The organism is Bacillus aerolatus, from assembly GCF_009183655.1.
In the GTDB taxonomy this organism is placed as follows: domain Bacteria; phylum Bacillota; class Bacilli; order Bacillales; family Domibacillaceae; genus Pseudobacillus; species Pseudobacillus aerolatus.
In genome coordinates, this window is sequence record NZ_WEIO01000014.1 from 1 (window position 1) to 54,948 (window position 54,948).

Annotated in this window: 55 protein-coding genes, 2 rRNA genes, 5 pseudogenes and 1 riboswitch; of the genes and pseudogenes, 41 read left to right on the forward strand and 21 right to left on the reverse strand. The window is 38.9% G+C overall.

From position 1 onward, the window contains the following. Both F9802_RS17545 and rrf read left to right on the forward strand, forming a co-directional pair. Positions 1-124: ribosomal RNA gene (locus F9802_RS17545) — 23S ribosomal RNA — on the forward strand; the annotation flags it as partial. A 240-nt stretch (positions 125-364) separates the two neighbouring features. Beyond that, positions 365-480: ribosomal RNA gene (gene rrf, locus F9802_RS17550) — 5S ribosomal RNA — on the forward strand. A 188-nt stretch (positions 481-668) separates the two neighbouring features. Here rrf and F9802_RS17555 read toward each other — a convergent pair. Beyond that, positions 669-2,024, reverse strand: coding sequence for a TrkH family potassium uptake protein (locus tag F9802_RS17555; RefSeq protein WP_152154294.1), 1,356 nt, complete (start codon positions 2,022-2,024; stop codon positions 669-671). A gap of 339 nt (positions 2,025-2,363) precedes the next feature. Here F9802_RS17555 and F9802_RS17560 point away from each other — a divergent pair, with 339 nt between their 5' ends. Beyond that, complete coding sequence (locus F9802_RS17560) at positions 2,364-3,107, forward strand: protein kinase domain-containing protein (protein ID WP_318636123.1); 744 nt, start codon at positions 2,364-2,366, stop codon at positions 3,105-3,107. 589 nt (positions 3,108-3,696) lie between these two features. On the opposite strand, the gene F9802_RS17565 is transcribed toward F9802_RS17560, so the two are convergent. Beyond that, a complete protein-coding gene (locus F9802_RS17565; RefSeq protein ID WP_152154296.1) occupies positions 3,697-4,245 on the reverse strand; it encodes a helix-turn-helix domain-containing protein in 549 nt (182 codons plus the stop codon). 221 nt (positions 4,246-4,466) lie between these two features. On the opposite strand from F9802_RS17565, the gene F9802_RS17570 reads away from it, so the two are divergent. From F9802_RS17570 to F9802_RS17585, 4 genes are all read left to right on the forward strand, one after another. Beyond that, entirely contained in the window at positions 4,467-5,249 is a 783-nt protein-coding gene (locus tag F9802_RS17570) for a dioxygenase family protein (protein WP_152154298.1), read from the forward strand. Between the two features lie 31 nt (positions 5,250-5,280). Further along, complete coding sequence (locus F9802_RS17575; RefSeq protein WP_152154300.1) at positions 5,281-5,703, forward strand: DoxX family protein; 423 nt, start codon at positions 5,281-5,283, stop codon at positions 5,701-5,703. Positions 5,704-5,857: 154 nt separating this feature from the next. Next, a complete protein-coding gene (locus F9802_RS17580; protein ID WP_152154303.1) occupies positions 5,858-6,619 on the forward strand; it encodes a GTP cyclohydrolase II in 762 nt (253 codons plus the stop codon). 283 nt (positions 6,620-6,902) lie between these two features. After that, positions 6,903-8,261, forward strand: a complete 1,359-nt coding sequence (locus F9802_RS17585) for a beta-propeller fold lactonase family protein (protein WP_152154305.1) — start codon at positions 6,903-6,905, stop codon at positions 8,259-8,261. 108 nt (positions 8,262-8,369) lie between these two features. Here the strand turns inward: F9802_RS17585 and F9802_RS17590 are convergent, their stop codons facing one another. Further along, the gene (locus tag F9802_RS17590) at positions 8,370-8,696 is read right to left on the reverse strand and encodes a four-helix bundle copper-binding protein (protein WP_152154307.1); all 327 of its coding nucleotides are present in this window, start codon (positions 8,694-8,696) and stop codon (positions 8,370-8,372) included. A gap of 226 nt (positions 8,697-8,922) precedes the next feature. Continuing rightward, positions 8,923-9,735: an aminoglycoside adenylyltransferase domain-containing protein gene (locus F9802_RS17595; RefSeq protein WP_152154309.1), complete on the reverse strand. Its 813-nt coding sequence runs from the start codon at positions 9,733-9,735 to the stop codon at positions 8,923-8,925. Positions 9,736-9,974: 239 nt separating this feature from the next. Between F9802_RS17595 and F9802_RS17600 the strand changes: the two genes are divergently transcribed. The 5 genes from F9802_RS17600 (at position 9,975) to F9802_RS17620 (ending at position 15,405) form a co-directional block, all read left to right on the forward strand. Continuing rightward, entirely contained in the window at positions 9,975-10,325 is a 351-nt protein-coding gene (locus F9802_RS17600) for an ArsR/SmtB family transcription factor (protein WP_152154311.1), read from the forward strand. Next, the gene (locus F9802_RS17605; protein ID WP_152154313.1) at positions 10,318-12,906 is read left to right on the forward strand and encodes a heavy metal translocating P-type ATPase; all 2,589 of its coding nucleotides are present in this window, start codon (positions 10,318-10,320) and stop codon (positions 12,904-12,906) included. The genes F9802_RS17600 and F9802_RS17605 overlap by 8 nt, the downstream gene beginning before the upstream one ends. Before the next feature lie 285 nt (positions 12,907-13,191). After that, complete coding sequence (locus tag F9802_RS17610) at positions 13,192-14,244, forward strand: flavin-containing monooxygenase (RefSeq protein ID WP_152154315.1); 1,053 nt, start codon at positions 13,192-13,194, stop codon at positions 14,242-14,244. 28 nt (positions 14,245-14,272) lie between these two features. Then, positions 14,273-14,950 carry a DsbA family protein gene (locus tag F9802_RS17615; protein ID WP_152154317.1) on the forward strand — a complete coding sequence of 226 codons (678 nt, stop codon included), beginning with the start codon at positions 14,273-14,275 and terminating at the stop codon, positions 14,948-14,950. Next, positions 14,950-15,405, forward strand: coding sequence for a disulfide oxidoreductase (locus F9802_RS17620; RefSeq protein WP_152154319.1), 456 nt, complete (start codon positions 14,950-14,952; stop codon positions 15,403-15,405). The genes F9802_RS17615 and F9802_RS17620 overlap by 1 nt, the downstream gene beginning before the upstream one ends. Positions 15,406-15,517: 112 nt before the next feature. Here the strand turns inward: F9802_RS17620 and F9802_RS17625 are convergent, their stop codons facing one another. The 3 genes from F9802_RS17625 to F9802_RS17635 all read right to left on the reverse strand — a co-directional run bounded on the left by F9802_RS17625 (position 15,518) and on the right by F9802_RS17635 (position 17,702). Further along, a complete protein-coding gene (locus F9802_RS17625; protein ID WP_191992034.1) occupies positions 15,518-15,727 on the reverse strand; it encodes a pirin family protein in 210 nt (69 codons plus the stop codon). 17 nt (positions 15,728-15,744) lie between these two features. Then, complete coding sequence (locus F9802_RS17630) at positions 15,745-17,004, reverse strand: hypothetical protein (protein WP_152154323.1); 1,260 nt, start codon at positions 17,002-17,004, stop codon at positions 15,745-15,747. 149 nt (positions 17,005-17,153) lie between these two features. Then, positions 17,154-17,702, reverse strand: coding sequence for an NADPH-dependent FMN reductase (locus F9802_RS17635; RefSeq protein WP_152154325.1), 549 nt, complete (start codon positions 17,700-17,702; stop codon positions 17,154-17,156). Between the two features lie 121 nt (positions 17,703-17,823). On the opposite strand from F9802_RS17635, the pseudogene F9802_RS20165 reads away from it, so the two are divergent. After that, positions 17,824-17,973 (forward strand): annotated as a pseudogene (locus tag F9802_RS20165) (integrase); the annotation flags it as partial. A 351-nt stretch (positions 17,974-18,324) separates the two neighbouring features. Here F9802_RS20165 and F9802_RS17645 read toward each other — a convergent pair. Genes F9802_RS17645 through F9802_RS17655 form a run of 3 tightly spaced genes read right to left on the reverse strand, consistent with a single transcriptional unit; the run spans position 18,325 to position 21,506 of the window. Then, positions 18,325-19,539: a NupC/NupG family nucleoside CNT transporter gene (locus F9802_RS17645; protein ID WP_152154327.1), complete on the reverse strand. Its 1,215-nt coding sequence runs from the start codon at positions 19,537-19,539 to the stop codon at positions 18,325-18,327. Between the two features lie 57 nt (positions 19,540-19,596). Then, positions 19,597-20,553, reverse strand: coding sequence for a nucleoside hydrolase (locus F9802_RS17650; RefSeq protein ID WP_152154329.1), 957 nt, complete (start codon positions 20,551-20,553; stop codon positions 19,597-19,599). Continuing rightward, positions 20,550-21,506, reverse strand: coding sequence for a nucleoside hydrolase (locus tag F9802_RS17655; RefSeq protein WP_152154331.1), 957 nt, complete (start codon positions 21,504-21,506; stop codon positions 20,550-20,552). The genes F9802_RS17650 and F9802_RS17655 overlap by 4 nt, the downstream gene beginning before the upstream one ends. Before the next feature lie 351 nt (positions 21,507-21,857). Beyond that, positions 21,858-21,959, reverse strand: a riboswitch (purine riboswitch). A 397-nt stretch (positions 21,960-22,356) separates the two neighbouring features. On the opposite strand from F9802_RS17655, the gene F9802_RS17660 reads away from it, so the two are divergent. From F9802_RS17660 to arsC, 4 genes are all read left to right on the forward strand, one after another. Next, positions 22,357-22,938: a DUF4256 domain-containing protein gene (locus F9802_RS17660; protein ID WP_152154333.1), complete on the forward strand. Its 582-nt coding sequence runs from the start codon at positions 22,357-22,359 to the stop codon at positions 22,936-22,938. Positions 22,939-23,318: 380 nt separating this feature from the next. Then, complete coding sequence (locus F9802_RS17665; RefSeq protein ID WP_191992035.1) at positions 23,319-23,690, forward strand: ArsR/SmtB family transcription factor; 372 nt, start codon at positions 23,319-23,321, stop codon at positions 23,688-23,690. Between the two features lie 19 nt (positions 23,691-23,709). Beyond that, positions 23,710-25,008: an arsenic transporter gene (locus F9802_RS17670; protein WP_152154335.1), complete on the forward strand. Its 1,299-nt coding sequence runs from the start codon at positions 23,710-23,712 to the stop codon at positions 25,006-25,008. 36 nt (positions 25,009-25,044) lie between these two features. Further along, positions 25,045-25,464 (forward strand): arsenate reductase (thioredoxin), encoded by a 420-nt coding sequence (arsC, locus tag F9802_RS17675; RefSeq protein ID WP_152154337.1) that lies wholly within the window; start codon positions 25,045-25,047, stop codon positions 25,462-25,464. A 139-nt stretch (positions 25,465-25,603) separates the two neighbouring features. Here the strand turns inward: arsC and F9802_RS17680 are convergent, their stop codons facing one another. After that, positions 25,604-25,924 carry a 2Fe-2S iron-sulfur cluster-binding protein gene (locus F9802_RS17680; RefSeq protein ID WP_152154340.1) on the reverse strand — a complete coding sequence of 107 codons (321 nt, stop codon included), beginning with the start codon at positions 25,922-25,924 and terminating at the stop codon, positions 25,604-25,606. A gap of 372 nt (positions 25,925-26,296) precedes the next feature. On the opposite strand from F9802_RS17680, the gene F9802_RS17685 reads away from it, so the two are divergent. The 4 genes from F9802_RS17685 (at position 26,297) to F9802_RS19815 (ending at position 30,297) form a co-directional block, all read left to right on the forward strand. Further along, positions 26,297-27,139 (forward strand): pirin family protein, encoded by an 843-nt coding sequence (locus F9802_RS17685; protein WP_152154342.1) that lies wholly within the window; start codon positions 26,297-26,299, stop codon positions 27,137-27,139. A gap of 245 nt (positions 27,140-27,384) precedes the next feature. After that, positions 27,385-27,780 carry a DoxX family protein gene (locus F9802_RS17690; protein ID WP_152154344.1) on the forward strand — a complete coding sequence of 132 codons (396 nt, stop codon included), beginning with the start codon at positions 27,385-27,387 and terminating at the stop codon, positions 27,778-27,780. A 293-nt stretch (positions 27,781-28,073) separates the two neighbouring features. Continuing rightward, a complete protein-coding gene (locus tag F9802_RS17695) occupies positions 28,074-30,029 on the forward strand; it encodes an aconitate hydratase (protein WP_152154346.1) in 1,956 nt (651 codons plus the stop codon). A 94-nt stretch (positions 30,030-30,123) separates the two neighbouring features. Next, positions 30,124-30,297, forward strand: coding sequence for a hypothetical protein (locus F9802_RS19815; RefSeq protein WP_191992036.1), 174 nt, complete (start codon positions 30,124-30,126; stop codon positions 30,295-30,297). A gap of 72 nt (positions 30,298-30,369) precedes the next feature. On the opposite strand, the gene F9802_RS17700 is transcribed toward F9802_RS19815, so the two are convergent. Continuing rightward, entirely contained in the window at positions 30,370-30,561 is a 192-nt protein-coding gene (locus F9802_RS17700; RefSeq protein WP_152154348.1) for a hypothetical protein, read from the reverse strand. Between the two features lie 315 nt (positions 30,562-30,876). Between F9802_RS17700 and F9802_RS17705 the strand changes: the two genes are divergently transcribed. Further along, the gene (locus F9802_RS17705; protein WP_152154350.1) at positions 30,877-31,734 is read left to right on the forward strand and encodes an MBL fold metallo-hydrolase; all 858 of its coding nucleotides are present in this window, start codon (positions 30,877-30,879) and stop codon (positions 31,732-31,734) included. 208 nt (positions 31,735-31,942) lie between these two features. Here the strand turns inward: F9802_RS17705 and F9802_RS17710 are convergent, their stop codons facing one another. Next, a complete protein-coding gene (locus tag F9802_RS17710) occupies positions 31,943-32,218 on the reverse strand; it encodes a YqhV family protein (RefSeq protein ID WP_152154351.1) in 276 nt (91 codons plus the stop codon). Positions 32,219-32,570: 352 nt separating this feature from the next. Continuing rightward, on the reverse strand, positions 32,571-33,734 hold the full coding sequence (locus F9802_RS17715; RefSeq protein ID WP_152154353.1) for an acyl-CoA dehydrogenase family protein: 1,164 nt from the start codon (positions 33,732-33,734) through the stop codon (positions 32,571-32,573). A 207-nt stretch (positions 33,735-33,941) separates the two neighbouring features. On the opposite strand from F9802_RS17715, the gene F9802_RS17720 reads away from it, so the two are divergent. The 5 genes and pseudogenes from F9802_RS17720 to F9802_RS17740 form a co-directional block, all read left to right on the forward strand. Next, positions 33,942-34,694, forward strand: a complete 753-nt coding sequence (locus F9802_RS17720) for an amino acid ABC transporter ATP-binding protein (protein ID WP_152154355.1) — start codon at positions 33,942-33,944, stop codon at positions 34,692-34,694. Between the two features lie 12 nt (positions 34,695-34,706). Next, the gene (locus tag F9802_RS17725) at positions 34,707-35,561 is read left to right on the forward strand and encodes a transporter substrate-binding domain-containing protein (RefSeq protein ID WP_225435392.1); all 855 of its coding nucleotides are present in this window, start codon (positions 34,707-34,709) and stop codon (positions 35,559-35,561) included. Positions 35,562-35,653: 92 nt separating this feature from the next. Next, positions 35,654-36,352 carry an amino acid ABC transporter permease gene (locus tag F9802_RS17730; RefSeq protein ID WP_152154357.1) on the forward strand — a complete coding sequence of 233 codons (699 nt, stop codon included), beginning with the start codon at positions 35,654-35,656 and terminating at the stop codon, positions 36,350-36,352. A 27-nt stretch (positions 36,353-36,379) separates the two neighbouring features. Next, positions 36,380-37,105, forward strand: coding sequence for an amino acid ABC transporter permease (locus tag F9802_RS17735; protein WP_152154359.1), 726 nt, complete (start codon positions 36,380-36,382; stop codon positions 37,103-37,105). A 198-nt stretch (positions 37,106-37,303) separates the two neighbouring features. Beyond that, positions 37,304-37,800, forward strand: a pseudogene (locus tag F9802_RS17740) (cupin domain-containing protein); the annotation flags it as partial. Positions 37,801-37,994: 194 nt separating this feature from the next. Here the strand turns inward: F9802_RS17740 and F9802_RS20110 are convergent. The 4 genes from F9802_RS20110 to F9802_RS17755 all read right to left on the reverse strand — a co-directional run bounded on the left by F9802_RS20110 (position 37,995) and on the right by F9802_RS17755 (position 40,454). Next, complete coding sequence (locus F9802_RS20110; protein WP_263862327.1) at positions 37,995-38,126, reverse strand: hypothetical protein; 132 nt, start codon at positions 38,124-38,126, stop codon at positions 37,995-37,997. A 155-nt stretch (positions 38,127-38,281) separates the two neighbouring features. After that, the gene (gene rarD, locus F9802_RS17745; RefSeq protein WP_152154361.1) at positions 38,282-39,196 is read right to left on the reverse strand and encodes an EamA family transporter RarD; all 915 of its coding nucleotides are present in this window, start codon (positions 39,194-39,196) and stop codon (positions 38,282-38,284) included. A gap of 218 nt (positions 39,197-39,414) precedes the next feature. Continuing rightward, complete coding sequence (locus F9802_RS17750; protein ID WP_191992037.1) at positions 39,415-39,990, reverse strand: YusW family protein; 576 nt, start codon at positions 39,988-39,990, stop codon at positions 39,415-39,417. A gap of 284 nt (positions 39,991-40,274) precedes the next feature. Continuing rightward, the gene (locus F9802_RS17755; RefSeq protein WP_152154365.1) at positions 40,275-40,454 is read right to left on the reverse strand and encodes a small acid-soluble spore protein H; all 180 of its coding nucleotides are present in this window, start codon (positions 40,452-40,454) and stop codon (positions 40,275-40,277) included. Between the two features lie 232 nt (positions 40,455-40,686). On the opposite strand from F9802_RS17755, the gene F9802_RS17760 reads away from it, so the two are divergent. Next, positions 40,687-40,869 (forward strand): hypothetical protein, encoded by a 183-nt coding sequence (locus tag F9802_RS17760; protein WP_152154367.1) that lies wholly within the window; start codon positions 40,687-40,689, stop codon positions 40,867-40,869. 415 nt (positions 40,870-41,284) lie between these two features. Further along, positions 41,285-42,862 (forward strand): FAD-dependent oxidoreductase, encoded by a 1,578-nt coding sequence (locus F9802_RS17765; protein ID WP_152154370.1) that lies wholly within the window; start codon positions 41,285-41,287, stop codon positions 42,860-42,862. Positions 42,863-43,065: 203 nt separating this feature from the next. Here the strand turns inward: F9802_RS17765 and F9802_RS17770 are convergent, their stop codons facing one another. Further along, complete coding sequence (locus F9802_RS17770; protein WP_152154372.1) at positions 43,066-43,905, reverse strand: DUF2935 domain-containing protein; 840 nt, start codon at positions 43,903-43,905, stop codon at positions 43,066-43,068. Between the two features lie 159 nt (positions 43,906-44,064). On the opposite strand from F9802_RS17770, the gene F9802_RS17775 reads away from it, so the two are divergent. From F9802_RS17775 to F9802_RS17805, 7 genes are all read left to right on the forward strand, one after another. Further along, complete coding sequence (locus F9802_RS17775) at positions 44,065-44,439, forward strand: YmaF family protein (RefSeq protein ID WP_152154375.1); 375 nt, start codon at positions 44,065-44,067, stop codon at positions 44,437-44,439. A gap of 303 nt (positions 44,440-44,742) precedes the next feature. Continuing rightward, a complete protein-coding gene (locus F9802_RS17780) occupies positions 44,743-45,684 on the forward strand; it encodes a CobW family GTP-binding protein (RefSeq protein WP_152154376.1) in 942 nt (313 codons plus the stop codon). A 124-nt stretch (positions 45,685-45,808) separates the two neighbouring features. Then, positions 45,809-46,078: a 30S ribosomal protein S14 gene (gene rpsN / locus F9802_RS17785; protein WP_152154379.1), complete on the forward strand. Its 270-nt coding sequence runs from the start codon at positions 45,809-45,811 to the stop codon at positions 46,076-46,078. A 148-nt stretch (positions 46,079-46,226) separates the two neighbouring features. Beyond that, a complete protein-coding gene (locus F9802_RS17790) occupies positions 46,227-46,619 on the forward strand; it encodes a (2Fe-2S) ferredoxin domain-containing protein (RefSeq protein ID WP_152154381.1) in 393 nt (130 codons plus the stop codon). Between the two features lie 16 nt (positions 46,620-46,635). Beyond that, complete coding sequence (locus tag F9802_RS17795; RefSeq protein ID WP_152154383.1) at positions 46,636-47,640, forward strand: CobW family GTP-binding protein; 1,005 nt, start codon at positions 46,636-46,638, stop codon at positions 47,638-47,640. A gap of 111 nt (positions 47,641-47,751) precedes the next feature. Continuing rightward, entirely contained in the window at positions 47,752-48,192 is a 441-nt protein-coding gene (sufU, locus tag F9802_RS17800; RefSeq protein ID WP_152154385.1) for a Fe-S cluster assembly sulfur transfer protein SufU, read from the forward strand. 478 nt (positions 48,193-48,670) lie between these two features. Then, a complete protein-coding gene (locus F9802_RS17805; RefSeq protein WP_191992039.1) occupies positions 48,671-50,104 on the forward strand; it encodes a UDP-N-acetylmuramoyl-L-alanyl-D-glutamate--2,6-diaminopimelate ligase in 1,434 nt (477 codons plus the stop codon). A 46-nt stretch (positions 50,105-50,150) separates the two neighbouring features. On the opposite strand, the pseudogene F9802_RS20015 reads toward F9802_RS17805, so the two are convergent. After that, a pseudogene (locus tag F9802_RS20015) lies at positions 50,151-50,249 on the reverse strand (undecaprenyl-diphosphate phosphatase); the annotation flags it as partial. A gap of 285 nt (positions 50,250-50,534) precedes the next feature. Here F9802_RS20015 and F9802_RS17815 point away from each other — a divergent pair. Next, positions 50,535-50,801: a hypothetical protein gene (locus F9802_RS17815; RefSeq protein WP_152154389.1), complete on the forward strand. Its 267-nt coding sequence runs from the start codon at positions 50,535-50,537 to the stop codon at positions 50,799-50,801. A 149-nt stretch (positions 50,802-50,950) separates the two neighbouring features. Here F9802_RS17815 and F9802_RS17820 read toward each other — a convergent pair. Further along, a pseudogene (locus F9802_RS17820) lies at positions 50,951-51,592 on the reverse strand (SulP family inorganic anion transporter); the annotation flags it as partial. 94 nt (positions 51,593-51,686) lie between these two features. Here F9802_RS17820 and F9802_RS17825 point away from each other — a divergent pair. From F9802_RS17825 to F9802_RS17840, 4 genes and pseudogenes are all read left to right on the forward strand, one after another. After that, entirely contained in the window at positions 51,687-52,229 is a 543-nt protein-coding gene (locus F9802_RS17825; RefSeq protein ID WP_152154391.1) for a recombinase family protein, read from the forward strand. Between the two features lie 153 nt (positions 52,230-52,382). Next, positions 52,383-53,852 (forward strand): response regulator transcription factor, encoded by a 1,470-nt coding sequence (locus F9802_RS17830; RefSeq protein ID WP_152154393.1) that lies wholly within the window; start codon positions 52,383-52,385, stop codon positions 53,850-53,852. Between the two features lie 3 nt (positions 53,853-53,855). Next, positions 53,856-54,161 carry a hypothetical protein gene (locus F9802_RS17835; protein WP_152154395.1) on the forward strand — a complete coding sequence of 102 codons (306 nt, stop codon included), beginning with the start codon at positions 53,856-53,858 and terminating at the stop codon, positions 54,159-54,161. A gap of 185 nt (positions 54,162-54,346) precedes the next feature. Next, a pseudogene (locus tag F9802_RS17840) lies at positions 54,347-54,948 on the forward strand (urocanate hydratase); the annotation flags it as partial.

Sequence of the window (54,948 nt, forward strand, 5' to 3'; positions counted from 1 at the left end):
AGATGAGATTTCCCTTAGCGCAAGCTAGTAAGATCCCTGAAAGATGATCAGGTAGATAGGTTCGGGGTGGAAGCGTGGCGACACGTGGAGCTGACGAATACTAATCGATCGAGGACTTATCCTAATCGAAAAGCGGAAGCGGCCGATTAGACTCGGCAGGCATTAGACGGACCGCCGAAGTGACGTTCTTTGTCACACAGGCGTGACGGCTTATGACCGAGAGTCTGGCCGCTGGAGCTGGACAAAACGAAAAGCAGAAGCGCCTAACCGCGTGGAAGCTAAATAAACAATGGCACGGTGTTGCCGGTTACTTATACAACATATTATCCAGTTTTGAAAGAACAACTCTTTCAATTTTATACAGTCTGGTGGCGATAGCGAAGAGGCCACACCCGTTCCCATCCCGAACACGGAAGTTAAGCTCTTCAGCGCCGATGGTAGTTGGGGGTTTCCCCCTGTGAGAGTAGGACGCTGCCAGGCAACTGATAAAGAACAGCGGAGGCTGTTCTTTTTTGTGTTAAAGGAGATAAGTAAGTGTATATCTGGAATCTAAAAGGTCTTGTCCAAGCTTTAATAGATGTCCACTCATTCCGTCCTTAAAAAAATCCGCTCTGTCTCAAAAGAACAGGCGGATTTATGAAATAGATTCGTTTACAGAAATCAATGGTTTATCCAATTAAGATTTTTTCCTCTGCGTATCCGATTTTCGATTTTTTATTTGAGTGAATGGCGAGCGCAAAAGCCATGGTGAGAGGTCCGAGTCTTCCGATGAACATCATGACGGTGATTAAAATACGTCCCATAGGGCTCAACTCTCCAGTAAACCCAGCGCTTAATCCCACGGTACCAAAGGCAGAGACTGTTTCAAATAATATTTGTGACATCTCCGCTCCTTTTTCCGTTATCGTAAGTAAAAAGAAGATAACAAAAATAAAAATTAATCCTGAGATGGCAATCGATAAGGCTTTATATACTAGGGATTTTGGGATTTTTCGTTCAAAAACATTAATCTCTTCTCTATTAGTAAGCACCGACCAAAGAGTAAAGATCAATAAAGCAAAAGTCGTCACTTTAATCCCGCCGGCCGTAGAACCTGAACCAGCCCCTATAAACATTAATCCGATCATATAAACTTGAGAACTTAATGATAGCTGACTTATATCTATTGTGTTAAATCCTGCCGTCCGGGGAACAACACCTTGGAAAAAAGCAGCCCACCATTTATCTGCCATATCTAAACTTCCTAATGTTGCAGGATTATTAAACTCTAAGGAAAAAATGACAAGAGTACTTATTACATTAATCAGCAACGTAAAAACGACTGTTATTTTAGTGTGAAGGGAAAACTTTTTAAACTTCTTTTTTTCTAGAACATCTGCAATGACAAAAAAACCAATTCCACCTAAAATAAACAACAGAGTAATGACAATGTTTACTGTCGGATCGCCTACCCACTTGCTCAAATTGTCCGGTTCTAAGCCAAATCCTGCATTGTTAAAAGCGGAGATCGAGTGGAATATTCCATAGTAAACGGCTTTTCCCCAACTCATTTCTTGTGACCATCGTATAGCTAAAACAATGGCTCCAACAGCTTCAATGGTTAACGTAATAATAATAATGCGTCGAACTAATTTAATGACTCCTGCGATTGCAAAAGAGTTTAAAGATGCTTGAAGCAGTACCCTTTGCTTCATGCCTATTTTTTTTCCTAAAATAATAAAGATAAGTACCCCACAGGTAAGAAACCCCCAGCCGCCAAGCTGAATGAGAATAAGTAAAACAATTTGGCCAAACAAAGTAAAGGTGGTTCCAGTATCGACAACAGCTAATCCTGTGACACAAACAGCAGAAGTAGCTTCAAAAAGTGCGTCAATGAAGCTGAGGTGATGTCTGTCACGAGTAGCGAATGGCAACATAAGCAAACAAGTTCCGATAAAGATCAACCCTAAGAAACCAAGGAAAAGAATATGGGCTGGCTGCAGATTAATCCTTTTATTTTTGCTAAATGTGTTAAAGAGGAACATATGCATCACCTTTCAAAAGCTTCATTTTTTATCGATAAGGTAAGTCTGTTGCAAAGTATGATTGAATGTAGCTATTAAATTTACTTAGATAATATACTCCTGAAAAAACTGTTTGTAAATAAATAAAAAACGATCGTTTTCGACTTATACTGAATTTTGTGAGTTCTACTAATACATAAAAGTCTTTTTCAGTTATAGTTTAAAGGCGTTCAAGGGTTTGATAACTAAGGGGCTTTAAGTACTTAATTAAAAGAAGAGGTGAGGAAAATTTCAATTTTTCGTTTCATTCGAAAAATCTATCAGTTTTTTGTAGATATACCTATTAAAGAAGGGACGGTTTTGAACGATCGCTATGAGGTGTTAAGTGTTATAGGAACTGGAAGCTACGGCATTGTATATCTCTGTAAAGATGTAAAAACAAAAGAGAATAGGGTGGTCAAACAACTTCGGCCAAGTAAGCGGCGTAATAAAAAAGAAGTGGAACTGTTTGAAAATGAAACCTCTGTTTTGCGTAAGCTGAATCACAAAAATATGCCAGTATTATATGAAGCTTTTTCAAATAACGGATATTTTTTTTATGCAATGAGTTTTATTGAAGGGGACAACCTAGAAGACGAACTTTTTTTAAGTAAGAAAAATTTTAACGAGAAAGAGTCGCTCTTAATTCTTGCTCACTTGCTCGAATTAGTAGATTATCTTCACAAAAAAGGCATTTACCATCAAGATTTGCGTACGCCAAACATTTTACTAAAAAACAAGAGGCTTTTTTTGATCGATTTTGGTTTGTCCAAGCAAAGAGTTTCGGTTGATCAATTTCACTCTTCACATAACAAACAAGAGGATATCCTAGAGATGAAACAACAGGACTACTATGATTTAGGGGAATTGCTTTTATATTTACTTTATACAACATACTCTTCCAAAAATAAAAAAGCTCTTCCATGGACAGAAGAACTCTCTTTAGAAAAGGAAACTGTTCATTTGCTGAAAAAGTTATTAAAAATACACGGGCCTTATACAGATACTAGTGAAATTTCAACAGATCTTCACGCTGCCCTTAAAGCGCAAGAAAAAGTAAATTAACCGTATAGAGCAAGATTAGCTGCTGCTTCGGCCTCTCCGTTTGTAGCGGGCGCTTCCACTCATGGGAGATGATTTATACCGTCGACTGCTGCTACTGCTGCCACGGCGATAATGACCCTGTCTTCGCTCACTGCTTCCTCGGGAAAGATCCTTGAGTTTGTTCAATATTTTTTTTAACATAGTTTACCTCTTTTCATCTTTTTTTAAAAAGCTTGTTGTTTGTTTAGTCTAACATAGATAAAGGACAACACTTAATAATTAGACTGAGCCTGGTTAAGTTTATCCCACTGGATTTGAAGCTGTTAACAACATTACTGAATTCAAGTGTAAGGGGTTCCGGGACTGATAAATTACTGAAAGGGCTGTTCCGAAAGTCGCTGCTTAATAGACTTTTGGAACAGCCCTTTCTTAAATAAACAAAGTGAAGCGGTGCTGTAATATGTGCGCCGGTTATTGGCGTTTGTATATGAGTTTGATGATTTTCTGCACGCCCAAGTTTTATTTATGAGCGGGACAGCCGGAATATGCAAGTTGCTCAATAATAAAATAAAAGTTACGAAAAGTGGGTTTTTGAGACAACACCTTTTCTTTACAACATATCATTAAGTTCCATATCTGTATAAATGGCGATTAAAACGACTGCCGGTTCATCTCCGATATTTTTTACAAAGTGTGGGACACTCGCATTCCAGCTAAACGAATCTCCCTCGTCTAAAATAAAGGACTCCTCCCCTTGTTCAGCAAGAATTTTTCCCCTTAATACAATATGACACTCTTCTCCGAGATGAGTATGCGGTTCATCTCCTGTCGAGGCTCCAGGAGGAATTTCAACATGCTGCAACGTGAGCCCGCCTTTTGACGTTAAATGCTCGACTTTAATATTTTCTTTCTTGTGGGTCGTATATTGGCGTTCGTGTTTTCTGACTACGCGCATACGTTGATCTTTTTCTAAAAGAAGGTAGGGCAAGGGTATATCGAGAAAATTAGCGACTGTTTGCAATGTGTTAATAGATGGCGACGTATTGTTATTTTCCATATTGCTAATAAAACCTTTTGAGAGCCCCGTCCCCTCACTCATCTGGGCAATTGTGATTTTTTTTCTATTTCTTATAGTTCGAATGGTAGAACCAATGTCCATATTATTTCACCTCTGATGTTTTCCAATAAGAAACTTATTTACATATTACCAAAAAACCTGTTGACAATCTATAAAGATCTTTGTTATTTTATAAACAACAAATATTCATATCAGGAAACAATAAATGTTTTATATATAAGTTTTTCCAAATGATCCTAAGATTAAAATAATTGGAATGTTTAATGAAAGAATGATTGAAAAATGAAGGAGGAAAAGTTCACATGATGCCGTCTTTTTTTATCGCTCACGGAGCGCCGCTTTTAGCGATTGAGGATAATGAGTACACACAGTTTTTAAGTAATTTAGGAAAGGAATTGCCGCGTCCGAAAGCAGTTGTGTTATTTTCAGCTCACTGGGAGTCAGCCGTGCAAAAGGTCAGTGACGTAAATGACTATAAAACGATCTATGACTTTGGCGGTTTTCCAGAAGCTTTGTACCGTATTCAATACCCGGCTAAAGGGGATAAGCAGGTCGCGAAGGAGATTGAACAATTATTTGCTAAACATAGTGTACCTTATGAAGTGGAGACAAGCCGTGGGTTAGATCATGGTGCATGGGTTGTTCTTAGACTACTTTATCCAGAGGCGGATATTCCTGTCATTTCCATGTCTGTTAATCCCCATCTTACACCGGAGGAGCAGTACAAAATCGGAAAATCTTTATCAGAACTAAGAGAAAAAGATATTTTAATTATTGGCAGTGGGGGAACGGTGCATAATCTGGGAGCTGTAAAGATGGTTGCAGATAATGTGCAAGTCGACGATTGGGCACTTGATTTTGATGAGTGGCTGGCAAGACATTTGAAAGATTGGGATCTGGAATCTCTTTTCAAATACAATTCTTTAGCTCCGACAGCGAGACTTGCAGTGCCTTCGTATGGAAATGAGCACTTCGTTCCGATTTTCTACGCGATGGGGGCAGCCGATGATCAACAAAGAGCCACATTATTACATCGCAGCTATCGATATGGAAACTTAAGTCACAGTGTATGGCAGTTTGGTTAATCGATAACAATTATTTGGAGGCAGGAAAAAAATGATAACAAAATATGAGTGGAGTGCGTTAATTTTACGTGTCGTGTTAGGAGTTACTTTCTTTGTTCATGGGCTGGCAAAATTCCAAGGGGGTATTGAAAATACCGTTGGATGGTTTGGAAGCATTGGTCTGCCAGGGTTTCTAGCTTACGGTGTAGCTTTGTTAGAAGCAGCTGGCGGAATTGCCTTAGTAGTTGGTTTCGGTACTAGAATCGTGTCAGCTCTTTTCGCCTTGTTAATGATTGGGGCCATTTTAAAAGTAAAATTAGCTGCTGGTTTCTTAGGTAATGGACAAGTGGCTGGTTATGAATTAGATCTAGCATTCTTAGCAATGGCACTATCTATCGCCATAACGGGAAGTAAGCTGTATGCGCTCGATCAAATGATTTTCAAAGGACAAGAGCATAACTCTAAATCAGCTTAAATAATTGAGAAATTCTCTGACATGAAATATTATACAAGGACACAGATAAAGGAATTGCTAGTGCAATTCCTTTATCTATGTCCAGAATCATCTGGATGAAATGAGTAACTCTAATAGATTGTTTAACCATACTAATCAAAAAGGGGATGAAAACATGGCGCAAACTAAACTTAAATCCAAAGAACTTTCTATTTTAGAAGATAAAATTCAATTAATTAAAACAGGTGAAGGCGCCATTTATTTAGTTGGACCGATACGCCTTCCAGTGAATCTATATGGAGAAACTGTTGTATTCCAATGGTATTGCTGGCTTCACCTTGATGAAGTAACAGAAGACTATGAACGGATTATTGACAATTTATCTTCATTGAACTTAGCTGAATTTCAACAATCAAGCGTTTTAGTTTACGGGGATTTCCAAGAAGAAGAAGAGGCAATGATTAGAATGCATTCGATCTGTCATACGGGTGATATATTTGGCAGTAAGCGATGTGATTGTGGTTATCAACTAAAACAGTCCATGAAAATGATTGCCGAACATGGGACAGGGGCTTTATTTTATTTAGCCGACCATGAAGGCAGAGGGATTGGCTTATTCAGTAAGGCGATGGCTTATGTTCTTCAAGAAAATGGGTATGACACAGTAGAGGCAAATGAAGGCCTTGGTTTTGTTGATGACTCCCGAAATTACAGTGAGGCTATTGAGGTGTTGAAAGCATTACGTTCTAAACCGGTAACGCTTATAACGAATAATCCTAAAAAGCTAGAAGCATTAAAAAACGCTGGCTTGTACGTATCTGGCAGAGCGCCTTTATGGGGCGATGTTTCTGAATTTAATGAGAACTATTTAAAAACGAAAATAAAGCGTTCTGGTCATTTAGAAAGTGAAGGGACTTGGCCAAATGACGAATCATGAATTTTATATAGGTATTTAAAGAAAGGATATATTTTTTCAGCCGCCAAGGTAACGTAAACAGTCATCATAAAAACGATAAACCCTTTTCTTGAAAGCTTAATGAGATAAATACATTTAACCTAAAACTGACATCTTTTTTAAAGATTAATTTTTAGGTTTTTTGTTTTATAAAAAATTCTCGCTATGTCTATCGAAAAATCAAATAATAGTTATTACATAATAAAAACAGCAGGCACGGAAATATGTGGTATCTTTAAAACGAATTAATCCTGGAGATGAAGGAATGGTGAAAAGAATGAAAATGAAACGTGTGTTGCTTATTGCTTTGATGGCTATTATGCTGCTTCCAACTGTTAGTTTTGCCGCTTCTAATAAAAAAGAAGTTCGCACTGCTTTTGATGGCAATATCACTAACAACTCTCTTGCTGTCAGCCCTGATGAACAATTGGCGATCGTGTCCGATAGCCGTGAGTCTTCGATCCGTATTTACGACCTGGATAAGGACAAGTTGAAGAAGGTGATCGATGGTTTTGTCACACCGAGGAACATTTTGTTTGTTGACGGCGGTTCAACATTTGTCGTTTCGGACAGTACACTCGGTACGCTTCGTTTTTACAGAACGAAAAACTTTGCACTGAAAGATGAAGTCGCGGTTGGCCCGGGTGCATTCGGAACTGCTGTCAGTCCGGATGGAAAGACACTGTATGTGAACAATCAAGCACACAGTTCTGTCACAGTCGTGGATCTTGAAAAACGACAACCGACAGCTGTTATCACCGGTTTCGCCCAACCAAGACAAGGCATTAAAGTTTCACCGGATGGAAAATCTATCTTCGTCACAAACTTTCAAGGAGATAAAATATCCGTCATCGATGCAGCCACAAACAAAATCATTCGTGAAATAACAGGCTTCTCAATGATCCGTGGAATTTCGATCTCCACTGACGGAGGCACACTGTATGCCGCAAACAGCGGTCGCAACAGTATTTCTGCGGTTAATACGGTAGACGGCAGCATAAAAAATGAAATTCAAGTGGGACGCGAGCCGTACGGTGCTTCTCTTTCGCCCGATGGCGAACTGCTTTTTGCCAGCAACAAAGCAGATAATACAATCAACGTGATCAATGTTGCTGATCAACGTATAGTAAAAACAATGGACGGTTTCAACGAACCACGGCAAGCTATTGTCTTTAGTAAAGACGGGGAACGGTCATATGTATTGAACCGGGACCTATCCATCGCGCGTGTTGATGTAGAGACTCTCTCCATTACAGATACCATTCAGGAAGAGTCAAAAAGATACAAACTTAATATGTTGAAATCGGACAAATTTGGTAAGTATTTAACAGATCAAGAAGGAATGACACTTTATTATTTTACGAAAGACGAGCCTGACGTCAGTAATTGCAAAGGGCAATGTCTTGAAAATTGGCCGCCATTTTATGCGGAAAACATCGTCGCTCCTAAAGGATTCGACAAAAAAGAGTTTAAAACAATTGTAAGAGATGACGGTCAAAAGCAAACAACGTATAAAGGGCACCCTCTTTATTATTTTGTAAAAGATAAGCAGGTCGGGGATGTAAATGGACAAGGTGTTAATGATGTCTGGTTCATATTGGGCAAAAAGGCTTTTGAGAAATAATAAAGACTTGTTATAAAAAAGAAAAAGAGCTCATTTCAATAAACAACAAAAAGCCTGTACACCAAATAAGTGGAAACAGGCTTTTTGATTTGTTTCTATCTGCGTAAATTAAGCTGCCATCTTGCGGCACTCTTCAGCACAACGGAAGCATGACTCAGCACACTTCTGGCAATGATCATGGTCATGCTTTTTGCATTCATTTCCACACGCCTCACAAATATCGGCACATAATTGGCAAATTTGTTTGGCAAACGGGCTGTTTGTTTGCATAGACTTTGCTGCAAATGCGCAAATATCAGCACATTCTCTGTCTAGACGAATACAATCCGCCATCATCTTTATATCTGTTTCTTTCAAACAGGCATCATAACACGTGTTACAAGCTTCCATGCACTCTAGGCAAGCTTTGATACAATCTTCGTATATTGAATTCATAAAAACCCTCCCAAAAATATTTTTTAGCCATTTTAAGTTTACCCGGCTCATTCATTCCTTAACGTGTTTTAAAAAAATCCTTAAAATCTGCACAAAAATAAGAAGGTAGAAAATGTTCTTCGTGAAGTGTTCACGTAAGCTAGATTGCCCACATGCCGAGTATACGAAAAGCGTATGAACTGTGGTGTTGAACTCGAAGAAGGTAATGGATTCAGACCCCACGGCTTTAGCCGTGCGAAGTATCAAAATAATCAAGTATATATTTCATACATTCGATCGTGTCATTGATCCGTTGTTTCTTAGAATCACAGTAACGTCTGTTTAAACCTTTTCGAATACTTATTGCTTCTTTAATAATGTTATGCCACCTTGCTGGCAGATGATTTAGTGAATATTCACCCGCATCGACTTTTGAAGTGATTTCATGTTCTCTGAGCGTATACAATTGGCGCAACATCCCAGTAATAGACCATTGTATTTCCCAATCTACCATTTTGTTTGGTAATAGAAGTGCCATTCTTTTGAATTTCACATTTCTGTTCAATCGATTTAACCAATAAGTGTTCATATTGTCTATAACGTAGTCAACCAGAATACTATCATCAACATCAAAATGGAATGCAGTTATTTTCGGTCCAATGATGTTAATTCCCTTGTTTTTCAGAATCCACCAAGTAATCGGATTAGTAACATGATCCCCCCATTCCAACTTGCCGGCATCGAAGTATAAACGTTTTTTTGTTTCAGTTTGCTTTTTACCCATGTCTTCCTGCAAAAGGTAACATCCGTCCATTCCTGCCTTTTTATACTTACGTGCTATTTTTTGATGAATTTTGGATAAAATTCTCATCTCTGCTTCTGTCAAATGACGTTTTATAATGGCAACGAAATCAATATCGCTAAAGTCATGAATATAAGCATTAAGTGCAATTGAACCGTGCAAATAAAAACCTTCAAGAGTATTGGGTATCCGCTCATGAAACAGGGAAATATATTCACGGAGGATGCTTTGAACTGGCATTGGAATTCTTGAATCCATAAAGTTCTCCCTCCTGTTATTTTTGCTAGCATTAAACCTTAACGAATAATATGCGATAAGTCACTAATTTTTAACTTGAAAGGTCAATCTGGTGCATTTCTTATTTTTTGACTGAGGATTTTAACTAGCACAGTTAGTTCCAGCAGAAAATAAAATATGTTGACTGATGTATTAGTATAAACTAATATGATTGTAATGAATATAAATTAGTAAAGACTAATATTTCAGGAGGAGTCGATATGAGTTGTAATTATGAGGTGAAAACTAAATTTCTTCGTGGGTTTGCTGATAAAACACGGCTTCAAATATTGGATTGTATTAAAGAAGAAGAGAAAGCCGTATCTCAAATTGTCAAAGAGATAAACGGAAACCAGTCCAATATTTCTCAGCATTTATCTTGTTTAAAGGGTTGTGGAATCATCACCGGCCGTCAGGAGGGAAGAAATGTTTATTACAGTATCCGAAATGAAGAAACGAGGCAGCTGCTTGCCATGTTTGACATTGTGTTAAATCAAGTTGAGCAGGATGTAGCTTGCTGTGAAATAAATAAGCGGCTTCTGCCAGGCGAGAAGGTAAAGGAAAATGTCTGATACATCAAAAAAAGAACCTTGTTGTAATACTAAACCTCAGTCAAAAACAGATGAGTCCCTTTCCGTACAAAGCAAGCCCATTAAACTAGTACCAATTGATACATTAAAAAAACAGCCAGCGGGCTCTTGCTGTGCGAGCAGTTCTTGTTCGGAAACTCAAGTTCCTTCAGCAACTCATAATGCAGAGAATGGAGCAAAAGGTTCTTGTTGTGCAAGTGATACGCCATGTACAGCGACTAAAACAGCTCAACAGCACCAAGGAGAAAATGAAGAAGCTATCAGCTTGCATGAATACCGGATACAAGGGATGGACTGTCCGGCTTGCGCACTTACTATTGAAAAAAGTCTCGTTAAGATGTCCGGTGTGAAAACGATTCAAGTGAACTATAGTACGGCCAAAATGCAAGTGGCGGCTGGCGGAGATATCTCACCTGCTCTTATCAAGAAGCAAGTTGAAAAGCTGGGGTTTAAAGCTGAATCACTGGATCATAACGAAAAAAGTCAAACATTTATAATCGACGGAATGGACTGTGGAGCCTGTGCCGTTACTCTTGAAAAACATATGAAAAACGTACCTACTGTTGAGGAAGTCAGGGTGAATTTTTCGACAGGAAAAATGCATATTACGCACGACTTGGGTGTCGAGGCTATTACAAAAGAAGTGTCAAATGCTGGATTTGAAGCAGCGCTGTCTACCGGCAGAAAGAATGAAGTTTCTGTCAGTAAAAAAGGAGCTTCTACGACGACCGTTTCCGGTATCTTGTTAGCCCTTGGATTTTTTGGATCTTTTAACGGAGTATCGCCAGCGCTCATTACTGTGTTGTATGCGGCATCGATTCTCGTTGGCGGGTACAAGCCGGCGAGAAGTGCTTACTACGCAGTCAAAAGCGGTTCGCTGGATATGAACGTTTTAATGATGGCGGCGGCCATTGGTGCTGCCTTGATTGGCGAATGGTTTGAAGGGGCTACCGTTGTTTGGCTGTTTGCTTTAGGTGCTGCTCTGCAAAACAAATCCATTGAACGAACGAGAGAATCAATTCGCGGGTTAATGAATTTAGCTCCACAGGAAGCATGGGTTAAAGCAGGTCAAAATCTGTCCCGTAAACCAGTGGAAGCGATTCAAATCGGTGACACCATCGTGATTAAGCCGGGGGAGAAAATTCCGTTGGATGGAGAAATCACTGCCGGCTCTTCCACAGTGAACCAGGCACCGATAACGGGAGAATCACTTCCAGTGGATAAGCAAATAAAAGATATTGTTTATGCCGGTACTGTTAATGAAAATGGATCGTTAGAAGTCAAAGTCACGAAGCTTGTTAAAGATACGGCGATTGCACGAATTATCCACCTCGTAGAAGAAGCGCAGGAACAAAAAGCGCCGACGGAGGCATTTATCGATCGTTTCGCCAAAATCTATACACCGATTGTTTTTGTACTGGCGATCTTTGTGATGGTTATGCCTCCTTTACTAGGTTGGGGGCCATGGAGTGAGTGGTTATACAAGGGGCTCGAACTTTTAGTCGTTGCTTGTCCTTGTGCGCTTGTTATCTCAACGCCAGTTGCCATTGTGTCAGCGATAGGAAATGCGGCAAAGAATGGGATATTAATTAAAGGCGGCACGTTTTTAGAAACGGCGGGTGCAATAAACGTCATTGCGTTTGATAAGACAGGGACGCTGACAGAAGGGAAACCGAAAGTCTCCGGTCTATACACGGTAAATGGAACAGAAGCGGAACTTCTTGCCGTTGCCCGCACGATTGAAGAACATTCTCAGCATCCTATCGCTTCAGCCATTGTGACGTCCGCTTCGGAGCGTGGAATTTCTGCTTTAGGAGGAGAAGATTTCACAGCCATTGCAGGAAAAGGAGCGAAAGCAACTATTGATGGAAGCGACCATTTTGCCGGGAATCCGAAACTGTTTCAAGAGCTGAATGTCTCATTAGGGGAAATGGAGAGCCGTATTCAATCGTTACAAGAGGAAGGAAATACATTAGTCATTGTGGGAACACGTTCAACCATCTTTGGGATCATTGCAGTGTCTGATACGATTCGAACAGCGACGGCAAAGGCACTGAAAGATATGAAAAGCGTTGGTGTCGAGCAAATTGTGATGCTCACCGGTGACAATGCAGGAACCGCAAAGAAAATCAGTGATGAAGCAGGTGTGGATCGGTTTTTTGCTGAATTGATGCCGGAAGATAAAGTTCAAGCTGTTAAGCAGCTTCAGAATGAAGGGAAGATCGTGGCAATGGTGGGAGACGGCATCAATGATGCCCCAGCATTAGCGACAGCTGATTTAGGAATTGCGATGGGTGGAGCGGGAACGGATACAGCGATGGAAACAGCGGACATTGTGCTGATGGCTGATAATCTGGAAAAGCTTCCGCATACTGTTAAGTTGAGCCGGAAAGCTTTGAGTGTTATTAAACAAAATATATGGTTTTCTTTACTGACAAAGCTCGCAGCGCTTATCTTAATTTTTACCGGCGATCTTACGTTATGGCTGGCTGTACTGAGTGACACGGGAGCGGCATTATTAGTTATCTTAAATAGTATGAGACTGCTTCGATTAAAAAGTTAAGGCTGTTTTCGTAAGCTTTGTTGCTGTTAGAAAAGGGGTGGTTGATTTCCGCTCCGGGATGCTCGCTTTCCGCGGGGCGGGCGATGAGCCTCCTCGTCGCTTTGCTCCTGCGGGGTCTCACCTGTCCCGCTAACCCCGCAGGAGTCTCGCACCTTCCGCTCCAATCAACCCTTTTGCTACACTTTTTGTCATAAGAATATATTACAAAAACAACAATCTTTTAGAAAATAGCCAAAATTAAAGAGCTGTTTCAAACGCTTTCATCAGGCGGAAGGGGAGATCAGGATGAATGAGTCTACATATCATACGGTTGTGATTGGAGCCGGACAAGCCGGTTTAGCGATGGGATATTATTTAAAACAGCTTAAACAGCCTTTTCTACTCTTAGATAGATGGCAGGAAATTGGGGAAGAGTGGAAAAGGCGATATGCATCACTTATGTTATTTACGCCAAGATTATACAGCTCTTTACCCGGTTTGGCATTGCCGGATGATCCACAAGGACTTCCTACAAAAGATGAAATAGCGAATTATCTAAAGAGATATGCGGAAAATTTTCAGTTGCCTATTCAGTTGCAAACAGGTGTGACACGTGTTCATAAGAAAAACAACGATTTTTACGTTGAAACGAATCGGGGAGAATTCAAAGCAGCGAACGTGGTGATTGCCACAGGTCCTTTTCAGAAGCCGCGAATCCCTGACTTTGCGAAGAATTTATCGCCGAATATTGTTCAACTCCATTCTTCTCAATATAAAAGGCCGACTGATCTTCAAATAGGAAATGTGTTGGTCGTTGGGGGTGGAAATAGTGGTGCGCAAATAGCAGTGGAACTTTCGAAAGAGAGGCAGACCTATTTATCCGTCAGTCAAAAGATGAAGTTTCTGCCACTAAAAATAGGAAAAAAGAGCGTTTTTTGGTGGTTAGATAAGGTGGGTATATTGAAAGCTTCCCATAATTCTTGGATTGGTCGAAAAGTACAGGCAATTGGAGACACTATTTTCGGTTCTGAATTAAAAGAAGCAATTGGAAACGGGCGTATAACTCTTAAGGAACGAACTGTTCATAGCAATGAAACAGTCCTCCAATTCAAAGATAAGTCTATACTTGAAGCACAAAATATTATTTGGGCCACCGGTTTTATATCGGATTATAGCTGGCTTGATATTGAAGGTGTGCTTAATGATATAGGAAAGCCTATTCATAATAGAGGGAAGACAAGTGTGCCTGGACTTTACTTTTTAGGCTTACCTTGGCAGCATCGCCGTGGTTCCGCGCTCCTTCAGGGAGTCGGAGATGACGCTCAGTATGTAATGCAACACATCCAAACAAGAAACTAAAACACAAAAAGACAACTTGAGGTGCTTTATGAAAAACAACAAAAAGATCGTTATTTCTACTTTGGTTCTTTTCGCGGCCATCATTGGTTTGGTTTTATTCTTAAACCGTGAAAAAGAAGTGACTGTTTCAGAGACTAGTGTGAAAAAGCATCCGCCTATTGAAAATCAACCCACTATAGGGGAAACAGATGCAACTGTCTCCATTGTAGAATTTGGGGATTATAAATGCCCTTCTTGTAAGGCGTGGGGAGAAACAATTTATCCAAAACTAGTAGAAGAATATATTAATACAGGTAAAGCAAAATTTTCTTATATCAACGTCTTGTTCCATGGAAAAGAATCAACACTTGCTGCATTGGCTTCTGAATCTGTATATAAACAAGACCCTGAAGCATTCTGGGCCTTCCATAAAGCTGTGTTCGCTGCCCAGCCTGCGTCTCAAAACCATGATGATCAATGGGTAACGACTGAAAAGCTAGTAGAAATTGCGAAAGCTCATGCGCCTAATATTGACTTAAAACAGTTGGAAGAAGATATTAATACACAAGGAACGATCGAAGAGGTAAATAAAGACGATCAATTAGTGAAAGATTTTAATGTTCCATTCACACCGACTATTATTATTAATGGTTCCATGTTGGAAGATCCATTTGATTACGAGAAAATCGTTTCATTAATAGAAAAAGAGCTAGAAGGTAAAGAATAATGGAGTCTAAAAGAACAATCATCAGACTGCAAGATTATTCTTTGTATCTTGCATGGATTATTTCTGTTATAGCTACGCTGGGAAGTCTATATTTTAGTGAAATTAAAGAGTTTATTCCATGTGAACTATGCTGGTTCCAGAGAATATTTATGTATCCACTAGCGATCATTCTTGGCATAGCCGCTTTTTACAACGAAACAAACTTGAAGAAATATGTGCTGCCAATATCTTTGATTGGTGGTGCGATTTCTTTTTATCATTATTTAGTACAAAAAGTACCGGGTTTTGCCGATGTAAAGCCGTGTGTACAAGGTGTTCCTTGTAACATGCAATATATCAATTGGTTTGGTTTTGTAACGATCCCTTTTCTAGCCTTAACAGCTTTTACATTGATTAGTGTGTTAATGATTATTTTGCTTATAAACAATAAAAAAACAGTTAATAGACTTTTGTAATTAAGAGCAGCAGCTTAGCGGCTGCTCTTTTGTGTGCTTTTTTATTTCGTTGTTAAATAAATGCAACATCTGTTACGGAATAATAAAGTTATTTGAAAAATAATAAAGTCGTTTATTCGATAAGGTAGGTATAAACTTCAATACCTGCATGTGGGTGCGGCTTATCACCTATGCCTCTTTTAGAGTCATGCTTGTAATGATCGAGGAATACAAACGGGCCTAAGGATCGACGTTTAATTTGAGGCAGTGCTCTGATAAGCGTCATATCTCCATCATCAATTACTTTTTCGCCTTTAATGATACTTTCAACAGTTCGATGCAAAGTTAATACCTCCATTTTTACGGCTTATATCTTTGCGAATTTTCTCCGTTTACTATCATTTCGCCGTCAATGTTAAACTTCGCAACTTCGCCGCCTTCCAATGCATAATTCGTAACATTGTCGCCGTAAGTAACAATGTCACCATGAATGGTCAAGCTTTCAACTTTGCCACCTGTTTTAATACTTATTGCATTTGCTGCAAGCTCCGTTATTACGCCTTTAACTAATGAATTACCTACAGATCCATATGTTGTTACATTTTCTTCAACAGTCATATTTCCAATGGGTTTGCTGACTTGTATGCCTATTGAGCCGTCACCATGGGTTGTAATGGATTTAAACTTAATATTTTCAACCGTACCGTCATATTGGTTAAAACCCCTAGCACCTAACCCATATGTAGTAATATCTTGTGCCATGAAATCTTTTACTGTGCCAAAGTTCACAAATCCTATACCGCTTGGGCCATAAGATACGATTTGATCATTGCTAACCCATTTTTCAACTTTGCCCCACGTATCCAGAACCATGTCATTCACACCGTAAGTCACAAGTTCGCCATGATGTTCAACTGTTTTTGCCTCAACACCATAAACAATGAAAACAGCAGCGGTAATGATATCGGCTGTTCCATAGGGTAACATACCATTCGAATACACAGCTCCTGTGGTTAGTGTTTCCAAATTAACTTTGCCACCTTCATCGCCAAAACCACAAACAAAAATGCCTGAGCCAATAACCGGAGCATTTTTAAAGCCGATGCTGATATTTGTTAATTTACAATCAATCCTGCTGCTTTCGTCAGAATTAAAATTATATACAGTCAGTGCCCCTTGGTAGACATTCACGCCATACTTTTGTGGCTGCTCGCTGTAATGTCTTGAATCGCAAGAATTGATGTGTATATTATTCGCATTAAGGTTGATCTTGTCTGTTCCTTGCCTAGAAATAATTGAAACCTGCCCTGTAATATTCAAATTTTCAAGGACAATATTCCCCATATCTGGAATGCCGTAAACCGTATATATTGCTCGGTTCGTTTGCTTTGTCATAACTGTTAGGTTTGAGATGGTATTGTCGCGAGTCACACCAAAACCATCGCTATTGTTAAAGCTCACCATACATGAATCGCTACTTTTTCCTGTTAATTTGTAGCCTTCAGGTAAAGTAATGGAATGAGGGGACAGTATTGATGTTTCTATCTCCAAAACTTGTGGTATATTTTCCGAAATGGCTTGTATCAATTCTAAAAGTGTAGTTACTTTTGTTATTTTCATTTTAGAATTCTCCCTTTAATTTATCTTCAAGATCATTTTCTTCGGTTACAATCCCGCCGTCATTTACTTAAGCCATATATTTGCGGATATAAATAAAAACTATTCCCATCCTTTGTCTAATAACTCCGCATAAGTCACTCTGAAGTTATCTATCGTAAAGTTTTTAGTGCACCACTCCAGGCAATAACTTGGTCAAGCATAGCATTTACATTTTTAGGGTGGTATTCAGCTGGTTTGAAAACACTTCCGTTTTCAAAATCTGTAAATAATGACAATGTTGGATGTACACGAACATCCGCTACTAGTAATTCTCCTAAAATTCCGCGTAAATGTTCAGCTGCACGAGCACCGCCAGTTGAACCATAGCTTACAATACCAGCAGCTTTATTATTCCATTCGTCACGAGCTGAATCTAATGCATTTTTTAATGCACCTGTGATGCTATGATTATATTCTGCCACAATAAACACAAACCCATCTAAATTAGTAAGCTTTTCTGACCAAGCTTTTAACCCTGGTTCTTCACCAGAAGTTGTAAACACAAATGGCAAGTTGAACTCCGCAATATCTACAATTTCATATTCGGCGTCTCCTCGTTTATCCGCAATATCTTTTACCCATTCTCCAACTTGAGGGCTCACTCGACCTTGACGTGTACTACCTAAAATAATTCCTATTTTTAGTTTTTCATTTGTCATTGGTTCTTCCTCCTTAGTAGATGTTTAGAAAAAATCTCCAAAAACCCCATTCTATCCACCACCATTTTTTTCTTTATTAGAATGAACGAACCAATGAAACACTATACAAAAAAGTTCCTTGAATTCAGTTATTGTACATGGGAACGGCGATAAAGAAAGGGAAGTGTACTTTAATACCCGTTGCTCCATTTGGTTAAAAAGGTATCTAGATGAGCGAGATGATGAGGATTCCTGTTTGTTTATTACGGCAAGAAGGGCAAAAAGGCGTGTCTTTTTGTTATCGGGCCATTTAATGGAACTACGCCTTTAAAGGAATTTGGATTTAATGTTAAAGTATAAGACAGATCGGAAGGCTGTTGCTTAAACTAATAGGAGTCTAAGTGAGGAAATCATTGGAGTTTATTACAGTTTTTATACGTCTTATTGGTAATATAGTAGGTAAAGTGAATACTCTATACAAACCTAGTTAACACAATTCAGCTAAAAGAACTAAAAGAGTATTGAGACATTAAAATGTACCCTATGGAGTAGACACTTTAAGAGGCTGTCCTATAGGGTACATTTTATTTTCCGATGCTTCTTTTTTTAAACTAATTTTTTGCTGCACATAACATCTTTTCTATTAAATCAACATACCAGCAATCGCAGCACTTAACAGATTAGCCAAGGTTGCAGCTATAATCGCTCGTAATCCCAGCTCGGCAATATCGTGTCTTCTTGACGGCGCCATTTCTCCTAATCCGCCGATTAACATTGCAATTGCTGCAAGGTTTGCAAATCCACAAAGTGCAAAACTAATCATTGCTACACTTTTAGGTGATAGGTTAGCTATTTCAGGGGCAAATGAAGTATAGGCAACAAATTCGTTCAGTACAAACTTCTGTCCAATAAAAGAGGCTGCCTTTAATGCTTCATCCCACGGAATTCCAATGAGGAAGGCAAGTGGAAAGAATAGATAGCCTAATATCTGTTCCAGCGTTAAAGATTCATATCCAAAGATTCCGCCAATTGCTCCAATAATCGTATTAATTAAAAAGATAAGGGAGATAAAAGCAAGTAACAATGCGCCTACACTTACCGCTATTTTTAATCCGTCCATAGCCCCGCGGGATGCCGCGTCGATGACATTTCTTGATTCCTCGTCTTTGACCATTTGAACACGTTCGTCCGTATTTAGTTGTTCTGTTTGGGGAACGATTATTTTTGCAAATAACAATCCCGCCGGAGCGCCCATAAAAGCTGCAGCTAACAAATAATCTAGCGGAACACCCAGCATAGCATATCCGCCTAAAACAGCCCCTGACACGCAGGCCATTCCCCCTACCATGACGGCAAATAATTCTGATTTGGTCATTTTCTCAATATAAGGTTTGACTACCAATGGAGCTTCAGTTGGACCAAGAAAAATATTTGCAGCAGCTGACATAGATTCAGGCTCACTTGTCTTAAGGGCTTTTGCCAAAAGTCCACCGATGATCTTAGTTGCAAACTGCATAACCCCAAGATAATAAAGAACAGATATTAATGAGGCAAAGAAAATGATAATAGGTAGCACTTGTAATGCAAAGGTAAAACCTGCGTTTTCTGTGTTCAGAACTCCTCCAAACAAGAACTGAATTCCAGCATTGGATGAGTCAATCACTTTTTGAACAATCCCTGAAAGGAATTGCAAAATCTTTCTTCCGAATTCCCATTTCAACACAATAAAAGCAAAAATGAGTTGGATGGCTAAAGCGCCAATAACGGTTCTTGGATTGATGGATTTACGTGCTGTCGATAATGCTAATGCAATTGCTAAAATGCCGATTATTCCTATGATGCCCCAGATGTATTGCATAGTTCCTCTCCCGTCATGGTAAATAAAATAAATAGAAATAATATTTTAATAGCCAGTTTATTGTATTGAACGCAATACATCGAAAAGCATCGCTTTAAAAGCATCACGGTCAATCGCTTCACAAACACGAACATTTTTTGTACGTTCAAGACGGTTATTGATATCCACAAGACTGTACCCTCTTGTTAGTTCGCCAACTAATTCAATATCTACATGATAAAGATTAGATTTGGTCATTATTTCTTCATTTGCTGCAACTGCAGCTAAAAGTGTATCTGGATGTGTAGTACCATTTAATTGGTGTACATTTTTATTAAACTTCATAACAACCCTATTGACATCAGTGAAAAACTTTGACCCTTTTGTTGTTAATGCCGCAATGTCTTTGTGGTCATTGTCATCCATAATTGAATATTTTGTACACATTTCCCAACCAACCATTGTGATTGGAATACCTGAATGAAGTACAATTTTTGCAGCTTCAGGATCAACCCAGAAATTATATTCCGCACTTGGGGTAATATTTCCTAAGGCATTATTCGTTCCGCCCATAATATAGAGATGAGGGATTTTGGGAACGATTGTTGGATCTTTTTTAATTGCCATTGCAATATTCGTTAACGGTGCAATCGCTAATAAATGAATATCTCCCGGGTATTTATGAACTGTTTCTATAAGGAAATCAACTGCATGCCCGTCAGTAGGACGCTGGACCGATTTTTCAAAAAACGAATCGCCCATTCCATCTTTTCCGTGAACATCTTCTACTGTTCGATGCTGCTTTTCGCCCAGCCCCATTAACGGACGCTCACAACCCTTATATACCGGTACTTGTCCACTTTTACCAGCCACTTGAATAGTGTACAGTGCATTTTCTACCTGCTGATCAAATTGAACATTACCACCAGTTATCATAATTCCTTCAACCTGAAAATAGTGAAGAGCTGTTAATATGGCAATCGTATCATCGCCGGCTGTATCGGTATCAATAATAGCCCGTTTTTTCCCTATCATTGAGAATTCTCCTCGGTTACTTGCTTAGCTAATTCCGTCATGTAATCGAAGAAAGCATCGCGATTCACGTCATAAACTACATTCACCGGTCGGCCATCAGGCGTTTCAACTGTACGTCCTTGACTTGGTCCATCTGTGATAACAACGCTATTAACCGTTTGTACCTTAACAAGATCACTCTTGCCAACAAATGCAGTCGTTAACACGTCCCATAAATAGTAGGTAGAATTTGTTGAAAAATGAACAAGGGGTGGCACCATAGCATAACATTGGCCGAGGAAATCAACCCCAATATATTTACGCTCTTTTGCCCAGCGTTCACGCACATCCAAGGTTAAAGGTACTTGATTTGTGCTTTCAAGCGCGACTAAATCAATTTCTATGTTAGTTTCCCATACTCGAGCAGCGGCTTCCGGATCCCAAAACACATTCCATTCGGCCGTTCCATCATGTTCAGGTTCGTGAACATTTCCAGCCTCTCGAAAAGTGCCGCCCATCCAAACGAGTCTTTCGATTTTCTCTTCAATATCTGGAGCTGCATCCAATGCACGAGCAAGGTCAGTAAGAGGTCCTGTGAATAATAAAGTTGTTTTTTCGGTGGTATTTCGAATAGCATCTATCATATGAAGATGTGCCGGATTTTCTGCTACTGGTGTGATAATTTTTCCATATTCGTTTAAAATTGGTAGTGCATCTACATAAAAAGCGTGCATTCGCCAATCTTTTGGAAAAGGGTTTTTTCCGCGTGAATTTGACTCAGCTACGTCGAGGCCGCCGTTTCCAAAGCGGTCGATAATTTTTCGGCTTGCAAATACCGCTGGCTCTAAATAACAATCAGCCGGAATAACCGATACACCTGTCAATTCGACATTATCCATTTTAAGTAATAAAAATAATGAAATAAGATCATCGACCCCGCCGTCATGATTAAAATAAATATGTTTTTTCGTCACTCCAAATTCGCATCCTTTTCATTAAAAATTGTTTATATGAATATTCGATTATAAAAGGGCTGGTTCACTGCCATGTTTTTGATTTAAAACTTTGTAAGGCAATCAATGATCTTGAAGTGTTCCCTTTCCAAAACAGTTTCCTAGTGTAGTCTCCCGATTCCATGGATAGATATTCGTATCCCCCCCATCTCTCCAAGGGTATTTAACAAGATCTAGGGTGTTCATATGAGTGCCAAAACTTCGCTTCCCTCTTACAGTTCGAGTGAAATGCAAAAAAACCCGGATATATACCTACCCAGGTTACGGATTTACATTTAGAAATAATGGAATGTATTTAATAGAAAATACGAGTTTCCAGTCATTCCTTCATGTAGTCCGGTAGTTTACGGTTACCAGGTAGAGACGCTTAAGCCATATTCCTAAGCATATACATTCAATAAGCTTCTATTTGGTTTTTTAGCTCTATATTAATAGCATGAAAGTCTTGAAATGGTCAACAGAAAATACGAAAGTCTTTATTTTTTGACAATTAAATGTTCGGATATTACTTGCAGATATTTTGAAGTTTTTGCACCAGAACCCTTAAATATAAAAGCTAGACAAGCACAATTAGTATTAAGACATAGAATTTCAGAGATGGTTTTAGAGTTATTAAATTAAAGGGCTCATTTCAGGAGTTAGAAGTGTGCTCTTTCTTTATGTATAGGGCCAGATTGTAGGGGAATGGATTTACTTAATCATATAATTTATCGTAAACTGAATTCACACAGCTATTTAAACGATTTATTATAAAACAAATATTTATATATACTTAAACATTAGGAGAAAAAACAATAAGGGGGAAACTAACATGACAAAGACAAATAAAATTAGAAATACAAAGGAGTTGGCATTAGAACAACGTGAAGAATTACTCAGAGCATTGAAAGCCCGTTTTGAGAAGAACATGCACCGCCATAAAGGTCTTGAATGGGCTAATGTCCAAGCAAAGCTGGATGCTAATACTGAAAAACTGTGGTCGCTCAATGAAATGGAAAGAACCGGCGGTGAACCGGATGTTGTTGGTCATGATAAAAAGAAGGATGAATACATTTTTTATGATTGTTCAGCGGAAAGTCCTAAAGGTCGCAGAAGTGTTTGTTACGACCGTGAAGGGCTGGAGTCAAGGAAAAAACATAAACCAGAAAATAGCGCTATTGATATGGCAACTGCCATGGGTATTGAACTTTTAACAGAAGAGCAATATCGAGCGTTGCAGAAACTTGAAAATTTTGATATGAAAACGTCGAGTTGGGTACAAACGCCCCCTGATATTAGAGAACTCGGCGGTGCCCTTTTTTGTGATTTTCGCTTCGGGCACGTCTTCGTGTACCACAATGGAGCAGAATCCTACTATGCTGCCAGGGGTTTCCGTGGCTCGTTAAGGGTCTAAATTTTGCACAGACAGCTGCATTTGAATTTGAGAACGAATCACCTAGGGAAAGGCTTTCATTTCATTCTTCAACTATCGGGCGCTGTTATGAAGTAACTAAAGCCTAATTTCTCACTTACAACACCGAGAAATTGGGCTTTTTACATGTGAATTTCCTTAACGTTGTAAATGCGGTTTCCTGATGCCATCCCATATGAATAGAGTTGTTTTTTTAAAACTGAATGTGCAAAATAACTCCTAAAGTGACAATTTAAGGCGTGGGAGAAGAGAAGCATATTTCAAGCTAACAATGTAAATAGTTTGATTCTCATTGTACATACTAAAGATGAGTTTTCAAATAAATGATTTGCTTATATAAGTATATTGTTATAAGTTAATTTATGAAATGGGAGGTGTGGATAAAAGTGAACGTAAAATCAACAGTAGAAATTGAAACGGCCGCAAACATCTTAAAGTTACTTGGAGATAAAACGCGATTAACGATGATGAAATTGCTGCAAGTGAATGAATGCTGTGTATGTGAATTTGTAGAAATCTTTAAGATCAGCCAGCCTGCCATCAGCCAGCATTTGCGTAAGCTGAGGGATGGGGGATTGGTGCAGGAAACACGTCGAGGACAGTGGATTCATTATTCCATCAATAAAGAAAGTGAGCATTATGATTTTGTTCAAAGCCTTCTCGATTACCTTCCAGGTCAAGAGAAATATTTAGAAGAGCTTGCAGCGCAAGGTTTGCGTATCATTTGTGATTAAATAGGCGGAGGTTTAGATTGTGACATCAATAATATTAGCATCATTGATTTTCTTAGTAACGCTCGTATTAGTTATTTGGCAGCCTAAAAATTTATCGATCGGCTGGTCTGCCTGCGGAGGAGCGGTACTCGCCTTGTTAGTCGGCGTTGTCGACTTTCAGGATGTGATCGATGTGACTCAAATTGTGTGGAATGCCACGTTAGCTTTTATCGCTATCATTATTATTTCATTGATTCTTGATGAAATTGGGTTCTTTGAGTGGGCGGCTTTACATATGGCTCGAGCCGCAAAAGGAAACGGCGTTCGCATGTTTGTGTATGTATCCATTCTGGGCGCGCTTGTAGCCGCCTTTTTTGCCAACGACGGGGCCGCCTTAATTTTAACACCGATTGTTCTGGCAATGGTTCGGGCATTGAAGTTTGATGAAGTGATGGTCTTTCCATTTATTATTGCCAGTGGATTTATTGCAGATACGACTTCATTGCCGTTAGTCGTCAGTAACTTAGTCAATATCGTATCAGCTGACTTTTTCGGCATTGGATTCGCTGAGTTTGCTGCAAGAATGATCGTGCCAAACTTTTTTTCTTTGGCAGCCAGTATTTTGGTTTTATATCTCTTTTTCCGTAAGAGCATTCCGAAAAATTATGATCTCGCACAACTAAAAAAGCCAGTCGAAGCCATTCGGGACGATAAAATGTTTCGGTTGTCCTGGGGTGTGCTAGGAATTCTGCTGATTGGGTATTTTGCTAGTGAATTTTTCGGTATTCCTGTCTCCGTTATCGCAAGTGTTGTGGCTCTTTTCTTCTTATTTATGGCAAGAAGAAGTCCGGCAGTCAACACTGTAACAGTGATCAAAGGGGCTCCTTGGGCCATTGTCTTTTTCTCCATTGGCATGTATGTCGTTGTTTACAGCTTAAGGAACGTGGGCTTAACGAATGTGTTAGCGGATCTTATCCAGTTGACAGCTGATCAAGGGTTATTTGCGGCTACCATTGGAATGGGATTCATTGCAGCTATTCTCTCATCAGTCATGAACAATATGCCAACCGTTATGATTGATGCGCTTGCTATTGCAGATACAAATACAAGTGGAGTCATTAGAGAAGCGCTTATTTATGCCAATGTCATTGGTTCTGATTTAGGTCCGAAAATCACACCGATTGGTTCTCTTGCCACCTTATTGTGGTTACATGTTTTATCCTTGAAAGGGGTTAAAATTTCATGGGGAACGTACTTTAAAACAGGGATTGTTTTAACTATTCCAACGTTGTTCTTTACATTAGTTGGATTGTATATATGGTTACTGATTATTCATTAATAACAACAAACTTACTTTTAAAAGGAGACGAACAACATGGCTAAAAAAACAATCTATTTCTTATGTACAGGGAATTCTTGCCGCAGCCAAATGGCGGAAGGATGGGCAAAAAAACATTTCGGTGATGAGTGGAATGTATATAGTGCAGGGATTGAAGCGCATGGGTTAAATCCGAATGCGGTGAAAGCGATGAAAGAAGCAGGCATTGATATTTCTAACCAAACGTCAGATATTATTGCCCCTGAGATTTTAAACAATGCCGACTTAGTCGTAACTTTATGCGGGGATGCAGCGGATAAGTGCCCGATAACACCGCCGCAAGTCAAACGTGAACATTGGGGATTTGACGACCCGGCGAAAGCAGAAGGAACAGAAGAAGAAAAATGGGCTTTTTTCCAGCGTGTACGTGATGAAATTGGAGAAAGAATGGAACGTTTCGCCAAAACAGGTGAATAATCTTTGAAAAGCACATAAGCCGAGAGTTTCATTTCCTCTCGGCTTTAAAATAAGTACATTCTTATAAGATTATGCGACATATGTAAATACTATATTGTGATTTGAACAATAGTCCACGGATTAAAAATTTAGAATCGATTTAGTCAGCCGGTCTTGGGCCAGCGTCGAGTCCAGAGGTTTCTACTGTCATGATCGGGCGAACGGTTATGTCTCCATTTACAAAAATTTGACAGGATAACCGCAAATGATCTTCAATTCCTTTTTCCGCAAAGGCTTTCTTTTTTTTATTGGTTACCTCAAAAAAATCGCCTGCCAAAACTTCTACTCTGCAGGTTGTGCATTTTGCCTTCCCTCCACAGCGATGGAGAATGTTTACACCGTTATCTTCTAGTGCTAATACTAACTTTTTCCCATTTTCTACTTCAAAAGTTCCTTGCCCAAATACAGTTACGTTAGGCATTTTATATCACCCTCTATAAAATGATAAATTTCAAATGATCTTTAATATAGTTATCGCCTTATCTCGCATCCTATAGACATGAAATTTGAAATCATTTCTCATTAAATAAATGCAGTAAAATAATCAGTTTCTATTTGCCTGCTAAGATGCTTAAAGGTTCGTCAACTTTACACAGTTCAGGCTTCTTCTCCATAGTAATCTCCATTAGTACCTTTTTTTATACTATACCACATAAATGTGCGTACTTCCTTTTTCGGTTAGTTTATTTCATAATAATACTTGTAGTAAGTCATTGCTGTTTATGCTTAGCCAAATGAATCATTTTTATAAATAGCCAGCTTCTAATTTTAAAAATAGGGGGAGGGTTTTAACATGAGCAATGAACATGTCACGTCTAGAGGAATTAGAAGTGTAAGGGACGTCGTTTACCAGGAAAATTCGCCGGCTCATAAAGTAGGATTGGTTATTGAACCGGGTAACTGGGAAGAAATTGATCCGTTTCTATTGATGGCTGAAGACTTTTTCCAGCGTGGAACATTCGGTATGCATCCGCACCGTGGCATTGAGACAGTAACTTATGTCATTGATGGGAAGCTTGAACACTTGGACAATAAAACTGGGGGCGGGGAATTATTACCCGGAGATGTTCAATGGATGACGGCTGGGAAAGGGATTATTCATACAGAGGACCCGGCTATTGGAGAAACCGTTCATTCCCTGCAACTGTGGGTAAATCTGCCGAGCGACAAAAAAATGACGGAACCGCGTTATCAGAATATGCGTGGGCAAGATATGCCAGTTCGTCATGAAAACGGCGCAATGATTCGTGTATTTTCTGGTTCTTCGAAGGATATGACGGCTAACACGAAAAATCACGTGCCTGTTACGATGGTCGAGTTTACTCTTGAACCGAATGCCACTGTCACACAGGATCTTCCCGGCAGTTATAATGGATTTCTTTATATAATAGAAGGAAAAGGAACTTTTGGCGGTGAAAACACGGAAGGCAAAAAAGGGCAGGTTCTCTGGCTGGAACGTGGAATGGATGCTGAACAGACTGAAGTGAAAATTCATGCGAAAGAAAAACTACATGTTATGTTATATGCAGGGCAGCCTGTTGGAGAAAAAGTTGTAGCGCGTGGTCCATTTGTGATGAATTCGGAAGGAGAGATCGTGCAGGCATACAAAGATTATCGAGAAGGAAAATTCGAGTAAACAAACGAAAAGACAGTCATTCCAATTAGCCATTTTTAAATCACGAATTGCACCTTTTAAAAATATAAATATCTTAGCTTAAATTTAAATTGTTTACGAAGATAAGGATATGCAAAATTTTTTTGGTGTATATCTCGATTTGAAGATATCTTTATTCGAAATGTTTAAGGTTATAATGTGGAATCATGTAATCAGTTGGTGAGAGCATAACGCTCTGCAAGTAATTTTATATAGGAGGAATTAAAATGATAGATGCAGGATTATTATTGATTCGTTTAGTCATTGGATTAGCTTTTGTTGGACACGGTGCGCAAAAATTATTTGGCTGGTTTGGGGGATACGGTTTAAAAGGAACCGGCGGCTGGTTTGAGTCGATTGGTATGAAACCGGGTGTAACAATGGCGCTATTAGCAGGGCTGGCAGAGTTTGTAGGCGGGGCATTGTTCGCCTTAGGACTCTTCACTCCCTTTGCCGGAATGATCATTGCCGGAACGATGTTAATGGCCATTGTTAAAGTCCATGGACCGAACGGTTTTTGGAGTACACAAAATGGTTATGAGTACAACTTGGTGTTATTAGCCGTTGCCATCGGTATCGCGATGACAGGGCCTGGTAGATATGCTATTGATGCTCTTTTATAAAAAACATCGGAAAAAATAACTGAGACGGCGCTTTCAACCTTTTGTCTCGGGATATTACCTCTAATGTTTGAAATTATTTTAGTAAAAAGCTTTAATGATGATAGTAGTCATATAGCGTTTAGCATATAAAAAGGATGGCGGGAAATGTTCTCCGCCATCCTTTTTATTGATGATACGTTTTTGAAAATAATCAAGAGAAAGCCAAAACGAACGTATATTTTTTTTTGTACAGACAACTATATATAAAAGTATAAAAGATTACACATCAACAATTACCTTCAGGAGGGAATTGCATGCCGCTAAATATTACCCAAAAGCTAATAAAAGGGCATCTTGTTTCAGGTGACATGGTTCCGGGTTCAGAAATAGGACTGAGAATTGATCAAACCTTAACGCAGGACGCCACAGGAACAATGGTGATGTTAGAACTGGAAGCGATGGGATTAGACCAGGCGAAAACAGAGGCATCCGCCCAATATGTGGATCACAACTTAATTCAAGTAGACAACAAAAATCCGGACGATCATCTTTTTTTGCAAAGTGCGACACGACGATTTGGGCTGTATTATAGCCGCCCGGGGAATGGAGTCAGCCATCCTGTTCATATGCAGCGGCTCGCTAAGCCGGGAAAAACGCTGCTTGGATCTGACAGTCACACATGTGCCAATGGATGTATGGGTATGCTGGCAATGGGTGCCGGTGGAATTGACGTAGCTTTAGCTATTGCAGGAGAGCCGTTCTACGTGAAAATGCCCCAAGTGTGGGGTATCAAGTTAACAGGTGAACTAAGCGATTGGGTGAGTGCAAAGGATGTTATTTTGGAGCTGCTGCGTAGACATGGTGTAAAAGGCGGCGTCGGAAAAGTGATTGAATATTATGGGCCAGGGGTTAAAGTGTTAAGTGCAATGGACCGTCATGTGATCGCAAACATGGGGGCTGAGTTAGGCGCTACTGGAACAGTTTTTCCATCTGACGACGAGATAAAACGCTTTTTAAAAGAACAAGACCGAGAAGATGATTGGTCCGAGTTAATGGCTGATGAGGGGGCCGCTTACGATATTAATGAAGAAATAAATCTGTCTGAAGTGGAGCCGCTTATTGCCAAACCTTCAAGTCCGGGAAATGTAGTACCAATTTCAGAAGTCGCCGGCACGCCTATTTATCAATCTTATGTTGGCTCATCAGCAAATCCGGGGTTCCGTGATTTCGCTATTGCGGCTCAAATTGTCAGCGGGAAACAAATAGCGGAGGGGATTTCTTTTGATATTAATCCAACTTCAAGGCAAGTATTAACCGATTTGGTACAAGAAAGCCATATTGCAAGTCTACTTCAATCTGGCGCGCGTTTGCATCAAGCAGGCTGTAATGGCTGTATTGGTATGGGACAAGCACCAGCGACGGGCCGCAACAGTTTGAGAACAACGCCTCGTAATTTTCCCGGACGTTCAGGAACGAGAGAGGACAGTGTCTATTTGTGCAGCCCAGAAACAGCCGCAGTCTCCGCTCTGACAGGAAAAATTACAGATCCACGAACAATCGGTATTCCTTATCCTAAAGTCAACGAACCGAAGAACCCAACTGTGGATACAAATTTATTAGAGGAACCGTTACCATATGAGGAAGCCAAAAAAGTTGAATTATATAAAGGACCGAATATCGCCTCAATACCAACAATGGATGCGATGCCAGATCGCCTGGAACTGCCTGTCTTGTTAAAAATGGGTGATAATATTTCCACCGATGAAATACTTGCCGGAGGAGCACGTGTCCTTCCGTATCGAAGTAATCTTCCTGAAATCAGTAAATTCACTTTTGAAATTATCGATAAAACATACTACGAACGTGGAAGGGAAAGCGTGGCTCATGGCGGACATGCTGTAGTGGGCGGATATAATTATGGTCAAGGATCCAGTCGTGAACATGCTGCACTTGCACCAAGGTACCTCGGTTTGCGCGTTGCCGTAGTGAAAGATTTCGCCCGCATTCACTGGCAAAATCTCGTTAACTTTGGTGTGCTGCCGCTCACTTTTGTTCGTGCAGAAGACTACGACAAGCTAGTTCAAGGCGATGTTCTTGAGCTTTCTGAGTTGAGAACGAAAATTAAACAAGGCAGTGAGTTTACGATTACCGTAAAAGGAAAAAATGAGCAAATTCATGTTAAACATGCCCTATCAGAACGTCAGGTGGAAATAATGCTGATGGGCGGACTGATCAACTGGGTAAAAGACCGGCAAAAGAAGGCTATATAACAGCTTGAGAACAGGCCTTTAGAAGAGGTCGATAATTGTATGAACTTGTACTTAGGATAAGCCTTAAACTTAAAGACTTTATGGAGGGATAACAATGGTGGACAGAGAAAACACATGTAAAGCCTGTGAAGGAACGGGCATGTTATCTGATGATGAAGGCTGGCAATATAAATGCAGTGTTTGTCACGGAGAAGGAACATTTTATGCTGGGGATAATCAATCTGCTAAAGTGATGTCTGTAGATGAAAATAATCGTTTATTAGATTAAATAAAGGGAGCTTATATTTGCTCCCTTTTATATTGGCTTGCAATCCCCACTCTTAAGGCCCTTATAATCCGCTTAACAATTGTTACGGTTGTTTAAATCGCTATTATTACATTTGTTTCTGCTGCGGTCGTTATCAAGAAACTGTGCATCGTTTTCAGCTGCAAATTCAAGGTTCACATTGTCTATATCTAATTCTTTGTTGCGATTTTTGTCATTATTGTCAAAATTACGGTTATTACGATTGCGGTTGTTGTCTCGTCTCATTTTTATTCCTCCTAAGGTTTTTATCATAGAACATACGTCTTCCTATAAAGGAATTTCGAGAATAGCGTTCCATCTAAGCAAACAATCCCTTTGGAATGTGGAGGCCTGCTGCTCAAGATCCCAAAAGTATTTGTTTGGTTTTTGATGTTTGTGCTACCCACAATATTTAATGTGCCATTGTCACAATAAATTACTCTGGAAAGTTTTAACCCATCACTCTAAATTTTTTATCATAGAACATACGTCCCTAGAGTAATTTCTCTAAACAAAGAAACAATATCCATGTGACATTAAGAATGTTAAGGAGGATTGTAAATGGATAAGGATATGAATTACGGTAGTGATTATAAATATATTCCTGCAACGTCGGTAGGAAGTGGAGTGGGAATTCAAGTATTACCGGATTTATTTTGTCATACTGTCCAAATTGTTAATATTAACTTGGTTGGAAATCCGGAAACGAAGGAATTTGTATTAGTTGATACAGGAATGCCGGATTCTGCAAATGAGATTATTTCCGTTACCGAAGAACGTTTTGGTGCAAACAGCCGTCCAAAAGCAATCATTTTGACACATGGTCATTTTGATCATGTGGGAGCTATTATTGATTTGGTTAAACATTGGGAAGTTCCTGTCTATGCACATGAATTAGAAATGCCTTTTTTAACAGGTCAAAGGAGTTATCCAGAACCAGACCCAACCGTTGAAGGCGGTATGATATCAAAAATGTCACCCATGTTTCCTAATGAACCGATCGACTTAGGGAATAATGTAGAAAAGTTGCCTTCCGATGGAACGGTTCCTCATATGCCTGATTTCCGTTGGATTCATACACCGGGGCATGCACCGGGACATGTTTCGTTATTTAGAGAAAAAGACCGAGCGCTGATAGCAGGGGACGCATTTATTACCGTCAAACAGGAGTACCTTTACAAAGTTTTAACACAAGAACAGGAAATAAGCGGGCCTCCAAGATATCTTACAACCGATTGGAAAGCCGCCAAAGAATCAGTCATTAAACTAGAAGCGTTAAAACCAACTGTCGCCGTTACTGGACATGGGTTACCTATGTCTGGTGAATTATTGACAAGCAGTTTACAAAAGCTTGTTAAAGAATTTGATCGGATTGCTGTACCTGATTACGGAAAGTATGTAGACAAGAACATCCATTGATTAAATGGAGGACAAAATTAAACTGTGCCCTGTAAAATGGACAGTTTAAAAAAGCCCGCTGCTCACGCAGCCAAAAAATGACCTCGATACTGTGTATCGAGATCATTTGTTTAGTTCCATTGGTATCCTCTTGAATTATGTGGAGTGATGCTTTTTTCCACTTAGTCCTGATGGTAAGGTATATGGCGCAGGCTGCAAAACAGGATCTTCATTCGGCTTTAATGCCATACAAAATAAAAGCAATCCCTAAAATAATCCAAAGCAGTTTTGACAAGGAAATATTACCGGCCATTCCCCAAAGGCCGATTGCCGTGGTCGTAATAAAAATCAATGGACCGACCAGCGCAAGTGAACTATTGACGATCATCACTTTTTCGATATCATTCAATTTCAACATGAGGATGGCAGCCATGATCTCCACGCTTCCTGAAAGTAACCTTAACATTGCCACGGCGATTACTGCTTTTTCTATAAGGATAAACATAAAGCCCTCCAAATTCCGTTGTTTTAAGTAGTATATGCAGCCACCAGTAACGGAAGGACAGGCTTTTATTATTTACTTAAATAGAACTCCACTTTTGCCATAATCTTTTTCCCACTAGTTTCATAGCCAAAAGGCGAAAATAGACAGGCTTTTATCAGTCATATGTTTATACATGATTAGGGTCACGCAGTCCCGTTTCGAGTACTCTTTCCTGCATATAAATGTAAAAGAACCATTCACCTATGAAAAAGCTGCGGAAAGCAGCTTTTTCAAAAAAACAAGGCGGCTTAAGCCCGTATAAATACCGGGCTCAAGCCGCCTAAGAAGAGACTTTTACTTTCTGCCTATTTCATTATTTGCTCTCAGCTTCTTTAATTGCTGTTTGAGCTAATTTAGAGATCGTCATATCGTCCATTGGAGGGTTATGAAGTCCTGCTCTCACATCGCGATAATATCGTTGCAGTGGATTTGACAGCTGCAGACTTTTGGCGCCAACTAATCTCATCGCTTTATCGACGATTGTAATAGCTGAATTTGTTACAATGTGCTTTGCTGCAGCAAGTTCGTTTGTTAGATGATTGCGGCGCGAATCATCTTCGTAAGCTTCTGCTACACTGTACAAAAAGTGTCTCGCTTTCATTAATTCTAAGTCAATTTGACCAATTAAACTTTGTACATTCGGTAATTGACTAATCGATCCGTTTAAACTATTTGGGGAATGTTCGATCGCAAAATTCACTGCATAGTCACGAGCTGATTGGGCAATACCTAAGTAGCAAGCTGGAATGTGCAGGATCCAGCCATTCACATTGTTGCCTCTTGGTCCTTGATTTAGCTCTACAAAGTTTTCGTCTGTAACTTCCACGTTATCGAGCACAAGATCATGGCTTTCTGTTCCTCTCATCGCGATAACATCCCAAGTTTCTTTAATAGATAGACCTTTAGATTCTCTATCAATCAGGAAAAATCCAATTCCCTGTTTTTCTTCGACCCATGCAGATACAAGAAAATGCGTTAATACAGGTGACATCGTCGTAAAATTTTTTTGGCCGGAAATCACCCATTTATCCTCTCTTTTCACTGCATTTGTTCCAGGGCGGCCGCCGCGCGTTGGACTGCCAGTTTGTGCTTCACTTACCGCTCTGTTCACTAAAGCACCGTTCAATACTTCTTTTGCAAAAGTATGCAGCTTATCCTCTTTCCAAAGTTTTTTCTCATACAATTCACCAACGACACCCTGATGCCAGCCTATTGCTAAACCAGTAGTGCTGTCGAAACTGGAAATCGTTTCTTGTAAAAGAACCATATCTGTCACGCTAACACCGCCGCCTCCATATTCCGTCGGTAATGTTAGTTTCGTGTACCCCATATCAACAAGCGCTTTGACATTTTCTTTCGGAAACTTTGACTTTTCATCCACTTCTTTCGAATGGCTTTTAAAAGCTTTTTCATGTTTTAATAGCTTTTCAAGCCATTCTCTCTGCGTATCCGTTTTAATAAATAAATCTTTTGACACATTCGACACTTCCTTAATCCATTCAGTTAAATATAATCATTCATATTCAATTCCTTGGTTGTCAAGTTCAGACGCATTCATTAAATATGTCAGACTTTTAAGTTAATAATACTCTTATATTATAACTATTTAAAACTAACTTTACAACTCGGAATTCTCATGTTAATATCTGACTATATTATTCGTGTTGATAGAGAGGGAGATAGATTGATTGAACTAAAAAACATTAAAAAGAGTTTTAAAAAGAATCCTGTTTTAAAAGGGGTCGATTTAAAAGTAAATAAAGGGGAGGTTCTAGTTATTGTTGGTCCCAGCGGATCGGGAAAAACGACCTTGCTTCGGTGTGTAAATTATTTAGAAAGACCTGATGAAGGTACGATCTCCGTTGATGGTTTTTCTGTTGAAGGAAAAAATGCATCGAAAAAAGATATTCTCAACTTAAGGCGTAAGACAGCTATGGTTTTCCAGCATTATAATTTATTCAAAAATAAGACTGTTCTGGAAAATGTAATGGAAGGCCTTCTTGTTGCTAAGAAGATGAAAGCACCTGAAGCGCGCAATATTAGCATGGATTTGCTTCAAAAAGTAGGGTTGGGTGAAAAAATAAACGATTATCCGACTCAGCTCTCCGGCGGTCAGCAGCAGCGCGTCGGTATTGCTCGAGCCCTTGCTTTAAATCCTTCAGCCATCTTGTTTGATGAACCTACGTCTGCCCTTGATCCAGAGATGGTTGGTGAAGTTCTTTCCATCATGAAGAAAATTGCTGGTGAGGGGATGACGATGGTCATTGTGACACACGAGATTGATTTTGCAAGAGATGCGGCTGACCACGTCGTTTTTATGGCTGATGGTGTCATCGTCGAACAAGGGCCGCCGAAAGATGTACTGTCTCATCCGAAACATGAGCGAACAAAACAATTCTTAAAAAGACTTGTGCGGGAGCCTGAGTATGAAATTTAGCAGGGGGGATATATGATGAAGCGTATGTGGTTAACAGCATTTTTAACAATGATATCTATTTTCGTGATCGCTGGCTGTTCAAATAGCGAAAGTTCAAAAACAGAAGATGGGAAACAAATTATTAAAGTGGCATTAAGTGATGAAGTCAATCCGCCATTTTTATATACCGATGACAAAAATAATCCGATCGGTTACGATATGGACTATTTAGCAGAGGTTGAAAAGAGATTGCCGGAATATAAATTTGAATACACGTTTGGTGAAGAAGAAGGGAATTTAGTCGGCGTTGATACGGGGAAGTTTGATTTTGCGATTAACTGGTTTTTCAAAAATCCAGACAGAGAGAAAAAGTTTCTTTATCCAGAACATGAATATGGTTACTCTCTCACGACACTCATTACTAAACCAAATCGAAACGATATTAAAACATTAGATGACATGGTTGGTAAAAAATTCACTCCAATGTCTCCTGGCGGCGGTCTGCGTTCGATTTTAAATGGATACAACGCCAAAAATCCAGATAAACCTTTAACAATTGAAAGCATGGATCATCCTTCCAATGCAGAAAACTTAAAATTAGTAGCTAATGGGAAAGCAGATGCGATGTTTATCAACAAATCTACATTTGATGCCGTTCAAAAAGAACTTAATTTAGATTTAAAAGCAGCCGCCGTTGTTTCAAAAGAGCCGCTTTATGTTGTTTATAATAAAGAACATACTGAACTGGCCAAGAAAATGGATAGGGTAACTGCTGAATTGATAGAAGACGGGACGCTTTCTAAACTTGCGGAAAAATGGTTTGATGTAGATTTCTTCAAGGGTCTCGACTACATTAACGAAAAAGGATTTGAATATAAAAATAAATGATTGATGGATTGAATGAAAAGCGGTCAATCCGGTAGATTTTAACTTTGGATCATAATTTATTCATTTATTGATCTGTTTAGGTGGAGAGAAAGATGAGTACAAGCTTGCAAGATTGGATAGATTTATTTGTAAAAGTGTTAGATAAGCTTCCTTTAACATTGTTTATGATGGTTGTTTCATTGTTCTTCGCTTTAATTTTAGGTTTAATTATTGCAATTATTAGAATTCAGAAACAACCTGTATTATACGGGATAGCAACATTTTATTTATCGTTTACACGATGTACGCCACTTTTAGTCCAGCTGTTTCTTGTCTATTTCGGGCTTCCTCAATTGTTATTAGCATTTAATATCGATATTAATAGTTGGGACAGGCTTATTTTTGTAATTATTACCTTCTCACTTCATACAGCTGCCTACTTATCAGAAGTGATTCGTTCAGCTTACTTAGCTGTTGGCCAAGAACAAATGGAAGCAGCATACAGCGTCGGGATGAGTTACCCGCAAGCTTTAAAGAGAATTATATTGCCGCAAGCGTTTGTTATCGCCTTGCCTAACCTAGGCAACAACATTATTGAATTGCTGAAGGATACATCGCTTGCTTTTACGATCGGCATTATTGATATTATGGGACAGGTTCGAATTATTTTAGGCAACAATTATGGAATCGGCATGTTTGAAATTTATGTCGTCATTTCTCTTGTGTATTGGGGCATTTGTATCCTTATTGAGAGTATCATCGGATATGCCGAAAAAGTGTTCAAAAAAGGGCATGTTGGTCTATCAAAGTAATAATTTTGCTAAGGAAAGTGATGATTCATGGCTATTATCGATTTTAAATTTGCTTTAGAGCAAGTGCCCGAAGTATTAAAAGGAGTACCGTGGACATTAACAATAGCCATTGTTGCGATGATATTTGGCGTCCTATTCGGTTTACTGATTGCTCTTTGCAGAATATATAAAATTCCCGTATTAAATCAGCTGTCGATTTTATATATTTCATTTATTCGGGGAACACCGTTAATCGTTCAGCTGTACGTCTTTTTCTACGGTGTTCCTGTATTACTAGGTTATCTTAATCCTCGTCTTGGGTTGAGTATAGAAGCAGATAACATTTCACCGCTCATTTATGCGCTGGTTGCTTATACGATTAATACGGCTGCTTATCAGGCAGAAATTTTCCGTTCCTCAATTAATGCGACAAGCGCCGGGCAGATGGAAGCGGCTTACTCAGTCGGGATGACAACCGCACAAGGATTATATAGAATCATTCTGCCCCAAGCGATTGTTATCGCCTTGCCGAATTTAGGAAATCTGTTTATCAACTTAATTAAAGCGACATCTTTAGCCTTTGCGGTAAAAGTAGTAGAAATTTTAGCAATTTCTAAAATTATTGCCAACGATGGGTACCGCTTCTTAGAAATGTATTTAGTCGCATCTATTATCTATTGGGTTATTTGCTTAGTATGTGAAATCATCTTTTCAAAACTTGAGAAGAAAATGGGACGTTTTGAAGCAAGAATGGACCTTAAAGCACCTGCTTGATAAATTGAGTTTAATTTAACTGCATTAAATAATGGTAAGTCGTGATAGTACAAAAATAAAATAACTAACTTTAAGACATATTTTTTATTTAAACAATTAGAAGAGTACATCAAATTGCATTAAACACTAATCCCCTTCACATGCATAATATATCTGAGTATTAAATTTATGCATTAAGAGGAAAGGCAGGCAATATAGATGTCTAATTCAGGTTATATTCCAGATAATAAGAATCTTAAAAAAAGTTCTGGAACTCCAAATCTTCACTTTAATATTAAGAACAATATTCTTTTTGAAAAAAATAAGGGGAACATTGCATACGAAGTTACATCTACACAAGTGCCAGCTATGGTAGGTGGTGCAGTAGTTGATTTACATCTCACAAAAGGGCATATTAGGGAACCACATTGGCATCCTAATGCTTGGGAGCTAGATATTATTATATCAGGAGAAGCGATTGTTGCTATTCTCAACCCTGATACTGCTCAACTCCAGACTTATCATTTGAAGGAAGCAGGCGATATTGTGTTTATTCCAATGGGGTGGTGGCACTGGATTACAGCAAAATCTGAAAAGGTGCATATGCATCTTTTTTTCAACAATGATCAACCCGAAAATGCAAAGGATCAAATGTATTGCGTTTAACACCACCAGAAGTTTTCCAAGAGGCATATAATGTAGATGCTGAAGAGTTAGCTGCGCATAAATGCTAATGACCTGTGCATAATGCCTTTATTTATTTAAAGGGGGACCGTCCCAAAAAGCTTTTTAGTACCGACTTTTGAGGCAGCCTCATCAAAAAGTCCCAAGGTTGATTTCTAGGGACTTTTTGATGTGCGTTCAGCACGGATGCAGTCTATAGGGGAGAGTCCCGAACTGTGAAGGCAGATTAATTCCAAACTTCCTCCAGTGCATCTCTAAACAGCTGATCCAGCTGCCCGGTCGGATCGGGGATTTTGACGTTTAAACTTTTGGCGTAGGCTTCAAGACGAAGTACTTCTTCAATAAAAAATGGATTCAATTAATGTCTATCCTACACTAATTGAATCCATTTCATAAATGAAACAACTTTAGTTAACATTGACTTGCAAAGTTTTCAAAAAGAACACGGGTTTTTCCCATACGTACTTTGTTTTACTAACAATGAAGAGAAATAAGGTATAGATATAACCATACTTATTTTATTCGGACAGTTTTCTTTACCTTTGCAGGTAGAAAGATGTTTGATACTGTAAAAATAATTAGGGCTGTCCAGATAAAAATGAAAGAAACTAACTGGGTATTGTTGAATGTTTCGTTAAAGACTAATACAGCAATTACCAGCATGATTGTCGGTGCTATATATTGGAGGAAGCCAAGCATTGTATAAGGAATCCTCTTTGTGGAAACGGCGAAAAGAAGCAGGGGAATTGCTGTTGCCACCCCGGTACCGATTAATACTAGATTTATATTTAAGTTGTAGGACATAAGATCATGTGCTGCAAAGAATAATAGATAAATTAGCGCAAGAGGTGTAATTAACATCGTTTCAAGTGTCAAGCCAGTCCAAGTATTTACATGAATAACTTTTTTTATAAGGCCATATAAACTGAAAGTTACCGCCATACTAATAGCGGCCCAAGGGACAGCTCCGTGACTCCAGGCAAGTATGATGACACCAGTCGTTGCTGTTACGACTGCTAAAACTTCGCCATTGTTCAGTTTTTCTTTCAAGAAGAGCGTAGCAAATAAAACGTTTACCATTGGGTTAATATAATAACCAAGACTTGCTGCTAATACATTATTACTGTTTACTGCAAAGATAAAAATAAACCAGTTTATTGTTATTAAAATGGTTGCCATTGTAACAGCAATCGTTGTTTTGGGCTTATGTAGTACCTCGCGGATTTCACTTATAACTTCTTTCCTTTTGCCGAAACTGATAATGAGAATAATCATAAACACAAATGACCAAATAATTCGATAGGCCAGTATTTCTATATCAGGAACATCACCGGCTAATTTCCAATATAAAGGCAGACACCCCCATATAAGATAGGCGCCCATCCCAGCCAAGACCCCAAATTTTTTCTCGCTCGGCTTATTTTGCATCTACTCACCTTTTTTCTAGAAGATCGTAAAAGAATGAAATATTATCCTAAAAATCTTCTTCAATTTAGATATCTATTATAAGACACAATCAAAATAAAAAAAATATAAGATTCATTCAAGTTTTCATTTTTATATGGAACAATCATTCCGATGCCGAAAATTGATAAAACGAAACGCCTCTCATTTTGAAGGAATGAGAGGCGGATTTTATAAAACGATTATTTTTTGTCTTCAAGTTCTATCTTTGTTCCATCTTTAAATGTTAAGTCTAATTCGAATTCTGCATAGTCTGGTGAAAGGCCAAATACGTTTAACACTTCCTTAATAGCGTCATTTTTACTTGTCTGTTGATTAATTGTCAGCTGCTTCACCTTTGGATAAATGTCATTAAATGCATCTACTCCTCTTTTATTTACTCCGTTTAGTGAGTCTTCTATTTCTGCTGTAACGGATTGATCATGTTTATGCTGCTCTAATTCCACTTCATATTCTTTTTGCTCATTATATTCGACTTTCAATTCGAAATCGGTATAATTAAGTTCATTTATTTTTTTGCGCATGTTTTCCTGACTACTCGCATCAATGTTTTGATTCGAATCATTTACATTGCTTTCACTACTATTAACAGATTTATTTTCTGCCTCTTGGTTTTGTTCTGGAATTTCAACCGGTTTGTTTTCTATCTCCTGATTTTGTGCTTGACTTTCCACTGCTTGGTCCTCTTCAGCATTTCCGCAGCCCGCAACAGTTAAAGAGATTGCTGTCAAAGCGGCAAGGGTATACATTTTCTTCATCGTCCATACCTCCATTGATTTTATCTAAATTAAATATTCCTCTTTCTAGTTGATTTAAACAACTTTATTGCTTATTAACGAAATTACTTAAAACTAGCAAAGGGTGCATGTGAAATATTTTGATTTTAGGAGGTATTTTGTGAAGGTGTAACTTTTCAAGGTGCATAATATATGGCACTGCGCTGTTGTATTTGTTAAGAAAGGGAGCTGCCCAAAAACCGGTGAGTAACAGACTTTTGGGCAGCCCCGCGGCGCTAATATTTAGTGTAGAAATACTTGTGGAATTAATGTTCTTTTAAGTTAGATAAAGGAACATCTTGTTCATTCTGTGGTTCATCAAGGGGGTAAATTCTAGCTGTTTCATTACTCTCATCCACATTTTGAATATAGATTGGCGCTTCATTGTAAGTGACATCCGCCATAACTGGTGAAGCGGCGATCTCTTGGGCTCGTTGTTTGTTCATAATAATGACCTCCTTTTGATTTGTAACAGTAATAATGTTTACTTAAAAGCTTTATCCTATAATGCAACTTTTAGCTTTTTTTATTCATCGATTGAGAGGAATAGGAAAGCAATATTACTCTTTGCCCGATGTAAGTATTTCCTTGTCAAAAAATACTTGATTGTTTCAAAAAGAAAAGACATATCCTATAGATGCTCAGAGGAGCAATCCATTAAAAGTAGGTGAACTTAAATTGAAAAATAACATTCAAGTATTGCCTATCATTGCTTCAATAGGGATTGGGGCTGCTGCTTACAGTATGATGACAGGGAAAGGCGGGCAACTTCAAAATATGATCCCTCAGTTATCCAATATTAGTAATCAGGGAATGACTAGCCAAAATACCCAATCAACAACAGGCACAACTATACAGTAAACATAAGAAGGGGCTGTCCGAAAAGTCTGTTATTTACCGACTTTTGGGCAGCCTCTTTCTTAAATAGAGCGACGCGGTGCTACATTGTGCATTTTTTATTGGAATTTATGCACGGCGATTATGGTTTTCTGCACAGGAACCGCCGAATTATGCACCGACCGCCGGGCATTGTGCGCGAGTTCCACGGGTTTCTGCACGCCCCCATCCGAATTATGCACGAAAACCTTCGAAATGTGCACGTCATCCGCTAATAAAATAAAAAGGACTTTTATTCATGCGCAAGTATTGGAATAATACATACTTTTCAAATTGTTTTGCAGTTAACCCCGGTAACCCCGCTAGCGATGTGTCAAGTATAGTTCTCTCGTGAATGGCAATCCTGATATTATCAAAAATAGCGAATGGAGGATTTATTTTGACTCACAACGATCATACGGGCAAAAAATTGCCGCAAGTTCCTGAGCCATATTGGAGAGACTTTATTGATTTGCCGGAATTTCCTCGTTTAGAGAAAGACATTCAAGTAGATGTTGTTATTGTTGGAGGTGGCATGACTGGAATCACTTCTGCTTACCTTTTAGTAAATGAAGGCTTGAAGGTCGCCATTTTAGAGGCGGGAAAATTGTTGAACGGCACAACAGGACATACGACTGCAAAAGTTACTGCCCAGCATGATGTAATATACGATGAATTCATTCAGAATTTCGGAAGAAGCAAGGCAAGATTATATTACGAAGCAAATACGGACGCTCTTAGCTTTATTAAAAAAACCGTGGACGAACATCAAATCAATTGTGACTTTAGCGAGCAAGACGCTTATATATATGCCACCACTGATCAATACGCAAGCAAACTTAAAAAAGAAGCTGATGCTTACGAAAAGCTCGGTATTAACGGCGGACTCGTTAATAGCATTCCTTTCGATATAGACATACAAAACGCACTCGTCATGAAAAATCAGGCACAGTTTCATCCAATTAAATACTTAACTCACTTAATCAAAATTATTACGGAAAAAGGGGGGCTTATCTTTGAGAACACGACAGGGGTAAATATTGAAACGGGAGAGCAGCCAACGGTTCTTACTCGCGAGGGTCCACGTGCTGCCGGCAATTATGTTCTTTCCTGCTCACACTTTCCGTTTTATGAAGGATTAGGTTTTTATTCTACAAGGCTGTACGCAGATCGTTCATACATCGTAGCCGCTAAAACAAAAAAACCTTTTCCGGGCGGAATGTATATTAGTGCTGATCAGCCAACACGTTCTCTCCGTTCTACAACAATTAACGGTGAGGAAATGGTACTTATTGCAGGTGAAGGTCATAAGACAGGTCAAGGAAAAGACACGATGGAACATTACAAAGCTTTAGAGACTTTTGGTGAACAAGTTTTTGGACTTGACAACATTATGTACCGCTGGTCAGCTCAAGACCTAGTCACACTGGATAAAATCCCTTATGTTGGAGAAATAACATCCGGCCAACCGAATATCTTGATCGCTACTGGTTACAGGAAATGGGGGATGACTAACAGTACTGCTGCGGCTCTGCTATTTCGGGATATGATTTTGGGAAAAAAGAACGCCTATCAAAGTTTATATACACCGTCTCGATTCTACGCGGATCCAAGTCTGAAAAACTTCTTAGTTGAGAACGCTGATGTTGTCGGCCATTTAATTAAAGGAAAACTAGAAATGCCTGATAAAAGTGCCGAGGAATTATCTATTGGGGAAGGTGCAGTTATTAACGTCAAAGGGCATAGAAAAGGTGCCTATAAAGATGAAGAAGGAAAACTGCATATTGTAGATACAACGTGCACTCACGTAGGATGTGAAGTTGAGTGGAACAGTGGCGACCGATCCTGGGATTGCCCGTGCCACGGCTCCAGATTTTCCTATACCGGAGAAGTGATTGAAGGCCCGGCAGAAAAACCTTTACAGCAGTACGATTATAATATACTGGACAATCTTACTTCAGAGGATTCCGGTTATTAACGGTTGATCTAAGAGACCGTTCCAAAAGCCTGACTTTTGGAACAGTCTTCCTTTGTCTTGAGAAATGCAGGAAAGCTTTGTTCACGAATCCATCGTGTTGTTCATCACTTTGATAGCTTTGTTCCCCATTTCCGTCTACTGAAAAAGAGGATATTCCCAAAGTAAGACTTTTGGAATATCCTCTTTAGTGGAATAAAACTTTGTTATTTTGAATGGGGTGTTGCCCCCGTAAGATGGGCTTCGAACATATCAATAATTGTAAGGAATCTATCGGCTTCACGGAAAACATGGTCTGCCAGCAGAGGATGGATAATGCTTTTAATTTTACATTCCTCAATTAAATCCCGAGCGGTCTTCTTAAAATCCCGAAGAGATGCGACAGATACGCGATTTTGATCAAGAAACTGATCCAAAAGGGGAACTGTCTGGGAGTGTGGTTTCATCCCCTCTAAGTCTCTAGCTTGAAAAACCAATTCATCAAAATCATTGCTAAAGTTTCGGGCCATATCTACAAGCTTTCTTTCCGATGGATCAAGGAGATGTCCGATAAATTTGGCATGATCAGCCATGATTCTTAAGAAGAAAACATTCTCTTTAATAATAGCATCAGCAAGTGGTTTCAGTTTTCCTTCGTTTAATTCAATTAATCGATTTCTAAAATAATTGGCTTCCCTGCTTACATGATCAACTAAAAGAGGGAAGTTATTTGCACCCGGCAATTGACAAGTGAGTATTAATCCTAATACTTTCCGCTTGAATGCAAATATATGAGTGGCAGCTTGTTGGACTTCCGAATTAAATCTTCTGATTTGTTCAGGATCCGTTTGATTTGTAAATGAATGAGCTCGTCGTTCAATTTGTTCAAACAAATGATAAAATTGATTAGCTTCCGCTATTAACTGTGTATCCTCACATCTGAACCCTAGCCTAAGAAATAACGAATGTTCCTTCATTATCCTCGACCAAAAACGGGTTTCATCTAATGACCGTGCAACAAACATTTCGCTTGCCACTTCTTTATTGGAATTTTTGTTCCCTTTCATAACAAGCCCCTCCTTGATAAATAAAAGACAACTCTTAAAACTTTATTAAGAAAGGTTCATAAAAATACCACAATCATATGATGAAGTTATTATGATAAGAACATAACCTTTTTTCTTCCCTCCCATATAGTATTAGAAAAGAGAAAAGGAGTTTTGTTAATGGAAATACCTTTAACCGGATTCATGTTGCATTCAAATGATTCAGATCCTGCGCATTCTCATCACCTTTATATAACCTCATGGGATGGGCGGCCCGTCCATGTCCATGAATTTAAAGGAGTTACCTCATATGATGATGGACATAGACATAGATATGCAGGAACTACTGAACCTGCGCCAAGCGGAGTTCAGCATAGTCATAAGTACTTTACTTTTACTTCTATCGATAATAGACATCATCATCAAATATACGGCACAACTGGTCCCGCCATTTATTTGCCCGGCGGTGGCCATTATCACGAATTTAGTGGAATGACCACTATTAATGGGGCTAATCCTCATAGACACAGATATAGTGGCAAAACAAGCCTTTGATCTTTTGCCATTTCGCAAGAGAAGAGCAGAGATGTGTATAAAATGCATTTCTGTTTTTTTATTCTTCAAATTCTATTTTTTTATATAATCACAATTCAATATTGTTGCGTACTCTGTCGCCAGCCATTCAAAAAATGTGTGGCGATTAAAAAAATGTATCGCAAGTTCAAAAAAACATGTATTATAAATCGTAATCATTTCGTTTTGTTTAAATTTGTATTAGTGATATAACTAATTCTTGAATCCACAAAAGGAAAGAGTTTTGTGTAACAGAGTATTAAACAAGAGAAAGGATGATCATAGATGAAAAGCGTGGAGGTTTATATTTTATCCGGCTTTTTAGGTGCTGGAAAAACTACTTTACTACAACAGATTTTGAAAGAAGAACAAGAAAGGGGGAGGAAAGTAGCTGTTATTATGAATGAAATGGGACCTGTTTCTATTGATTCCGATGCTGTTTCAGAAGGCGTCCCTTTGAAAGAACTGCTAAATGGTTGTGTTTGTTGCACTTTATCTAATCAGCTTGAAGTCAAATTAAATGAACTCATTAATCAGTATGAGCTAGATGTTGTTTATATTGAGACGACGGGTGCAGCCCACCCAGTTGAAGTTTTAGATGCTTGTTTATCCCCTCTTTTTGCGGAAAAGATAAGAGTTCAATCGATTATCACTATTTTAGATGCTAACCGCTGGATGGATCGTCATACCTTAAAGATTCCACTTCGAAAACTCATTAAGGAACAAGTAAAGCATGCGGATACCATTTTAATGAATAAAATTGATCAAATTTCAGAGGAAAAACAAAGAGAGATTGAAAGTGAATTGCGATCTATTAATCGTAGGGGCAAGCTTGTTCCTACAAAGTTTGCAAACATCAGTTTAGGAGTCATCCAGCATGCCTGTAGAAAGGAACAAGAGGAGCATGAGAAAGCACATGCCATCGAACATCTGCATATGAAGGCATACGTGCATACGTTTTCGCAGCCTGTTGATAAGCAATTATTTGAAGATTTCTTAGCAACAATGCCTGACACTATTTATCGTATTAAAGGGTATGTCCGTTTTACAGGAGAAAAAGAAACGTTTCTTTTTCAATATGCTTATGGCATGCCTATGTATATAAAAATAAAAATAAAGGTGAAAAGTACACTCGTGTTTATCGGAGATGGTTTAGATCATAGCAGACTGCAGGCTACATTAACTAATTTGCAGCAAGAAAGCATTTCTGACCCACATTTACTTTAAACCGCATTTTCTCCGCCTTTGACATTTGCGCATAGTTTAAACATAAGTTACAATATATCACATAAATCGTAATGATTACGTTTTAGTAAGAGACAAATTTTAAAAAGAGAAAGGATGAAGTGCTTTGGCAAAGAAATCAAAGATAGCAAAAGAGAAGAAGCGTCAGGAAATGGTCCAAAAATATGCTGAACTGAGAAAAGAGTTAAAAGCGAAAGGCGACTATGAAGCCTTGCGAAAGTTGCCGAGGGATTCATCCCCTGTACGTCTACACAACCGTTGCGAGGTTACAGGAAGACCGAGAGGGTATTTAAGAAAGTTTAAGATGTCTAGAATTGCGTTTAGGGAGTTCGCTCATAAAGGGCAAGTGCCAGGTGTCAAAAAGTCAAGTTGGTGAAAGAGAAGATGCTTTGAACTTTACCTCTGCTGCGCACATTCATTAACCGATAAGTCACGCAGGCAAAAGTGAGTATAAATGTAGGAAACAAAAAACAATCATAAATTTTAAATCGTAATCATTTCGATTTGTGGGAGGAGTAAAAAATATGGCCACATGGGACTTAAGCAATACTCAGCATCACGTTCTTATTTGCAATGGCAGCAGCTGCAATAAGGCGGGGGCAGAGGAACTGACTCAAGTGATCCGTAAAGAAATTGCCGCCCGGGGGTTGGATGACACGATCCATACAACCCGCACACGCTGTAATGGGAGATGCCAAGATAAATGTGTGGTAATCGCCTATCCGAGAGGGGAATGGTATAAAGATTTACATCCGGAAGATGCCTCCTTGTTCGTTGATTCTCTTTTAGTCGATAAAGATTATACAGGTAAAGTAAGTCATTCATTTAATGGCCAAGGCTTTGAAAGGGAAGACGGAGTTGTCGTTGGAGTAAGAAAAGACAAAGAAAAAGTAAGAAAAGTATCAAAAACACTTTGAATGGAGGAAGAAAAAGGTGGCTTCTATAAAATCAAATAAAATTCCTGTTACCATTCTGACTGGCTATTTAGGGGCGGGAAAAACAACACTATTAAACCGAATACTCACAGAAAAGCATAATCAGAAGACAGCTGTCATTGTCAATGAATACGGAGAAGTTGGAATAGACAATCAGCTGGTCGTTGGTGCCGATGAAGAAATTTTGGAAATGAACAATGGCTGTATTTGTTGTACAGTTCGTGGAGATTTGATTCGCATCCTGCGAACTCTTGTCTTTTCAATGGAAGAAGGGAAAGTGAGGTTCGATCGAGTTTTGATCGAAACAACCGGTTTAGCAGACCCGGCGCCAGTGGCTCAAACCTTTTTTATGGAAGAGATGCTGTGCGAAAAGTTTGAAGTGGATAGCATTGTCACCGTAGTAGACAGCAAGCATGTCACAAAGCATCTAGATAGTCATGATGAAGCACAAGAGCAAATAGCTTTCGCTGATGTGATCATTTTAAATAAAACGGATTTAGTATCTGATGATGACTTGAGTGTCTTGGAGAGAAGAATTATCAAGATGAATCCTGCAGCTAAAAGAATGCATGCTCAAAATTGTAATATAAACTTACGAGATATTTTAGGGATTCACACGTTTGACGTCAATCGAAAGCTAGAAATTGATCCTCACTTTTTAGACGATCATCATCATCACCATCATGATGATCACGTGTCATCGATTGCTTTCCGGGAAGAAAAGCCTCTTGATATGAATAAGGTCGAACAATGGATGAGTTACCTTATTCAAGAGAAAGGAGAAGACTTGTTGCGATATAAAGGAATTCTTCATATTCAAGGGATACAGGAACGATTAGTGTTTCAAGGCATTCATATGCTATTTTCAGGGCGGCCTGATCGGAAATGGAAAGAGAATGAAACAAGGTTAAGTGAACTCGTTTTTATTGGAAAAAACTTAAACAAAGAAGAATTGGAACAGCAATTTAACAATTGCATAGCCAATCCGCAGCCTACTTTGTAAGACAGGATCACTAAGTAGGCTGACGGGCCGATAAACGATTTTATTGACGATAAGCTGGCATGAAATTTAAGTTGATTTTTATATTCGCAATGAAAGGAGGACGCCTTTACCATGCTTGATAACCTGTATCGGCAAGTGATCTTAGACCATTATAAGCACAAGAGAAACTTCAAGGAAGTGAAGGGGGAAAATGTAAAAAAGATACATTATAAAAACCCTACATGCGGAGATGTAATGACTTTATTTATTGAACTTGAACAAAGTCAGGTGAAAAAAGCAGCCTTTCTAGGTGAAGGATGCAGCATTAGTATGGCATCTGCCTCCATGATGACAGAGCTTATTAAGAACAAATCATTAAAAGAAATTGCCGCGTTTAGGAAAGCATTAGAACGGTTAATCCGACATGGAGAGCTGCCGGATAGAATTGATTTAGGGGACAGCTTATCTCTGCAAGGAGTGCATGAGTTAAAAGCAAGACATAATTGTGCATTAATGACCTGGCAAGCCTTGGATAAGGTTTTAAAAAATGAAAAGGAATATGATACGCATTAGAGTTTAGAAAAGTTTCAATGTGTATTTTTAAAAATAAAGTTTGATCAAAAATCCTATATTAAAATTTTAATATAGGATTTTTAATTCTGCTGTCATTCTCAGGATATTACATGTCAAACTTCTAAGTAAGTGATTGCTTATCTTCCTATCTGTACCCGGACATTAATGAACTCTTGTCTGGGTGCTTTTTTGTCTTTTTTGCCTATTAAGGGTTCATTAAAGAAAACAAAGTCTCCATCATAACCGGTAATGACTAGAAAATGTCCTTGGTACGTAAACTACAACTATTAACGAAGCTGATTAGCTGTTTGAGTAGAAAGAAGAAAGTGTCAATTCATTTTCACTTTCCATACTTACTTCAAGATTAGGTAACAAAATATAACCTATAACGATACATATAAGATTTTTAAATAACAATTTTCAAAAATGTTCTAAACATAAATTAGGTATGATTCTATCACTAGGAGTGAAGCTGAATATGAAGTTGAATACACTGTTGATGAATATTACAAATAACGCAAATGAATCCATCCATCATATCGACATTGAAGGAATCTCAACTAATTCTTCTTCTGTACGTCCAAATGAATTATTTGTAGCGATTCCTGGTTATAGTGTGGACGGTCATGCGTTTATCGAAGATGCCATTAAAGCTGGAGCCAGTGTGGTAGTGGGGGAGAAAGATTTAAAGGGATTAACTGTACCCTATATTCGAGTATCCAACAGCCGTTTCGCCCTTGCAAAAATGGCCTGTCAGTTTTATGAAACCCCCTCAAAAAAACGGATTATTGTTGGCATTACAGGGACAAATGGCAAGACGACTACTTCTTTTATGCTCAAACATATTCTGGAGTCATCCGGCCGGACCTGTTCTTTATTCGGTTCTGTAATGAACATTGTCAATGGACAAGTTTCGCCTGCCGTAAATACAACTCTGGGCGCTCTTGAACTGCAGAGGCAGCTTGCATTGAGTAAAGATGAAATTATTATAATCGAGGTTTCTTCCCATGGGCTATCACAATATCGAGTGGGAGGTATGGAATTTGATTACTGTTTATTTACAAATTTGGATCATGATCATCTCGATTATCATCGTGATATGGAAGAGTACTTTTCGGTTAAGGCAAGTTTATTCGATCAATTAAAACCAGACGGAAAAGCAATTATTAATCACTACAACAGCTGGGGAATGAAACTGGCAGATCGACTGAAACTAAACGGCTGCAACATATATACATTAGGAGAGGAGAGATACTGTGATTTACGAATCGACAAATTTATTTCAGAAGAAATTAACTCTGCAGTGGTGCTTGAGCAAAATAAGAGCGTTCGATTAAAGCTGAATATTTTAGGAAAGCACAATATATTTAATGCCTCTATGGCTTATTTAACTGGTCGAGAGCTTGGTCTTGAAAGCAGTAAAATTATTCATGCGTTAGAAAAACTACGAGGCGTTCCCGGGAGATTTGAAGTCATGCAGCACCCTAAAGGAGCTACTATCGTAATTGATTATGCACATACTCCTGATGCTCTCTATCACTGCCTGCAAACAGCAAAAGAAAAGGGAGCCGAACGCATTTTTCACATATTTGGATTTAGAGGGAATAGGGATACGGAGAAACGAAGAGAAATGGTTAGTATTTCTCAAGAAATGAGTGATGCCAGTATTCTCACTTTAGATGACTTAAATGGGATCTCTTATGAAGATATGGAGAAAGACCTTCATAAGTTAAATCTTCAACAAAAAGGTTTCGTCATACCTGATCGAACTATGGCGATAAAATGTGCCTGGGATCAGGTTGATGAAGGAGATTGGGTGTTTATCACAGGGAAAGGTTCAGAGGCATATCAACAACAGTATCATTTACCGACCGCTTCTGATAAAGAAACTGTGCAATACTTATCACAATAAATGGAAATAACTATAAGGTAGAGCAGCTCCGCTAATGGTTAACTCATTATAAACTTGATGAAAAGAGGAGTAACAAAGTGCCAACAATAAAATAATAGCAGGCAAAATATTTTAAATTACCTTTCGCCATAATACCCATAAGCCATTATTTGTTTTATATCATGTGAAATTAAATGAATTCTGTCCTCTTTTACGTGTTTTCATCTAACTAATTTATTCTGCTTTAATATGTCACACATCCAACAGTTCCATTCTTTTTAAGGAGGATTAAGCGCACCGAATTAAAACGGTATTTTATCATACAAATTGTCATTGGAAGAAACAGCTGAATATTATAAAAGACGAGGGTTTAAAATTGTGCTGCTCATCGTGTCGCGGGAAATGGACGGGAAAATCAAACCCCGCAAAGGCGGGATATGGGGGCATTAACATGTATAAAGTAGGGGTTTGGGTGGAGGTCAAAAATAGGAATGCCATTGGATTCGTTCTAGAGGCGAGCTATCAGGGGGCAACCGTATTCGTCATTAAAGGCGGAAAGCCGATTGGGGAACATAGATACAGCTACCACCAGTTAGTACTTATGGGCGATTATCTAACAGTGGGGGAGCTTCTGGATTTGGCCAAACTGACGGTGGATTTAAATCAAAAAGAATGGTTCATGGAAATAACGGAGCGGATGAAAGAAATATCTGGATGAAAGTTGCAGCCAGTTCTAGATTTTAATTCACAAAGAGGGATAGGAAAATTCGCATCGATGTGAATTTCCCTATCCCTTTTGGAGTTGGGCGATGAAACATGCCGTCTTTTAACAGAGCCCCGCTGCCGTGGCCGATCATTGATAGTAGGTTAATGTGAGATTAATTTAGCATTTGAATTATTATATACGGCTAGTTTATCCACGATTTTTTTACTGGATGAATTTAAACCTTTAATGGTCACTGTGTTATTGTTCTCGCGGTATTTAATGACTGCTTTATCAACAGCTCCTACAGCTGAATCATCCCAAATATGTGCATTAGAAAAATCAATGATAATATTTTTGTTTTCAACAGCAAAATCAAATGATTCTACAAAATCTTCTACAGATGCAAAAAATAATTGGCCTTCTACTTCAAAGATCGTACTTTCATTTTCTTGTCGTCTTTCTACCTTAATCCTTGAAATTTTGGCTACAAAGAAGATGGCACTTAAAATGACACCTGCAATGACTCCTTTTGATAAGTCATGCGTGGCTACAACGATGATAACTGTTACCAACATAACGGCCGCATCACTTTTTGGTGCTTTTCTTAAATAAGAGAACGATGACCAGTCAAACGTACCAATCGACACCATGATCATGATCCCTACGAGAACAGGCATGGGAATTTGTACGACTAAATCGCCTAATGCAATAATTAAAAACATTAAAAATAGTCCTGCAGTCAGGGTAGATAAGCGGCCGCGGCCTCCTGATTTAACATTAATGACAGATTGTCCAATCATTGACCTTTCGTCCCAAAATGGAATCTTTTTGAAACTATTTTAACTAAAAATTTATGTTATGATAAGGGAAAACTTCTTTATAGTTAGGGGAGTCTATATGTTAATAGGCTATATGAGACCTTATCATGAGGATCAAAGTTGTGATATCCAATTAAAAAGTCTAACAGAATTAAATTGCAAAAAAGTTATCGCGGAGGAACATTCGTCAGCAAAAAAAAGAACGCAGCTTAAAAGCATGATTGATAACCTCAAACAAGGTGATAAAATAATTGTCACACAACTTTTTGCACTGGCAGATTCAACACGCCATTTAGTCGAGCTTTTAGAATCAATCGAAGCCAAAGGAGCTTGTATTCAATCGATTAAAGAGGGGATTGATACAAGCAACACACAAGGATATCAATTTAGTGATATTGTGAAGCACCTTGTTGAATTCCAAAGCGATGTCATTAGCGAAAAAACTAAAAAAGGGCTGCACAAAGCAAAACAAAAAGGCATCACTACAGGACGGCCAAGAAAACCAGATGAAAATGTCCAACGTGCCATTATTATGTATGAAAGTAAAAAATACAGTTTGAATGAAATGAAAAATGAAACAGGCATTAGCAAATCAACTTTATATCGGTATCTAGAAAATTAAACAATAAACACCGTCCGAATAATTGGACGGTGTTATGTATATTTATAAGAACAAAATTAAAGGGCTTTATTGTCACCGATCAATTTTATCAATGAAATGTTGAAGATATTTGCTATCATAAAAGAAACGGCAAAAATGGGGAAGGGTTAGCATATGGAAATTCATTTAGTAGCAAAAGATGAGTTAGAGGCTCAAGGGATTCGGTGGATGATCGAATCACATCTGAGCGGGATTCGGCTGATTTTGTGGGAGACGATTGAACAGTTTGAACCAAGTATCGAGAAGCAGCAGCCTCCATTTGTTATTTTAGATATGGATGGATGGAGGGCTGAAAATGAACATTTTGGCGAATCGCTGCGACAGAAGGGGATCCGCTGGTTAGGGATTTCATCTGAGCGGATTTTTCAGACAGCTTACCGGGCGCTGCGTTTCCGTGCGGAAGACGTTTTATTTCGCCCTTTTTCTCCGACTGATGTAATTAAGCATATACAACAATTGCGTTACCAGCTGCGGAACGCTCCAAGTTACTTTACAAATAAAATATTAGAAGAAGCAGATTCGTTCGCGATTCATTATCCGGATCTTTTTTTGACAGAGCGCGCGCATGAAAGCCCGATAGCGATGGCCGCCTTTTTAACCCCTCATTCTATGACGCTGCCATTAGTATATGATGAATTGCAGCGATATCCATTTACCGGGAGAAATCAAATATTTGCCTTATCTGATTTTATTCTGAGTGTTCAAGAACCGAAAGAAGCCGACGTATTTAAAGAAGAATATCAAGCTTTTTTGGCCCGTTGGAAAGAGCGGATGGATGAACCGCTTGCTATTGTGATCAAGACAGCGTCATCCGATGATTCAATTAAAACAACATATAAGCAGACACGGCGATTAACTCGGCAAGTTTTTTTCGAGGGCTATGATATTATTTTGGCAGAAAATGAAGGCATGTCACCGCGGGAAATGGATCCCTTTTTAACACCTTTAGAACAGCGGCAATGGATTGAAATGCTTGAAAAGCGGGATACGAAGGCTATTCGCGATTGGGTTGAACAAGAATTCTTGACATACGAAAAGCCTTATCCTGACCCGGAAATTGTGCGGATCCGCCTGACGAGTGTTTTGGCGCAAGTCCGCAGGCATATGAAGTCATATGAACTTCAAAGTGCTTCATTGGAAGCTGTCTATCATGAAGTGTTTCAACAAATTGTCCATCTGCCCGTGATCTATCAAATCATCAACGAATTACTTTTATTTATCGACCGCCTGCTGTTGCAAGATCATGGATCATTAAAAGAAGGGCCGCGTACGCTTGTTGAGAAAGCACGGGAATTGATTGAATCTAATTATTGGGATGCTCAGTGGAACCTAGCGGCATGTGCCGAGACGCTCCGAATCAATAAAAGTACGCTCAGCCGTCGTTTTGCGGCGGAATCGGGACAAACGTTTCGTGATACACTACATCAAGTCCGCTTAAGGGAAGCGAAACGCCTCTTGAAAGAAACAGATTTATCATTGGAAGAAGTGGCTCGATTAGCAGGATATACTCATCAAACGTACTTTAACGCTAAATTCAAACAGTTTGAATCAAATACACCGTCAGCCTATCGCTCCGGATTATAAAAAATGAAATCACCAGTGCTGGTTTATGCACTGGTCGTTTCTGTTTATGCACGACTATGGTGGATTTCTGCAGAAGAATCAACGAAATGGGGGTGTTTCAAAAGCAACGAACAAGACACTTATGGGACAACCCTTTTGATCTTGAGAAATGCAGGAAAGCTTTGTTCACGAATCCAACGCGTTGATCCTCAAAATGCAGTCTTTGTTCACGATTTCAGTCTACTGAAAAAAGAGGATACCGAAATTTCTGTGCTCACAAGCTCGGTTTGTACAAAAGAAACTCCAAAATATGCACATTGTCTATCCTGATGACAAAAAGTTATACAAAATAGTTAAGTTTATTTTTAAAAATGATAAATAAGTGAAATTATTCGTAATAATATATGAAAAAGTAAATTGTTTTTAAATTAAACATAAAATAATCATTAAATAATAAGTAAATATTTTTACTATTCCTTATAAAATGAATATAACAACTTGAGGGGGTAGAAAAAATGAAGGCGATTACAAACAATAAGGTTGTCCGTTACAGAGGAACCGAACTAAATACAAAAGGCTGGCAGCAAGAAGCCGTCCTTCGCATGTTGATGAATAACTTAGATCCTGAAGTAGCGGAGCATCCGGAAAAGCTCGTCGTCTACGGAGGCATCGGAAAAGCGGCCCGTAACTGGGAATCTTTCGACGCGATTGTGGAAACGTTAAAAAATCTTGAAGAAGATGAAACGCTGCTCGTTCAATCAGGAAAGCCAGTCGTTGTCTTCAAAACACATAAGGATGCGCCGCGTGCATTAATTGCCAATTCAAACATTGTTCCCGCTTATGCAAACTGGGATACATTCCATGAACTGGATCAAAAAGGCCTGATGATGTATGGACAAATGACAGCGGGAAGCTGGATTTATATTGGTTCTCAAGGAATTGTACAAGGAACGTATGAAACGTTCGCGGAGCTTGCGAAGCAGCATTTCAACGGCACGCTCAAGAACACGATCACTCTTACAGCGGGCCTTGGCGGTATGGGTGGTGCACAGCCGCTTGCGGTGACGATGAATGGCGGTGTCGTAATTGGTATTGACGTCGATGAAACGAGAATTGA

What these genes read in the sequence shown, in the direction of transcription:
- F9802_RS17555 (WP_152154294.1), bottom strand. Translation starts at nt 2,024, where the DNA reads ATGTTCCTCTTTAACACATTTAGCAAAAATAAAAGGATTAATCTGCAG.
- F9802_RS17565 (WP_152154296.1), bottom strand. Translation starts at nt 4,245, where the DNA reads ATGGACATTGGTTCTACCATTCGAACTATAAGAAATAGAAAAAAAATC.
- F9802_RS17570 (WP_152154298.1), top strand. Translation starts at nt 4,467, where the DNA reads ATGATGCCGTCTTTTTTTATCGCTCACGGAGCGCCGCTTTTAGCGATT.
- F9802_RS17575 (WP_152154300.1), top strand. Translation starts at nt 5,281, where the DNA reads ATGATAACAAAATATGAGTGGAGTGCGTTAATTTTACGTGTCGTGTTA.
- F9802_RS17580 (WP_152154303.1), top strand. Translation starts at nt 5,858, where the DNA reads ATGGCGCAAACTAAACTTAAATCCAAAGAACTTTCTATTTTAGAAGAT.
- F9802_RS17585 (WP_152154305.1), top strand. Translation starts at nt 6,903, where the DNA reads ATGGTGAAAAGAATGAAAATGAAACGTGTGTTGCTTATTGCTTTGATG.
- F9802_RS17590 (WP_152154307.1), bottom strand. Translation starts at nt 8,696, where the DNA reads ATGAATTCAATATACGAAGATTGTATCAAAGCTTGCCTAGAGTGCATG.
- F9802_RS17595 (WP_152154309.1), bottom strand. Translation starts at nt 9,735, where the DNA reads ATGGATTCAAGAATTCCAATGCCAGTTCAAAGCATCCTCCGTGAATAT.
- F9802_RS17600 (WP_152154311.1), top strand. Translation starts at nt 9,975, where the DNA reads ATGAGTTGTAATTATGAGGTGAAAACTAAATTTCTTCGTGGGTTTGCT.
- F9802_RS17605 (WP_152154313.1), top strand. Translation starts at nt 10,318, where the DNA reads ATGTCTGATACATCAAAAAAAGAACCTTGTTGTAATACTAAACCTCAG.
- F9802_RS17610 (WP_152154315.1), top strand. Translation starts at nt 13,192, where the DNA reads ATGAATGAGTCTACATATCATACGGTTGTGATTGGAGCCGGACAAGCC.
- F9802_RS17615 (WP_152154317.1), top strand. Translation starts at nt 14,273, where the DNA reads ATGAAAAACAACAAAAAGATCGTTATTTCTACTTTGGTTCTTTTCGCG.
- F9802_RS17620 (WP_152154319.1), top strand. Translation starts at nt 14,950, where the DNA reads ATGGAGTCTAAAAGAACAATCATCAGACTGCAAGATTATTCTTTGTAT.
- F9802_RS17630 (WP_152154323.1), bottom strand. Translation starts at nt 17,004, where the DNA reads ATGAAAATAACAAAAGTAACTACACTTTTAGAATTGATACAAGCCATT.
- F9802_RS17635 (WP_152154325.1), bottom strand. Translation starts at nt 17,702, where the DNA reads ATGACAAATGAAAAACTAAAAATAGGAATTATTTTAGGTAGTACACGT.
- F9802_RS17645 (WP_152154327.1), bottom strand. Translation starts at nt 19,539, where the DNA reads ATGCAATACATCTGGGGCATCATAGGAATAATCGGCATTTTAGCAATT.
- F9802_RS17650 (WP_152154329.1), bottom strand. Translation starts at nt 20,553, where the DNA reads ATGATAGGGAAAAAACGGGCTATTATTGATACCGATACAGCCGGCGAT.
- F9802_RS17660 (WP_152154333.1), top strand. Translation starts at nt 22,357, where the DNA reads ATGACAAAGACAAATAAAATTAGAAATACAAAGGAGTTGGCATTAGAA.
- F9802_RS17665 (WP_191992035.1), top strand. Translation starts at nt 23,319, where the DNA reads ATGAAATGGGAGGTGTGGATAAAAGTGAACGTAAAATCAACAGTAGAA.
- arsC (WP_152154337.1), top strand. Translation starts at nt 25,045, where the DNA reads ATGGCTAAAAAAACAATCTATTTCTTATGTACAGGGAATTCTTGCCGC.
- F9802_RS17680 (WP_152154340.1), bottom strand. Translation starts at nt 25,924, where the DNA reads ATGCCTAACGTAACTGTATTTGGGCAAGGAACTTTTGAAGTAGAAAAT.
- F9802_RS17685 (WP_152154342.1), top strand. Translation starts at nt 26,297, where the DNA reads ATGAGCAATGAACATGTCACGTCTAGAGGAATTAGAAGTGTAAGGGAC.
- F9802_RS17690 (WP_152154344.1), top strand. Translation starts at nt 27,385, where the DNA reads ATGATAGATGCAGGATTATTATTGATTCGTTTAGTCATTGGATTAGCT.
- F9802_RS17695 (WP_152154346.1), top strand. Translation starts at nt 28,074, where the DNA reads ATGCCGCTAAATATTACCCAAAAGCTAATAAAAGGGCATCTTGTTTCA.
- F9802_RS19815 (WP_191992036.1), top strand. Translation starts at nt 30,124, where the DNA reads ATGGTGGACAGAGAAAACACATGTAAAGCCTGTGAAGGAACGGGCATG.
- F9802_RS17700 (WP_152154348.1), bottom strand. Translation starts at nt 30,561, where the DNA reads ATGAGACGAGACAACAACCGCAATCGTAATAACCGTAATTTTGACAAT.
- F9802_RS17705 (WP_152154350.1), top strand. Translation starts at nt 30,877, where the DNA reads ATGGATAAGGATATGAATTACGGTAGTGATTATAAATATATTCCTGCA.
- F9802_RS17710 (WP_152154351.1), bottom strand. Translation starts at nt 32,218, where the DNA reads ATGTTTATCCTTATAGAAAAAGCAGTAATCGCCGTGGCAATGTTAAGG.
- F9802_RS17725 (WP_225435392.1), top strand. Translation starts at nt 34,707, where the DNA reads ATGATGAAGCGTATGTGGTTAACAGCATTTTTAACAATGATATCTATT.
- F9802_RS17730 (WP_152154357.1), top strand. Translation starts at nt 35,654, where the DNA reads ATGAGTACAAGCTTGCAAGATTGGATAGATTTATTTGTAAAAGTGTTA.
- F9802_RS17735 (WP_152154359.1), top strand. Translation starts at nt 36,380, where the DNA reads ATGGCTATTATCGATTTTAAATTTGCTTTAGAGCAAGTGCCCGAAGTA.
- rarD (WP_152154361.1), bottom strand. Translation starts at nt 39,196, where the DNA reads ATGCAAAATAAGCCGAGCGAGAAAAAATTTGGGGTCTTGGCTGGGATG.
- F9802_RS17750 (WP_191992037.1), bottom strand. Translation starts at nt 39,990, where the DNA reads ATGAAGAAAATGTATACCCTTGCCGCTTTGACAGCAATCTCTTTAACT.
- F9802_RS17755 (WP_152154365.1), bottom strand. Translation starts at nt 40,454, where the DNA reads ATGAACAAACAACGAGCCCAAGAGATCGCCGCTTCACCAGTTATGGCG.
- F9802_RS17770 (WP_152154372.1), bottom strand. Translation starts at nt 43,905, where the DNA reads ATGAAAGGGAACAAAAATTCCAATAAAGAAGTGGCAAGCGAAATGTTT.
- F9802_RS17775 (WP_152154375.1), top strand. Translation starts at nt 44,065, where the DNA reads ATGGAAATACCTTTAACCGGATTCATGTTGCATTCAAATGATTCAGAT.
- F9802_RS17780 (WP_152154376.1), top strand. Translation starts at nt 44,743, where the DNA reads ATGAAAAGCGTGGAGGTTTATATTTTATCCGGCTTTTTAGGTGCTGGA.
- F9802_RS17790 (WP_152154381.1), top strand. Translation starts at nt 46,227, where the DNA reads ATGGCCACATGGGACTTAAGCAATACTCAGCATCACGTTCTTATTTGC.
- sufU (WP_152154385.1), top strand. Translation starts at nt 47,752, where the DNA reads ATGCTTGATAACCTGTATCGGCAAGTGATCTTAGACCATTATAAGCAC.
- F9802_RS17805 (WP_191992039.1), top strand. Translation starts at nt 48,671, where the DNA reads ATGAAGTTGAATACACTGTTGATGAATATTACAAATAACGCAAATGAA.
- F9802_RS17815 (WP_152154389.1), top strand. Translation starts at nt 50,535, where the DNA reads ATGTATAAAGTAGGGGTTTGGGTGGAGGTCAAAAATAGGAATGCCATT.
- F9802_RS17825 (WP_152154391.1), top strand. Translation starts at nt 51,687, where the DNA reads ATGTTAATAGGCTATATGAGACCTTATCATGAGGATCAAAGTTGTGAT.
- F9802_RS17830 (WP_152154393.1), top strand. Translation starts at nt 52,383, where the DNA reads ATGGAAATTCATTTAGTAGCAAAAGATGAGTTAGAGGCTCAAGGGATT.
- F9802_RS17835 (WP_152154395.1), top strand. Translation starts at nt 53,856, where the DNA reads ATGAAATCACCAGTGCTGGTTTATGCACTGGTCGTTTCTGTTTATGCA.